The sequence below is a fragment of the Acinetobacter sp. SK-43 genome, assembly GCF_015351505.1.
GTDB lineage: Bacteria > Pseudomonadota > Gammaproteobacteria > Pseudomonadales > Moraxellaceae > Acinetobacter > Acinetobacter junii.
Window position 1 is genome coordinate 1 of the sequence record NZ_JADKPY010000009.1, and the last position, 54,460, is coordinate 54,460.

The 54,460-nt window shown below is 39.6% G+C and carries 48 protein-coding genes and 1 pseudogene; 25 read left to right on the top strand and 24 right to left on the bottom strand.

Annotation, left to right across the window (positions count from 1 at the left end):
* Window positions 1-161 precede the first annotated feature (161 nt).
* Window positions 162-929, top strand: a complete 768-nt coding sequence (locus IRT38_RS03185) for a hypothetical protein (RefSeq protein ID WP_194596938.1) — start codon at window positions 162-164, stop codon at window positions 927-929.
* 162 nt (window positions 930-1,091) lie between these two features.
* Window positions 1,092-1,403: an ankyrin repeat domain-containing protein gene (locus tag IRT38_RS03190; RefSeq protein WP_194596939.1), complete on the top strand. Its 312-nt coding sequence runs from the start codon at window positions 1,092-1,094 to the stop codon at window positions 1,401-1,403.
* A gap of 284 nt (window positions 1,404-1,687) precedes the next feature.
* Here IRT38_RS03190 and IRT38_RS03195 read toward each other — a convergent pair whose 3' ends face one another.
* Window positions 1,688-2,383, bottom strand: a complete 696-nt coding sequence (locus IRT38_RS03195) for a TIGR04219 family outer membrane beta-barrel protein (protein WP_194596940.1) — start codon at window positions 2,381-2,383, stop codon at window positions 1,688-1,690.
* Between the two features lie 131 nt (window positions 2,384-2,514).
* Between IRT38_RS03195 and IRT38_RS03200 the strand changes: the two genes are divergently transcribed.
* The 3 genes from IRT38_RS03200 to IRT38_RS03210 all read left to right on the top strand — a co-directional run bounded on the left by IRT38_RS03200 (window position 2,515) and on the right by IRT38_RS03210 (window position 5,963).
* Window positions 2,515-3,957 carry an aldehyde dehydrogenase family protein gene (locus IRT38_RS03200; protein WP_194596941.1) on the top strand — a complete coding sequence of 481 codons (1,443 nt, stop codon included), beginning with the start codon at window positions 2,515-2,517 and terminating at the stop codon, window positions 3,955-3,957.
* Window positions 3,958-4,328: 371 nt separating this feature from the next.
* Complete coding sequence (locus tag IRT38_RS03205; protein WP_004910343.1) at window positions 4,329-5,807, top strand: sodium-dependent transporter; 1,479 nt, start codon at window positions 4,329-4,331, stop codon at window positions 5,805-5,807.
* Between the two features lie 12 nt (window positions 5,808-5,819).
* Complete coding sequence (locus IRT38_RS03210) at window positions 5,820-5,963, top strand: methionine/alanine import family NSS transporter small subunit (RefSeq protein ID WP_004910340.1); 144 nt, start codon at window positions 5,820-5,822, stop codon at window positions 5,961-5,963.
* Window positions 5,964-6,004: 41 nt separating this feature from the next.
* On the opposite strand, the gene rsmB is transcribed toward IRT38_RS03210, so the two are convergent.
* Both rsmB and fmt read right to left on the bottom strand, forming a co-directional pair.
* On the bottom strand, window positions 6,005-7,312 hold the full coding sequence (rsmB, locus tag IRT38_RS03215; RefSeq protein WP_194596942.1) for a 16S rRNA (cytosine(967)-C(5))-methyltransferase RsmB: 1,308 nt from the start codon (window positions 7,310-7,312) through the stop codon (window positions 6,005-6,007).
* Window positions 7,309-8,271 (bottom strand): methionyl-tRNA formyltransferase, encoded by a 963-nt coding sequence (gene fmt / locus IRT38_RS03220; protein WP_151760406.1) that lies wholly within the window; start codon window positions 8,269-8,271, stop codon window positions 7,309-7,311. The genes rsmB and fmt overlap by 4 nt, the downstream gene beginning before the upstream one ends.
* A 211-nt stretch (window positions 8,272-8,482) precedes the next feature.
* Here fmt and ilvD point away from each other — a divergent pair, with 211 nt between their 5' ends.
* The 3 genes from ilvD to IRT38_RS03235 all read left to right on the top strand — a co-directional run bounded on the left by ilvD (window position 8,483) and on the right by IRT38_RS03235 (window position 12,210).
* On the top strand, window positions 8,483-10,312 hold the full coding sequence (gene ilvD / locus IRT38_RS03225) for a dihydroxy-acid dehydratase (RefSeq protein ID WP_004951068.1): 1,830 nt from the start codon (window positions 8,483-8,485) through the stop codon (window positions 10,310-10,312).
* A 161-nt stretch (window positions 10,313-10,473) separates the two neighbouring features.
* Window positions 10,474-11,760, top strand: coding sequence for a hypothetical protein (locus IRT38_RS03230; protein WP_004951069.1), 1,287 nt, complete (start codon window positions 10,474-10,476; stop codon window positions 11,758-11,760).
* Between the two features lie 42 nt (window positions 11,761-11,802).
* Window positions 11,803-12,210 carry a DUF4259 domain-containing protein gene (locus IRT38_RS03235; protein WP_194596943.1) on the top strand — a complete coding sequence of 136 codons (408 nt, stop codon included), beginning with the start codon at window positions 11,803-11,805 and terminating at the stop codon, window positions 12,208-12,210.
* 36 nt (window positions 12,211-12,246) lie between these two features.
* Here IRT38_RS03235 and IRT38_RS03240 read toward each other — a convergent pair whose 3' ends face one another.
* The 3 genes from IRT38_RS03240 to IRT38_RS03250 form a co-directional block, all read right to left on the bottom strand.
* On the bottom strand, window positions 12,247-13,536 hold the full coding sequence (locus IRT38_RS03240; protein ID WP_004910321.1) for a solute carrier family 23 protein: 1,290 nt from the start codon (window positions 13,534-13,536) through the stop codon (window positions 12,247-12,249).
* A 300-nt stretch (window positions 13,537-13,836) separates the two neighbouring features.
* Window positions 13,837-16,518, bottom strand: coding sequence for a phosphoenolpyruvate carboxylase (gene ppc, locus IRT38_RS03245; protein ID WP_005403483.1), 2,682 nt, complete (start codon window positions 16,516-16,518; stop codon window positions 13,837-13,839).
* An 84-nt stretch (window positions 16,519-16,602) separates the two neighbouring features.
* Window positions 16,603-17,226 (bottom strand): TetR/AcrR family transcriptional regulator, encoded by a 624-nt coding sequence (locus IRT38_RS03250; protein WP_194596944.1) that lies wholly within the window; start codon window positions 17,224-17,226, stop codon window positions 16,603-16,605.
* A gap of 153 nt (window positions 17,227-17,379) precedes the next feature.
* Here IRT38_RS03250 and IRT38_RS03255 point away from each other — a divergent pair, with 153 nt between their 5' ends.
* The 6 genes from IRT38_RS03255 (at window position 17,380) to IRT38_RS03280 (ending at window position 25,196) form a co-directional block, all read left to right on the top strand.
* Window positions 17,380-18,480, top strand: a complete 1,101-nt coding sequence (locus tag IRT38_RS03255) for an efflux RND transporter periplasmic adaptor subunit (RefSeq protein ID WP_004910310.1) — start codon at window positions 17,380-17,382, stop codon at window positions 18,478-18,480.
* Window positions 18,481-18,482: 2 nt separating this feature from the next.
* Window positions 18,483-21,611, top strand: a complete 3,129-nt coding sequence (locus IRT38_RS03260) for an efflux RND transporter permease subunit (protein WP_194596945.1) — start codon at window positions 18,483-18,485, stop codon at window positions 21,609-21,611.
* 132 nt (window positions 21,612-21,743) lie between these two features.
* The gene (locus IRT38_RS03265) at window positions 21,744-22,121 is read left to right on the top strand and encodes a hypothetical protein (protein WP_004910303.1); all 378 of its coding nucleotides are present in this window, start codon (window positions 21,744-21,746) and stop codon (window positions 22,119-22,121) included.
* A 141-nt stretch (window positions 22,122-22,262) separates the two neighbouring features.
* Window positions 22,263-23,375 carry a molecular chaperone DnaJ gene (gene dnaJ, locus IRT38_RS03270; RefSeq protein WP_004951083.1) on the top strand — a complete coding sequence of 371 codons (1,113 nt, stop codon included), beginning with the start codon at window positions 22,263-22,265 and terminating at the stop codon, window positions 23,373-23,375.
* 251 nt (window positions 23,376-23,626) lie between these two features.
* Window positions 23,627-24,448, top strand: coding sequence for a 4-hydroxy-tetrahydrodipicolinate reductase (dapB, locus tag IRT38_RS03275; protein ID WP_004910297.1), 822 nt, complete (start codon window positions 23,627-23,629; stop codon window positions 24,446-24,448).
* Window positions 24,449-24,548: 100 nt separating this feature from the next.
* Window positions 24,549-25,196, top strand: a complete 648-nt coding sequence (locus IRT38_RS03280) for an START domain-containing protein (protein ID WP_194596946.1) — start codon at window positions 24,549-24,551, stop codon at window positions 25,194-25,196.
* 35 nt (window positions 25,197-25,231) lie between these two features.
* Here IRT38_RS03280 and IRT38_RS03285 read toward each other — a convergent pair whose 3' ends face one another.
* A complete protein-coding gene (locus IRT38_RS03285) occupies window positions 25,232-26,419 on the bottom strand; it encodes an MFS transporter (protein WP_194596947.1) in 1,188 nt (395 codons plus the stop codon).
* Window positions 26,420-26,421: 2 nt separating this feature from the next.
* Window positions 26,422-27,228: a 2,5-didehydrogluconate reductase DkgB gene (gene dkgB / locus IRT38_RS03290; RefSeq protein ID WP_130576313.1), complete on the bottom strand. Its 807-nt coding sequence runs from the start codon at window positions 27,226-27,228 to the stop codon at window positions 26,422-26,424.
* Window positions 27,229-27,361: 133 nt separating this feature from the next.
* Here dkgB and IRT38_RS03295 point away from each other — a divergent pair, with 133 nt between their 5' ends.
* On the top strand, window positions 27,362-28,264 hold the full coding sequence (locus IRT38_RS03295; RefSeq protein WP_194596948.1) for a LysR substrate-binding domain-containing protein: 903 nt from the start codon (window positions 27,362-27,364) through the stop codon (window positions 28,262-28,264).
* Here the strand turns inward: IRT38_RS03295 and IRT38_RS03300 are convergent.
* Entirely contained in the window at window positions 28,212-28,622 is a 411-nt protein-coding gene (locus tag IRT38_RS03300; RefSeq protein ID WP_004951096.1) for a hypothetical protein, read from the bottom strand. The two genes, IRT38_RS03295 and IRT38_RS03300, sit on opposite strands and share 53 nt — an antisense overlap.
* Window positions 28,623-28,712: 90 nt before the next feature.
* Between IRT38_RS03300 and IRT38_RS03305 the strand changes: the two genes are divergently transcribed.
* Entirely contained in the window at window positions 28,713-30,140 is a 1,428-nt protein-coding gene (locus tag IRT38_RS03305; RefSeq protein ID WP_087540668.1) for a PLP-dependent aminotransferase family protein, read from the top strand.
* Here IRT38_RS03305 and IRT38_RS03310 read toward each other — a convergent pair.
* From IRT38_RS03310 to IRT38_RS03340, 7 genes are all read right to left on the bottom strand, one after another.
* Window positions 30,137-31,162: an NAD(P)-dependent alcohol dehydrogenase gene (locus IRT38_RS03310; protein WP_194596949.1), complete on the bottom strand. Its 1,026-nt coding sequence runs from the start codon at window positions 31,160-31,162 to the stop codon at window positions 30,137-30,139. The two genes, IRT38_RS03305 and IRT38_RS03310, sit on opposite strands and share 4 nt — an antisense overlap.
* A gap of 29 nt (window positions 31,163-31,191) precedes the next feature.
* Window positions 31,192-31,746, bottom strand: a complete 555-nt coding sequence (locus IRT38_RS03315; protein ID WP_194596950.1) for a DNA-3-methyladenine glycosylase I — start codon at window positions 31,744-31,746, stop codon at window positions 31,192-31,194.
* A 35-nt stretch (window positions 31,747-31,781) separates the two neighbouring features.
* Window positions 31,782-32,027, bottom strand: coding sequence for a hypothetical protein (locus IRT38_RS03320; RefSeq protein WP_004910282.1), 246 nt, complete (start codon window positions 32,025-32,027; stop codon window positions 31,782-31,784).
* 9 nt (window positions 32,028-32,036) lie between these two features.
* On the bottom strand, window positions 32,037-32,597 hold the full coding sequence (locus IRT38_RS03325) for a M23 family metallopeptidase (RefSeq protein ID WP_373865724.1): 561 nt from the start codon (window positions 32,595-32,597) through the stop codon (window positions 32,037-32,039).
* A gap of 15 nt (window positions 32,598-32,612) precedes the next feature.
* Window positions 32,613-33,650, bottom strand: coding sequence for an A/G-specific adenine glycosylase (gene mutY / locus IRT38_RS03330; protein WP_194596951.1), 1,038 nt, complete (start codon window positions 33,648-33,650; stop codon window positions 32,613-32,615).
* Window positions 33,651-33,871: 221 nt separating this feature from the next.
* Window positions 33,872-34,609, bottom strand: a complete 738-nt coding sequence (locus IRT38_RS03335; RefSeq protein ID WP_194596952.1) for a dienelactone hydrolase family protein — start codon at window positions 34,607-34,609, stop codon at window positions 33,872-33,874.
* Between the two features lie 161 nt (window positions 34,610-34,770).
* A complete protein-coding gene (locus IRT38_RS03340) occupies window positions 34,771-34,929 on the bottom strand; it encodes a DUF1328 family protein (protein WP_004910276.1) in 159 nt (52 codons plus the stop codon).
* A gap of 184 nt (window positions 34,930-35,113) precedes the next feature.
* On the opposite strand from IRT38_RS03340, the gene IRT38_RS03345 reads away from it, so the two are divergent.
* The 6 genes and pseudogenes from IRT38_RS03345 (at window position 35,114) to IRT38_RS03370 (ending at window position 42,304) form a co-directional block, all read left to right on the top strand.
* A complete protein-coding gene (locus tag IRT38_RS03345) occupies window positions 35,114-35,566 on the top strand; it encodes a YcgN family cysteine cluster protein (RefSeq protein ID WP_099947846.1) in 453 nt (150 codons plus the stop codon).
* 110 nt (window positions 35,567-35,676) lie between these two features.
* On the top strand, window positions 35,677-36,834 hold the full coding sequence (locus tag IRT38_RS03350; RefSeq protein ID WP_194596953.1) for a PQQ-dependent sugar dehydrogenase: 1,158 nt from the start codon (window positions 35,677-35,679) through the stop codon (window positions 36,832-36,834).
* 25 nt (window positions 36,835-36,859) lie between these two features.
* Window positions 36,860-38,053, top strand: a complete 1,194-nt coding sequence (gene ampC / locus IRT38_RS03355; RefSeq protein WP_194596959.1) for a class C beta-lactamase — start codon at window positions 36,860-36,862, stop codon at window positions 38,051-38,053.
* 83 nt (window positions 38,054-38,136) lie between these two features.
* Window positions 38,137-39,411 (top strand): replication-associated recombination protein A, encoded by a 1,275-nt coding sequence (locus IRT38_RS03360; RefSeq protein ID WP_017397391.1) that lies wholly within the window; start codon window positions 38,137-38,139, stop codon window positions 39,409-39,411.
* 100 nt (window positions 39,412-39,511) lie between these two features.
* On the top strand, window positions 39,512-40,396 hold the full coding sequence (yddG, locus tag IRT38_RS03365) for an aromatic amino acid DMT transporter YddG (protein WP_194596954.1): 885 nt from the start codon (window positions 39,512-39,514) through the stop codon (window positions 40,394-40,396).
* 178 nt (window positions 40,397-40,574) lie between these two features.
* A pseudogene (locus tag IRT38_RS03370) lies at window positions 40,575-42,304 on the top strand (amidohydrolase).
* A 70-nt stretch (window positions 42,305-42,374) separates the two neighbouring features.
* On the opposite strand, the gene purC reads toward IRT38_RS03370, so the two are convergent.
* From purC to dapA, 3 genes are read right to left on the bottom strand one after another with little or no spacing between them, the layout of a single operon-like run.
* Window positions 42,375-43,094: a phosphoribosylaminoimidazolesuccinocarboxamide synthase gene (gene purC / locus IRT38_RS03375; RefSeq protein ID WP_005403468.1), complete on the bottom strand. Its 720-nt coding sequence runs from the start codon at window positions 43,092-43,094 to the stop codon at window positions 42,375-42,377.
* A gap of 35 nt (window positions 43,095-43,129) precedes the next feature.
* The gene (locus IRT38_RS03380) at window positions 43,130-43,732 is read right to left on the bottom strand and encodes a lipoprotein-34 precursor (NlpB) (RefSeq protein ID WP_194596960.1); all 603 of its coding nucleotides are present in this window, start codon (window positions 43,730-43,732) and stop codon (window positions 43,130-43,132) included.
* Between the two features lie 15 nt (window positions 43,733-43,747).
* The gene (gene dapA / locus IRT38_RS03385) at window positions 43,748-44,641 is read right to left on the bottom strand and encodes a 4-hydroxy-tetrahydrodipicolinate synthase (protein WP_194596955.1); all 894 of its coding nucleotides are present in this window, start codon (window positions 44,639-44,641) and stop codon (window positions 43,748-43,750) included.
* A gap of 289 nt (window positions 44,642-44,930) precedes the next feature.
* Here dapA and pncA point away from each other — a divergent pair, with 289 nt between their 5' ends.
* The 3 genes from pncA (at window position 44,931) to IRT38_RS03400 (ending at window position 46,958) form a co-directional block, all read left to right on the top strand.
* Window positions 44,931-45,563, top strand: a complete 633-nt coding sequence (gene pncA, locus IRT38_RS03390) for a bifunctional nicotinamidase/pyrazinamidase (protein WP_004951129.1) — start codon at window positions 44,931-44,933, stop codon at window positions 45,561-45,563.
* Between the two features lie 78 nt (window positions 45,564-45,641).
* Window positions 45,642-46,106 (top strand): Lrp/AsnC family transcriptional regulator, encoded by a 465-nt coding sequence (locus tag IRT38_RS03395; protein WP_004910252.1) that lies wholly within the window; start codon window positions 45,642-45,644, stop codon window positions 46,104-46,106.
* A 213-nt stretch (window positions 46,107-46,319) separates the two neighbouring features.
* Window positions 46,320-46,958, top strand: a complete 639-nt coding sequence (locus IRT38_RS03400; RefSeq protein WP_004910249.1) for a YitT family protein — start codon at window positions 46,320-46,322, stop codon at window positions 46,956-46,958.
* A gap of 212 nt (window positions 46,959-47,170) precedes the next feature.
* On the opposite strand, the gene IRT38_RS03405 is transcribed toward IRT38_RS03400, so the two are convergent.
* From IRT38_RS03405 to IRT38_RS03425, 5 genes are all read right to left on the bottom strand, one after another.
* Window positions 47,171-48,145, bottom strand: a complete 975-nt coding sequence (locus IRT38_RS03405; RefSeq protein WP_079378922.1) for a hypothetical protein — start codon at window positions 48,143-48,145, stop codon at window positions 47,171-47,173.
* Window positions 48,142-50,196, bottom strand: a complete 2,055-nt coding sequence (locus IRT38_RS03410) for a hypothetical protein (RefSeq protein ID WP_194596956.1) — start codon at window positions 50,194-50,196, stop codon at window positions 48,142-48,144. Before IRT38_RS03410 ends, IRT38_RS03405 begins: the two co-directional genes overlap by 4 nt.
* Complete coding sequence (locus IRT38_RS03415; RefSeq protein WP_409514086.1) at window positions 50,168-51,130, bottom strand: hypothetical protein; 963 nt, start codon at window positions 51,128-51,130, stop codon at window positions 50,168-50,170. The genes IRT38_RS03410 and IRT38_RS03415 overlap by 29 nt, the downstream gene beginning before the upstream one ends.
* A gap of 86 nt (window positions 51,131-51,216) precedes the next feature.
* Window positions 51,217-52,629: a hypothetical protein gene (locus IRT38_RS03420; protein ID WP_033523413.1), complete on the bottom strand. Its 1,413-nt coding sequence runs from the start codon at window positions 52,627-52,629 to the stop codon at window positions 51,217-51,219.
* Window positions 52,630-52,772: 143 nt separating this feature from the next.
* Window positions 52,773-54,368, bottom strand: a complete 1,596-nt coding sequence (locus IRT38_RS03425; protein WP_194596958.1) for a Tn7-like element transposition protein TnsE — start codon at window positions 54,366-54,368, stop codon at window positions 52,773-52,775.
* Between the last annotated feature and the right edge of the window lie 92 nt (window positions 54,369-54,460).

Consider the following 54,460-nt stretch of genomic DNA (forward strand, 5'->3'; position numbering starts at 1 on the left):
TAACCTAACGGTTAGGGGTGTTTTTTATTGCAAAAAAGAAAATAGGGTGGAATACATATGATTGAAAAGATATATAGTTTATAAAATCAAAATAGCGATAAATATTAAAAGTGCTGTGAATAATGACATAGAAGTTTTATTTGTTTGTGGAGCAAACTTGGGTGCCTAATATCTTACATGTATTACGACAGCTTGGCCGCGAGATGGGATTTCCCTTGCTGATAGCAGTTATTTGGACAATCTACAGTCTTGTAGTTGCTCCCGATAAGAGGAATTTGGTTAACGCCATCTCAATTTTTGGTCCCTCCTTTTTTTTAGCCTGTTGGGCGTTTGCGCAATGGTTTCGTGTAAAAAAGCAACAATCTGTTGAGAGCGAATTGAGTGGTATCGTGCAGAAACAAGAGAGCTTACTGGACGAGCTAACAAAGGTGGCTGAGCGATTGGAAGGGTATACTTCTGGTGGAAAGAGTGTCGGGTGGTTGATGCTTGTTAATCCGCAGGGTGGAGTCATTAGGAATATCACTGCCCATGTTGAGGGGGATTATCCTCTTATTGATGCCCACGCTAGTGTTCTGGATTTGGATAAAGCAAGTTTAGGAGTTGAGGAACTTAAGCGCACTGGTAATATGCATGACTTTTTCAAGCATCATGTGAAATTTAATTGCGGGACAGTGCAGCCAAATTTGGCTGTCATGCAAAACCAGATAGTGCCGTGTGATATGACTAAGTCATCAATTCGCTTCAAGATTGAGTGGACTGCCCGTAATGGGAGGTGGACTCAATATGTAGAGTTGAAACGCAAAGAAGGTGGATATGACTTTTATACTGCAGTACAACGTGGTGAGGAGTGGGTTTTCGAGAATCCTCTCAGAGACTCAATTCCCCAGCGTTCAGATGGTAAGCCAGATGTATTTTGGCATACTGACTGAGATTGCGGAGGCTATGGTCAGAAACAACATTTGAAGTTGAATAAACCAAAGCATATTTTAATTCACTTAACTCGGGTATAAGATTTCCATAAAATTTGAGATAGATACACTACAAAATTTAGATTTTAATTTTAGTTAGCACTAGACAAAGGATCATTCCTTATGAAACTCAGCTCTTTCTCTCCACTCCCTGAAAACGATGATGAACTTCATCTTCCTGAACTGGTCTATTGGGCTTCTCTTGGTGATATGGAACAAGTCGAACAATTATTGGCTGACGGTATAGATCCAAACCAGACTGATGATGAAGGGTATAGCGCGTTACAGGCTGCTGCTGAGAATGATCATTTGGCGGTGGTGAAGCTACTGGTGAGTAAAGGGGCAAATGTGGCTTATAAAGGCGAATATACTGCGCTGCAGCTTGCAGAAATGGCAGAGCATGATGAAGTAATTGCTTATCTTAAAAGTCTTTAAATCACGCATAAAATGATAAATAAAAAGAAGCCCCATCATCCTGACGGGGCTTCTTAGTATTCAGTTTCTTGTCGTTTATATTCCTTATCAACGACCGCTTCCTGCGTATCTTGTTATTTTCAATGAGACTTCCTGTCTCTTTATGTTTTATATGATAGGGCAAAGTTTTCAATTGAACTATTCGCCAATTACGACGATGGTTGTAGGCTTAAGCTTACATGGCAAATATATACTTCATAATAAAAAAGCGGAATCATCAGACTCCGCTTTTTCATTAATTTGATTTAGAAATGAATGTCTAAACCAACATATGGCCCTTTAAAATCAAATTTAAGATCATTTTTTTCATAATCATCTAATTCGATGTTTAAGATACGGTAGCCTGCTTTCAATCCTACATCGACCAATAAATTATCAATAAAGTTATATTGTAATTCTGCTTGGGCATCTGTGATTTTAGCATCATTAAAGTTGCTGTAGAGTAACTCGCCTTTAGCACTCAAACCTGTAAACGGTAGTTTGACCCCAGCTGAACCGTAGATCACTGGAATGGTTTTATCGATATCAGTTTTTGTTAAATTCAACGTTTTGACATCGCCATTCAAATTGCTTGCACCAAAACCAACATCTGCATTCACAACGTTATCGAGAATTTCATAATATAGAATGAAATCGGTATGATCGATATCTAAGTCATACACAGGTTGACCTAAAACTTCATTTTCAGTTTGTGTTTTTAAATTCACATAACGGATTTTTGCATTTGGAATTAATGGAACAGGGTGTTCAACAGCAAGAGAAATTTGCGCAGCACCTTTACGGTCAAGGTCTTGATCTTGAGCAGAAGTTTGGGTTGCCATATTTGCTTTACCGTCGTATGCCCAGTAGCTCACATCACCTTTGACACCAATAACATCTGCTTGTGCTAAACCACAAAGGCTTGTTCCTAAAGTAAGCATCGATATTTTTAAAATTTTCATCATATAGTCCTAATTTATGAGCATAAACCGTAATGAATTGTTGTGAATTCATCATAGATTGGGCGAATCATATAGTGATCTGTAAAATTATGCAGTAGTCTAATTTTAGTTTTTTGAAAAGAGAATAAGAAATGAAAGAGCAAAAAAACGTTGTTGAATATCCATTATATTTGGCTGGTAAAGCGGTAAAAACAGCAGCGTGGTTAGATGTACATCATAAATATCAGACTCAGGTTTTCGCACGAGTTGCTTTGGCTGATGCTAAAACTCTAGAAAAGGCAATTGCATCAGCTGTTAAAGCCGAAGCTGAAATGGCTGCTTTAAAACCTTTTGAAAAACAAAAAATATTGTTGCATTGCGTGAAACGGTTCAATGAATTGCGTGGTGAATTGACTGAGATTTTGATTGCGGAAGGCGGCAAGCCTCGTGGTGCAGCAAGTGCTGAGGTTGAACGGCTGATTAATACCTTCCAATTGGCTGCGGATGCAGTGACTCAAATGGATGATGGTCGAATAATACCTTTAGCGGTCACACCAGCAGCTTCTCGTTATCGTGGGATGGTTAAACAGGTGCCGATTGGCGCAGTTTCCTTAATTAGTCCATTTAATTTTCCTTTGAATTTAGTTGCGCATAAGATCGCACCTGCGATCGCAGCGGGTTGTCCTTTTGTGCTGAAACCAGCAAGTTTAACGCCAATTAGTTCGCTTAAAATTGCAGAGGTATTGGCTGAAACAGATTTGCCTAAAGGTTCATGGTCAGTATTGCCTTGTGATCGCCAAGCGGCGGATATTTTAGTTACGGATGATCGTTTTAAGTTGCTCAGCTTTACGGGTTCTGATCAAGTCGGCTGGGATATGAAAGCGAGAGCAGGTCGTAAAAAGGTTACGCTTGAATTGGGGGGTAATGCTGCGGTGATGATTGAGGCGGATGCAATCATTGATGATGCTTTGATTGACCGTTTAATTGGTGCAGCTTATGGTCATGCAGGTCAGATTTGTATCAGCGTGCAGCGGATTTTAGTGCATGCTGATATTTATGCGGATCTAAAAAAGAAATTAATCGCAAAATTAAAAAAGATTAAAGTTGATGATCCAAGCTTAGCAACGACGTTGGTCGGTCCAATGATTAAAGAAGCTGAAGCGATTCGACTGAAAAAATGGATTGATAAAGCCGAGAAGAAAGGTGCAAAAATACTTGTTGGTGGTGTTTTAGATGGTGTTTGTTTTGAACCTACCTTATTGGAAAATGTTGATTCAAAGTTAGAAATTTATAAAGATGAAGCATTTGGCCCTGTTGCCATTTTAGAAAAATATAAGGATTTCGAGCAAGGAATTGCAACAATTAATCAAAGTCGTTTTGGATTACAAGCAGGAGTTTATACACAAAATCTCAATAAAATGTTGTATGCATGGGACCATTTACATGTAGGAGGTGTAATTATCAATGATGTGCCAACCTTCCGTGTCGATAATATGCCGTATGGCGGTGTGAAAGACTCAGGCTTAGGTCGAGAGGGAATTCAATCCGCGATTCGAGATATGCAGGAAGAACGGTTGCTGGCGATCAAGCAATAGATTATTCAGGTAGACCTTGTGATTCTGCACCTAATAGTTTTCTGTATCTTAAATTTATCATTTGACTATAAGGTCAACTATTGACTGAGTTGAAAAATAATCAATCGCTCGAAAAGTGTGATTTTTTCGTCAGGAATTTACAGTAAAAAGAAATAAAAACAGGTATTGTTCAGCTATTAAAAGCAGAAAAACAAAATCCAATCTTTAAGGAAGATGGTTTGGTTTTTGCTTGTTTGTACATGGAAATAAGAGACCCACAAGGTTGAACTTTCATGCAAGCAAAACAAGATTTTTACGGTACTTTTCTCTCTGTTGGATAATAACAAGTGAACGCAGTTTGAAAAGTGCCACATGAATATATTAGGTGTTCTATGGCAGATTCTCGTGAAAACTGGACATCACGATCTGGTTTTATTATTGCAGCTGTAGGTTCAGCTGTAGGTTTAGGTAATATCTGGCGCTTTCCATATGTTGCCTATGAAAATGGTGGTGGTGCCTTTCTTATCCCGTATTTATTGGCACTTATCACTGCGGGTTTACCGCTTTTATTTTTAGATTATGCCACAGGTCATCGTGCTCGTAATTCTCCACCGAAAGCTTATCGTTCTTTATTTAAAGGCGGTGAAACATTAGGTTGGTGGCAAGTCTGTGTCTGTATTATCATCGGTTTATATTACGCTAGTGTTTTGACTTGGGCGGGAAGTTATATTTATTTCTCGATCGGGCAAGCGTGGGGTAGTGATCCTGAAAGCTTCTTCTTTAATACTTACCTACAAACTTCAAAAGCTTCAGGTTTTGATTTCCAGTTTGTTAGTCATCTATTCTGGCCAATTGTGGGAATTTGGGCATTAACACTCATCATTCTTTATGGTGGAGTTAAAAAAGGTGTTGAACTATCGAACAAGATTTTCATGCCTTTACTGTTCGTATTGTTCACTATCCTTGTTGTTCAATCTTTACGTTTACCTGGTGCGGTTCAAGGCTTAAATGCTTTCTTTACGCCAAACTGGGCAGCGATGATGGACTATAAAGTTTGGTTAGCAGCTTATGGTCATACGTTCTTCTCACTTTCTGTAGGCTTCGGGATCATGGTGACCTATGCATCTTACTTGAAGCCTAAAACTAACTTAACAGGCTCTGGTTTGATCGTTGGTTTTGCCAATGCATCGACTGAAATCCTTGCTGGTATTGGTATTTTTGCTGCACTTGGCTTTATGGCACATGCTGCGGGTACAGAAGTTAAAGATGTCGTAAGTGGTGGTATTGGTCTGGCATTTATTGCATTCCCTAAAATTATTTCAAGCTTAGGTGCAGGCGCAGACGTATTTGGTCTGTTGTTCTTCTCATCGTTGTTTGTTGCTGGTATTTCATCGATGGTGAGTATTCTTGAAGTGCCAATCGCAGCAATGCAGGATAAATTGAAATGGGGACGTAAGAAGGCAGTAACGATCATCGGTGGTGGTAGTGCGCTAGTTTCAGTGATTCTATTCTCAAGCGTTAATGCCATTAAGCTGGTGGATATTGTGGATCACTTCATCAATAACATCGGTATTATTGGCGGAGCATTGGTTTCTATCATTAGTATTGCTTGGTTTAAACGCTCTGCTTTGATTGAACTTCGTGATCATGTGAACCGTATTTCTACGATTCAGTTAGGTAAAGGTTGGGCGTTTACGCTTACTGTGATCACATCATTGATCCTGTTAACGACTTTGAGCATGACAGTGATTAACTTGATTAAGAACGGTTACGATACTTATAGTATGAGCTTACAAGGCGTGTTTGGATGGGGCAGTGTCATTTTCTGTGCTGTCGTTGCGCTAGTTTTAAGCAGAATGAAAGATCGCTAGGAGAATAAAATTATGAATACTTCAGCAATCGTAATGATGATTATTTCAATGGTGTTTTTATGGGGTGGACTCGCTTTGTCGATTCGCCACCTAATGAAGAATCCAGAAGATTTAGATGATGTTCTTGAAGAAGTTAAAGATCAGCATACGCTATGATTGATTCTTAAAAAAAGCAGGCTTTTAAGCCTGCTTTTTTATTACGCTTGTTTTTGGATATGACAATAGTAGAAACCATCACCTGATTGATTTGAAGGCAACAGCTGACGACCATGAATCTGTTCTATACCCCAATCCGCAGAGATTTTAATTTCTTTTGCATCGGGATGGTCTGCAAAAAACTCGACCATCTGCTGCTCATTCTCGACTTTTAATATTGAGCAGGTGATATAAAGCAGCGTACCGCCAACTTTAAGCTGTTGCCACATCTGTCTCAAAATCTGTTGCTGTAAAGCCACGGTTTGTGCGATGTCTGTGGATTGTCTGAGCAAGCGAATATCAGGATGACGACGAATAACACCTGTTGCAGAACAAGGTGCATCCAGCACGATACAATCGACGGGTTCTGGTGCCTGCCATGTGGTGGCATCGGCTGCGATAATCTCCACCTCAGTTTGATCTAAGCCAAGACGTTCGATATTTTCAGAAACACGCAATAAACGTTTTGCATCATGATCTAATGCGATCAGCTTTTTAGGATTAAAGCGCTCAAGGATGTGTGCTGTCTTTCCGCCTGGTGCAGCACAAGCATCAACCACCACTTTGCCATCTAGGTTCGGTAAAAGCGTGGCGCACAATTGAGCATGTTCATCCTGAACAGAAAAGCCACCTTCTTCGAAACCTGGTAAATGGGTAATATTGCCCGTTTGTTCCAAAACAATACCAACGTCAGAAAGCATGCAAGGACGAGCATTAATCTGTTCTTCGTCCAAAATCTCTAAATATTCATCACGACTAACTTGGCGTTCACTGACGCGCAGGGTGAGTGGCGCGACTTGTTTTAAGGCTTGACACAGATGCTCTGCTTGCTCAGGCCAATCTTTTTTGATTCGTTTGAATAACCAACTTGGTAAACCATGTGTATTATTCAAAGCTATTTGAAATTCATCTGTTTCACGTGAAACACGACGCAGAATCGCATTGACCAAACCACTCATTGGCTCGAAACCTAATTGCTTAGCAGCATTTACAGTTTCCGAGATTGCAGCATGTACAGGAATACGGGTACATAAAATTTGATATAAGCCAAGATATAAACAACTTTCGAGTGCTTCATTGTCTAACGGTTTGGTGAGCAATGGTAAGGTAATGGCTTTTAATGAAAACCACTGGCGTAAACAACCTAAAGTCAGTTCGTGATATAAACCACGATCACGTTCAGAGACCATATTGATATGTTGATTCAATACGGAAGTCAAAGATTGCCCATTTTGAACAGCCAAAAGTGTTTTGATCACTTGCGCACGTAGATTCAGATTTTTTGTAGATGATTGATTCGATTGGCTCATGGGAGAATTTGTCCAAGATGTAATTTTTGAGTTTGGGCAATTTGGACAGCATTGAGCGCTTTACCACCTGACCACTGTAAACTGGTTAAGCACACGACACTGTTTTCACCACAAGCGACATGTACGCCTTGCTTATCAATTGCAAGAATTTCACCTAATTGAGCATTTGCTTTACTGATCTCGGAGGGCATTGAACTCCAAACACGTAAAGCGTTATTTTCATCTAATTGAATAAAAGCCACAGGCCAAGGGTTGAACGCACGAATATTGCGGTCGATTTGGATTGCAGTTTGTGTCCAATCAATACGTGCTTCTGATTTCACTAATTTATGTGCATAAACCGTCAGGGATTCATCTTGAACTTCACGTTTGGCAATAAATGATTGCAAACTTTGCTCAGATTCAAGCACGGTACAAATGGCTTCAGCACCTTGAGTTGCCAACTTGTCATGCAAGGTTGCAGAGGTATCTTCTGCAGTAATTGGGCAATAGGTTTTGTACATCATATCGCCTGTGTCCAAACCTACTGCCATTTGCATGATGGTGATACCTGTTTCAGCATCTCCTGTTGCGATTGCACGTTGAATCGGAGCTGCTCCACGCCAACGAGGTAATAGAGAACCGTGAATGTTTAAACAACCGTATTTAGGTGTATCTAACACTGTTTGTGGCAAGATCAGACCGTAAGCGGCGACTACCATGACATCAGCACCCAAAGCTGCTAGCTCTTGTTGTGCAGCTAAACCTTCTTCAGTCGACGCTTTAAAATGCAGTGGTTGAAAAACAGGTAAGCCATGTTCAAGTGCAAGTTGCTTAACAGGAGAAGGCGTAAGCTTTTGTCCGCGTCCTGATTTACGATCAGGTTGAGTGTAAACCGCAATAATCTGGTGTGGTGTTTTTAATAATGCCGCCAATGCGGTTGCCGCAAATTCAGGCGTACCAGCAAAAATGATCTTCACAAAGATAATCCACAGAAAATTTACCCCAAATTATAAGCCAAAAAGCCACTAGCCCCTAATTAGGTGAAAGGAATTGTCTTTGAACAAAAAAAGATAGGTTCGCTGGTCATCAGTTAAACGATAACTTGTAGTATGATGGGAAAAGCTCAGTATCATTTCGCCAGAGAGAATGTCCTATTCATCTCGAGCACAAACTTGTTGGGAATAAAAAATGCCTGATTATCGTTCGAAAACATCAACACATGGAAGAAATATGGCTGGCGCGCGCGGTTTATGGCGTGCGACAGGTATGAAAGATGAAGATTTTGGCAAACCTATTATTGCGGTCGTCAACTCATTTACCCAATTCGTTCCAGGTCACGTGCATCTTAAAGATTTAGGGCAACTGGTTGCACGAGAAATTGAAGCTGCTGGTGGTGTAGCGAAAGAATTTAATACCATCGCGGTAGATGATGGTATTGCGATGGGGCATGACGGCATGTTGTATTCATTGCCATCACGTGATTTGATTGCGGACTCAGTTGAATACATGGTCAATGCGCACTGTGCAGATGCGATGGTTTGTATCTCGAACTGTGACAAGATCACACCAGGAATGCTCATGGCGGCTATGCGCCTTAATATTCCAGTGGTTTTCGTTTCTGGCGGCCCAATGGAAGCGGGTAAAGTTAAATTCCGTGGAGATGAAAAAGCGATTGACCTTGTTGATGCGATGGTTGTTGCTGCTGATGAAAGCTATACCGATGAAGAAGTTGCTGCTTTCGAACGCTCTGCGTGTCCTACTTGTGGTTCATGTTCAGGTATGTTTACTGCAAACTCGATGAACTGTTTAACAGAAGCATTAGGTTTATCATTACCAGGCAATGGTTCAATTGTTGCAACTCATGCCAATCGTGAAAAATTATTCCTAAAAGCGGGTCGTTTAGTTGTTGAACTTGCGAAACGTTATTACGAACAGAATGATGACAGCATTTTGCCACGTTCAATTGCAACTAAAGCTGCGTTTGAAAATGCAATGACGCTTGATATTGCAATGGGTGGTTCAACCAACACTGTATTACATTTACTTGCAGCTGCACATGAAGCTGAAGTTGATTTTACAATGGATGATATTGATCGCTTGTCTCGTCAAGTACCAGTGTTGTCTAAAGTTGCACCTGCAAAATCTGATGTGCATATGGAAGATGTGCATCGTGCGGGCGGTATTATGGCGATCTTAGGTGAGCTTGATCGTGCTAATCTACTGAATACTTCATGCCCAACCGTACATGAAAAAACACTGAAAGATGCTTTAGATAAGTGGGATATTATTCGCACTGAAGATCCTGATGTTTATGAGTTCTATCGCTCTTCTCCAGGTGGTGTTCCTACGCAAGTCGCATTCTCACAAAACCGTTATTATTCAACGCTTGATGGTGACCGTGAGAAAGGCGTAATCCGTAATGCGGAACATGCTTTCTCTAAAGACGGTGGTTTGGCTGTACTTTACGGTAACATCGCATTAGATGGTTGTATCGTTAAAACAGCGGGTGTAGATGAATCGATTCTGAAATTCACCGGCACAGCACGTGTTTTTGAAAGCCAAGATTCAGCGGTTGAAGCAATCTTAGATCATAAGATCGTTGCAGGTGACATTGTTGTGATTCGCTACGAAGGTCCACGCGGTGGTCCAGGTATGCAAGAAATGTTGTATCCAACAAGCTACTTGAAATCAAAAGGTTTAGGTAAAGACTGCGCTTTGATTACGGATGGTCGTTTCTCTGGTGGTTCTTCAGGCTTATCAATTGGTCACGTGTCTCCTGAAGCTGCTGAAGGCGGTGCGATAGGTTTGGTTGAAGATGGCGATACCATTGAAATCGATATTCCAAATCGTACGATTCACTTGAATGTAGATGATGCAACGATGGCTCATCGTCGTACGGTTCAAGAAGCAAAAGGCTGGCATCCAGCTGAAGAGCGCAAGCGTAAAGTTTCTAAATCACTTAAGATTTATGCAATGCACTCTACGAGCGCAGCAAAAGGCGCTGTTCGCGTTCTGTAATTCTGATCGCCGCTTAAAGCGGCGAGATCCCTCTTACAATAAAAGGGGGATTTTTTTTTGATTTTATTAGATACTGAAGATAATTTTTGCTGACGTATAAATTGATACGTGAGTACAATTTCATTCACTTACAGATTTTATGACCATTAGAGGCTATCGACATGTCTTTGTTACGTCGTTGGTTTGATCCCATCCGATCGCGTTGGTTTTACCAAAAACCTTCTCGTCAGGCGGAATTACCCACGGAACAGGGTTTAAGCATTTATCTTCGTTTAGACGATGTTTATAGTTATCTTGCGGTACAACAACTGGATCAGTTGAATGAGATTTTGAGTGACGAACTCAAACCATTAAAGGTGATTATATCTAGACAGGGTGCAGAACCCCCAAATGGAATGACAGCCGAAGATTGGCTTCAATATTGTCTAAATGATGCCAAGATTCTAGCAAAACAGCATCGTTTTGGATTTGACGATACACCCGAAATACCAACAGCTGAAGCCTTACAACAAGCAGAAACAATTCTAAGAAATACGCCATTAAGAGAACAAAATTTTTTACATTTACTAGAAGATGTTTTTCATATGCTTTGGCAGCAGCAATATGGAAAATTACGCACTTTGCATGCTATGGCCAGCAAGCACCAAACTCCACAAAATTACCCAGAACGCATTTTTAAAGATGTGCCAGTGATTGCTAGCTATTTCGAATTTGGTGAGCGTAAGTATCAAGCTGTTGATGATTTATTACGTTTGACCCGCCGTTTAAAACAACAAAAACTACTTACGGGTAATCCCATCTTTTTGATTAATCATATTGAGTGGCGTGAGCATTTAATCAATGACGGTGAGTCTATAACTGAAGTTCAAGGTTTGCATCCAGAGCTGGATTTATATATCGCTCTTGAAGATCCAATGAGCTGGCTATTACTCGCCTACATCAAAGAAGAACTGGCAAATTATTACAATATCCAATTAAGCGTGTATCCATTAAGTTATCACGGACGTGATTGGTTTGATTGGAGTTTGGCAACACGAGTGTCTAAGCGGACACAAGTTGCATTTACACCTTTTTGTCGACCAACCAAAGAGGCAACCTATGAAATGGCAAAATTGTTTTATAGCGTCCCTGTTGAGCAACAAGTCGACTGCATGCATGAGATTTTAGAAGCGGTTTGGACACGTGGAAAAGACTTATCCTTTAAGGCACATTTTCAAAAAATGCAAAAGCGTTTGGATATTGACCAATTGACTGAACAAGATGTTGAACAATGCTTAAAGCAAAATGATGTTCTGTGTCAGGAAAAGCATCAACCTGATTTTCCAGTCTTAGAATTTCGTATAGACGGACAAACTTATGTGTTTAATAGTTTGTATCGAGTGTGGATGATTGAAAGCATTATTAGTAATGTTTTAGAAGAAAAGTATAAACAACAAAGCCAAGAGTAACTTTGAGCATTTTAATACTGAACAATAAAAAAGGAAAAAATGATGGGAACATGGTCACACGAATCGTTTGGAAATGACACTGCAAATGACTGGGCATACGAACTAGAGGATGCGACAGACTTTGCAGTGATTGAGGCTGCTTTACAGGTGGCACTTGATGAGGGCGATGAGTATTTAGATGCTGATTTAGCGATGGAAGCCATTGCTGCGGTTGAAGTCATTGCAAAGCGTCTTGGCAAAGGGACTCAATCCGATGTTTACACTGAGAAAGTAGATCAATGGTTAGAAACCATTTCGGAGCAACCAAATGATGGTGTATTGTCATTGGCGAAGCGTGTTTTGGAACGAATAGTTGCTGATGATTCTGAACTCAAGGAGTTGTGGCTAGAGTCCGATGAATATGAGTTATGGTTGGGGAACATTCAGCAGTTAAAAGATGCTTTACAGTAAAAAAGGCAGCTCATGCTGCCTTTGATAATTAAATTTTTATTTTTTTAGGCTAAACAGAACATTTAGAAAGATAGCGGCGAAGGTTGCTGTACCAATTCCACCTAAGTTAAAGCTTCCGAATAATAACTCGAAATTACCCGCACCCAAGATAATTGTCACAGATGCAACGATCAGATTTTTATTATTAGAGAAGTCGACTTTGTTTTCGATCCAGATTTTTGCGCCAGCAATAGTAATTAAACCAAAGACCACAATTGAGGCACCCGTAAGTACCGCGGTAGGAATTGTGCTGATCACGGCACCAAATTTTGGTGATAGACCTAAAAAGATTGCAAAGACACCAGCGATTACAAAGACGATGGTTGAATAAACACGGGTAACAGCCATGACACCGATATTTTCACCGTAAGTCGTCATCCCTGGTGCACCCACACCACCTGATAACGTGGTTGCTAAACCATCGGCAACAAATGCTTTACCTAGTTGAGGGGTTAGGTCTTCGCCTGTCATTGCACCCACTGCTTTGATATGACCTAAGTTTTCTGCAACTAAAATTAATGCAACAGGTGCAATAATTAACATGGCATTCATATCAAAAGTAGGATGAGAAAAGCTTGGGATACCAAACCATGGTGCTGCCGCGATTTGTGAAAAATCGATTGGTTTTCCAAATCCAAGCACATTCGTCGCGATGACGTAAATGGCATAGGCAATCAGTAAACCTACCAACAGTAATAAACGCTGTAATAAGCCTTTGGTAAATACCGCGATAACACCCATGCTCAGCACAGTGATGAGCGCCATCCACATTTCAAAAGGCTGACCTGCAACGCCTTTGATTGTTACTGGGGCAAGGTTTAAACCAATGATCATTACGATCGCACCTGTTACAACAGGTGGCATTAATTTTTCAATCCAGCGTGTGCCTGTCAACATGACGGCAAAGCCAATTAAAGCATACAAGATACCGCAAGCAACGATACCTCCAAGTGCAACTGATAGATTCGGGTTTGCACCAGAGCCCGTGATGTGACCTGTAGCGGCTGCAACCACACCAATAAACGCAAAACTTGAACCGAGATAACTCGGTACACGTCCACCTGTGATCAAGAAGAAGATAATCGTACAAATCCCTGACATTAAAATCGCGAGATTTGGATTAAAACCCATCAGCAATGGCGCAAGAACAGTTGCTCCAAACATTGCAAATGCGTGTTGTACCCCGAGTACCGCGCTTTGTAAGGGCGGTAAATATTCGTTTGTCGCAACAGGGCGATGATCAATCTTCCCCTGATACGGCTGCCATTTTGGAAACCAATTTGACATAAAGTAGACTCATTATGTGATATCAGCGCGTATGATACCCTGTCTTAAATTATGCTTTCATCTATTGGTCATTGATCTGAATGAACGCAAATGGTCATAAATTTCATATTTTTACCTTTTGGTAAAATATATATGTAAATAAACTTTAGAATTCATTGTTGATTTTGCTTGTTGTATTTGCAAAATAGCTCAATTTAATTTTTAAAATAAATTTAAAAAAATTTTGTCCAGTTGGCATATTTTGCCAATTTAACCCTCATCAAACTGAATTATTTGATGAGGGTTAGACATAGAGAATGATTAACCTGTATTGCGAAGCCCTGCGGCAATACCAGCAATACTCACCATTAAGGCATGATCAACAGGTGTATGTTCTGTTTGATGCTCAGCTAAATATAAACGACGACGTTTCATCAACTCAGCTTGCAACAAATGAAGTGGCAATAGATAAGGTTTTCTAACCTGCATCGACTGATCTAAGACTTCATTATTGCTCAGAAGTTTGGACTCGCCTTTCAGATTCAAAAGTGTATCAACCGCATTTTGTAATCGTTGTCTTAACTCTATCCCGAGAGCTTTGAGGTCCTGATCATCAGTCAAATGAGATTCGTAATACAACGCAATGTCTGCATCTGATTTAGACAGTACCATTTCCAACATATCAATTAAGGTTTGGAAATACGGCCACTGATCTAGCATGTCATTGAGCGTATTTTTATGTTGTTCATGCACTTGATTAATTGCGGTGCCAGTTCCCAGCCAAGCGGGCAACATCAAACGAATTTGTGTCCAAGCAAATACCCATGGAATTGCACGTAAGGATTCGATGCCGCCACTGACTTTTCGTTTTGCTGGGCGTGATCCCAATGGCAGCATTTGCAGCTCTAATTCTGGTGTAACTGTACGCAAATAACTCACAAAATTTGGATTCTCACGAACCGTTTGGCGATATACCTTAACGGAGAGATCCGTCATCTGATTCATCAAATCACGCCATTCTTTCTTAGGTTCTGGCGGTGGTAATAAAGTCGCTTCTAAGGTCGCAGCGGTATAGATTTCCAAGTTTTGTAAGGCAATCCCTTCTAAACCAAATTTAAAGCGGATCATCTCACCTTGCTCAGTGACACGAATAGCACCCGAGATCGAGCCTGGTGGTTGAGAAAAGAGAGCTTGTTGGGTTGGAGCACCGCCACGACTGATTGAACCACCACGACCATGGAATAGGGTTAATTGCACATCATGTTTTTTTGCAACCGCGGTGAGTTCTTCTTGTGCACGATATTGAGCCCAATTTGCTGACATAAAGCCTGCATCTTTGGCAGAGTCAGAATAACCAATCATCACTTCATGTTTGCCATGGATATGCTGCTTGTACCAATGCATATTAAACAAGGTATCCATGGTTTTGGCAGCGCCGTCCAAATCTTTCAAGGTTTCGAACAATGGCACGACACGCAGAGGATGTTGAATGCCCGCTTCTTTTTGCAAGAGCAATACAGCCAACACATCACTTGGATATTCAGCCATTGAAATGATATAAGCCCCTAAACTCTCTGCTGGTTGCTCAGCTAGAGTACGCATAGTGGCAAACACTTCGAGCACATCTGGATGTTGAATGAGACTACCTTCTGGCTCATTCAAATACTTAGGTAATAATGGACGTTTACTTTGTAATTCCTGAATCAAGAAGTTTTGACGCGCTTGTTCTGTCCACGATTCGAAATTACCCAAACCTAAATATTCCGTAATCGCAGAAATGGCTTGACGATGACGACCTGATTCTTGGCGGATATCGAGTTTGAGTAGTTCAATCCCAAAACAATTCACACGATAGATAAAATCAAGCAATTGTCCATTGGCGATTTCCGCAAGGTTACTGTCCACAAGGGAACGATAGCAAAGCAGAAGAGGGGCCAATAATTCATCTTTATTCCGAATGATATTGCTATCGTCGGCATCCAAACCTTGTAAACGTTGACCTAAACAATAACGTGTTGCTTTAAGTCGTTCACGGGTAATGCGTAGATATTCACGGTACGGCTCAGGATGTTCATAACCTAAAGCTTCACTAAGTTCTTTAGAACAATTTTGGATAGAAAGTTCCCAACGTAGATTTTCAATATCACGGAGGTATAAATCTGCAGCCTGCCAACGCGATAACCACAGAACTTCCTGTGTCACTTGATGAGTGACATTCGGATTACCATCGCGGTCGCCACCCATCCATGAAGCAAAACGGATCGGCGCTATGCTGAGAGGCAAAGCTTGCAGGCAATGCTGTTGTGTTAATTCATTTAATTCACGAATAAATTTAGGTACAGCATTCCATAACGTTTGTTCAATCGTTGCAAACCCCCATTTTGCTTCATCTACAGGCGTCGGGCGATGTTGACGGATTTCATCGGTTTGCCATGCAGAGGTGACTAGCTGTTTGAGTGTGGCGATGGTCTGTTGACGTTCACGAGGCGTTAATTTCTTTTGATCAAGCTGTGATAGACAATCCGTAATATCATCATATTTTTGGATCAAGGTACGACGACTCACTTCTGTTGGATGCGCTGTGAGTACTAGTTCAATTTTTAGATCGCAAATTTGTTGAAATAATTGCTGTTCAGAAATTTGCTGATTTTTAAATTTCTCAAAAAGGTGAGTGAGTGGATTTGGGCTAGGCGCATGCTCGTCAAACTCCGCATGACGTCGGCTACGTACCACGTGATATTGTTCAGCGATATTAGCGAAGTTAAGAAAATGTGAGAATGCTCGTGTTAAAGGCAAAATCTCCTCATCTTTTAGCCCAAGAAAAAGCTGTTCTAACTGCTTCTCTGCTTCTATTTGACCGTCACGTGCGCCTTTTGCTAAAGCGCGAATTTGCTCAATTTGATTAAACAAATCTTGCCCAGCATGTAGTTTTAATGTTTCGCCGAGTAAGTTGCCCAATAAACGGACGTCTTCTCGTAATGGAGCTGTGATTTGTTGAATCATTCTATTTCTCCTGATGTTCTCATTCGACTATAACGCGATTGAGAGACAATCCAAGAGCAGAACGTAAAAAAATGTGAATTTTATTTAATTTTTGGGTTGATATTTAAGCAAAAAAAGCTCAATCGCTTGTTGAATCATCTGATCGATTTCATTCGCGGTCGGCACTTCATCCAATCCGAGTAGAACTCGGTAATGACGTAAGCCCAACATTAAAGACACGATTAATTCAGTTTGTTTTAAAGGATCGTCAGCACGAATAAATTTAAGTGCAATTGCCTGCTCAAAAAAATTACACCAAACATTGCTCATACGTGTATGTGAAGCTTCAAAAAACTGCTGTGTTAAAGGGCTTTGTTCTGCTGCGAGTTCGAACAATAAGCGATCAAGTTTTAATGCCTCAGGAAGATAAATAATAGTTAAAGCACGATGGCACATCAGATAGAGTGCTTGTGTAAAATTGGTTTCTGCCGTGAGAATGATTTCTTTAGCAAAAATAGATTCTTCACAGGTTTCTTCAATTGCACAGATAAATAAATTGGCTTTGTCTTGAAAGTGGTTATACACGGTCAGTTTCGTGACGCCTGCTTCTTTGGCAATTTGATTCATGTTGGCAGCGTGATACCCCATTTTTAGGAAAAGAGATTTCGCAGCCTGTAAAATTTTAGCTCTTTTTTCCAAATCTTTAGGGCGACCACTACTGTTTTGCACGTTATCGTTCTCTTTTAATTAAATTAAAAATCAAATAAATAACTTTAATTTTTAATTAGTGTACTCATGGGTATATTAATTAAAAAATAAACAATTTATCATGATATTCATATTGTGCCTTAAAAAATCAATTTGAATAAGAGCGAAAAAGAGATGAATCTGCTAAATCATGTAATTGTGGGATTGCTCGTACTCAGCAGTGTCACTTTAACAGCATGTCAAAAAGAGGTTCCAAAGACGGAAGAAATTCCTTATGTCATGGTCGCGCAACCGAGTAGTAATCATATTGATCAAAAAAGCTATGCAGGTGATGTACAGGCGAGACAGCAAACGGCATTGGCATTTCGTGTTGGAGGACAAATTACCGAACGCTTTGTTGATGTTGGTGATCGAGTCAGAGTTGGGCAAGTATTAGCGAAGTTAGATGTTAAAGATGCTCAGTTACAACTTAATGCAGCTAAAGCACAGCTAGACAGCGCACAAGCAGCAGCAAAAATTGCAGCGCAAGAATATCAGCGTTATCAGCAATTATTGCCAGTAAATGCAGTCAGTCGCTCACAATTTGATGCCATCAAAAATCAATACGAAGCGGCGCAAGCAAGTTTGCAACAAGCACGCTCAAACTATGAAGTTTCTTCGAATCAAACGGGATATAACCAACTGATCTCCAATAAAAATGGCGTGATTACCGAACGTCAAATTGAAGTGGGTCAGGTGGTTGCAGCAGGACAGGCTGCCTATCTGCTCGCGATTGATGGAGAGCGTGAAGTTGTATTTGGAGTCCCTGAACAAGCAGTCGCAACGATTAAAGTGGGGCAGCCTGCTTGGGTCACACTGTGGTCTCAGCCAGACCTTCGCTTTGCAGCTAAAGTACGAGAGGTTTCTCCTGCTGCTGATCAATCTCGAACATTTACGGTCAAGGTTTCCTTATTGGAAGGTCAATCTAGCATTCAGTTGGGACAAAGTGCGCGTGTATTCTTTGTTGCAAATCAAACGAATGTCCTCAGCGTCCCACTTTCTAGTGTGACGGCTAATGATCAGCAGGCATTTGTATGGGTCGTGACGACAAATAAGACCTTACGTAAAGTTCCAGTTCGCTTAGGCGCCTATGGTCGAGATAGTGTTCCTGTCCTGTCTGGTTTAAAAGCAACAGACTGGGTTGTGGTTGGCGGTGTGCATTTGTTACGTGAGCAACAAAAGATTCATCCTGTAGACCGAGAGAATCGTGAAGTCACGATCAAAACTGGAGGTTAATCATGAAATTTAACCTCTCAGAATGGGCACTGAAAAATAAAGGCATTGTGCTTTATTTTATGCTGCTACTCGGCATCGTCGGGATTATGTCTTATTCCAAGCTGTCGCAAAGTGAGGATCCACCTTTTACCTTTAAAGTGATGGTGGTACAGACTTACTGGCCTGGTGCAACGGCTAAAGAAGTCTCGACACTCGTGACCGATCGAATTGAAAAAGAATTAATGACCACAGGTCAGTATGACCGCATCATGGCTTATTCACGTCCTGGTGAATCTTTAGTGACTTTTGTTGCTAAAGACAGTTTACCTTCGAGTGCAATACCTGATGTTTGGTACAACGTCAGAAAAAAGGTCAATGATATTCGCCATCAGTTACCCAATGGTGTACAAGGACCATTTTTCAATGATGAGTTCGGTGATACTTTTGGCAACATCTATGTCCTTACAGGGAACGATTTTGACTATGCGGTAATGAAAGAATATGCCGATCGTTTGCAACTGCAATTGCAACGAGTCAAAGATGTGAGCAAAGTCAATTTAGTCGGATTACAAGATCAAAAAATATGGATTGAATTATCCAATACCAAAGCGGTGCAGCTCGGTGTACCTGTGACAGCGATTCAAGAAGCGATACAAAAGCAAAATGATATGGCAAGTGCAGGATTTTTTGAGACTGGCACAGATCGTATTCAACTTCGCGTCAGTGGACATTTGCACAGTGTAGATGATCTGAAAAAAATGCCGCTATTGGTCGGTGATAAAACCATTCAATTGGGGGATGTTGCTGATGTTTATCGGGGCTTCAGTGAACCTGCTCAACCTCGTATGCGTTTTATGGGGGAAAATGGAATTGGCATCGCGGTTTCGATGCGCAAAGGCGGTGACATCATCGCTTTGGGCAAAAACTTAGAAACCGAATTTAATCATTTGCAGAAATCATTGCCTGTGGGCATGAAACTTCAAAAAGTTTCAGATCAACCAGTCGCAGTACAACGCAGTATTCAGGAATTTTTAAAGGTATTGGCTGAAGCGGTCATTATCGTTTTATTGGTCAGCTTCTTTTCTTTGGGTTTTCGCACAGGACTGGTGGTGGCTTTGTCTATTCCACTCGTTTTGGCAATGACCTTTGCAGGGATGAATCTATTTGATGTCGGTCTGCATAAGATTTCCCTCGGTGCCTTGATTCTTGCACTCGGTTTGTTGGTCGATGATGCCATTATTGCTGTTGAAATGATGGCAATTAAAATGGAGCAGGGCTATAGCAGACTCAAAGCAGCAGGATTTGCGTGGCAAACCACGGCATTTCCAATGCTGACAGGAACATTGATTACCGCAGCAGGTTTCTTACCGATTGCAACGGCACAATCAGGCACTGGCGAATATACACGTTCTATTTTCCAAGTCGTAACGATTGCGTTAATTGTGTCATGGATAGCAGCCGTACTCTTTGTTCCATATTTGGGTGAAAAATTACTCCCTGACTTCACCAAGCAACAACAGAAAGCAGCATGGTATTTGAGGCTTTGGGCGAGATTGCGGAAACAGCCTGAACCTGTTGTACAGGCACATGGACAGCACCATGATCCCTATCAAACCAAGTTTTATCAGTCTTTCCGTCGTATGGTAGAGCTCTGTATTACGTATCGTAAAACAGTAATCGGAGTCACGGTGGCAATCTTTGTTTTATCAGTTGCGATGTTTAAATTCGTTCCTCAACAATTCTTTCCAGCATCTAACCGTGCAGAAATCTTAGTGGATTTAAAGCTTGAAGAAGGTGCCTCACTGACAGCGACTGAACAGGCTGTTAAAAAGGTGGAGTCATTCTTATCTAAACAAAAAGGGATCGATAATTATGTTGCCTACGTTGGAACAGGTTCTCCTCGCTTTTACTTACCTTTAGACCAACAACTACCGCAAGCCAGTTTTGCGCAGTTTGTCGTACTCGCATCGTCTTTAGATGATCGTGATGAAATTCGCCGTTCTTTAGAAACGCAAATCAAGCAATTATTGCCTCAAGTGCGTACGCGTGTTTCGTTGCTCGAAAATGGTCCACCAGTGGGATACCCATTGCAATACCGTGTTTCAGGAGAAGATCTAAGCACCGTGCGTCAATGGGCACAAAAAGTGGCAAAAGTGATGAGTGAAGATCCTAATACCACCAATGTGCATTTAGATTGGGGCGAGCCAAGTAAGATTATTGCTATCGAAATCGATCAAGACCGTGCGCGTCAAATGGGTGTTACGAGTTTTGATTTAGCCAATTTCTTGAATGCTTCGGTGACTGGTACAGTGATGAATCAGTATCGCGAAAAACGTGAGTTAATTGAAATTCGCTTGCGAGGAGATCAGGCTGAGCGTGCAGAAGTGGCATCTTTGGCATCTTTAGCCGTTCCGACAACGCAGGGCACAACAGTCCCATTGGCACAGATTGCAAAAATCGAATCACGATTTGAAGAAGGCTTGATTTGGCATCGTAACCGTTTACCAACCATTACTGTAAGAGCAGATATTCGTAGCCATCTACAACCTGCCACGGTAGTTCAGCAGTTAGCTGATCAGATGCAGGACTTGCGTGATGATCTGCCAAATGGTTATTTGCTCGAAGTTGGGGGAACTGTTGAAGAATCTGCTAAGGGTCAAAGTTCAGTCAATGCAGGAATGCCATTATTCCTAGCTGTAGTGATGACTTTGCTCATGATTCAATTACGCAGTATGTCGCGTGCGACGATTGTATTGTTAACCGCACCATTAGGATTAATAGGCGTTGTTGCATTCTTGCTATTGTTTAATAAGCCTTTTGGTTTCGTCGCTATGCTTGGGACAATCGCCTTGTCTGGTATGATCATGCGTAACTCATTGATCTTGATTGATCAGATTGAGCAAGACATTCAGGCTGGACAAGCAGCATGGGATGCGGTGATTGATGCGACGATGCGACGATTCCGTCCGATTGTACTGACAGCACTTGCTGCAGTTCTTGCAATGATCCCACTTTCACGCAGTATTTTCTTTGGTCCAATGGCTGTTGCAATTATGGGTGGATTGATTGTTGCGACCTTATTAACCCTATTTTTCCTGCCTGCACTCTATGCAGCGTGGTTTAAGGTTAAAAAAGCAACATATCTAACGTAATTATTTTGTGAATAAAGGTGCGAAATATTGAAAATTTCAATATAGTAGCACCTATATTTTAAGACCAAAAAATAATTGAATTTCATTGCATGATTGATTTGGCAAAATGCATGGATTGAGGTGAAATAGAGCATGGGGCAAGACAATATTGAGCAGCATCGTCGCTATGTAGCGATTTCTTACGTGTTCATGTTTCTTGCATTATTTACAATTTTGTTTGCTGCGTTTGCATACATGTTTGCACGAAAAGTTGCGATTGTGGATAATGCCGAAGTTTGGATTCATGCGCATGCCCTATGGATCATGCGTAATGTGCTGTTATTTATTATGATGGCTTTTTTTGCCTCTTTGTGGTTTATCCCATTGTTCTTTTTTGCATGGGACAGTGCAATTTGGGTGACTGCTACAACAGTCGCAGGTGTCGTATTTAGTTCAATTGCTTGGTTATTCTTGTTGAATGCTTGGCTGAAAGGACTTTCTAAGTATTTAAAAAATAAAGCAGTTTTCTAATAAAGCTGCTTTTTTATTAACTTAGACCTTGTAAATTTGTAATATAGCCCCTATCTAGGCTCTGTTGATCTCAAAAATAAGATCAACAGAGCCTATTTATTCGTAGAGATTTAATAAATTCCGTGAGGAGCATCGCCAACCATGGCTAAACGTGATTATTATGAGGTTTTAGGCGTTTCGAAAACCGCAGGTGATGATGAGATCAAAAAAGCCTATCGTAAGTTGGCGATGAAGTATCACCCTGACCGTAACCCTGACAACGCTGAAGCTGAAGAAAAATTCAAAGAAGCATCAGAAGCCTATGAAATCCTGTCTGACAGTGAAAAGCGCAGTATGTATGACCGTGCTGGACATAGTGCATTTGAAGGCGGTTTTGGTGGTGGCGGTGGCTTCGGTGGTGGTTTTAGTGCCGAAGATATTTTCAGCCAATTTGGTGATATTTTTGGTGGCGCATTTGGTGGCGGTCGCCAGCAGCAACGCCAACGCCGTGGTTCAGACCTCCGCTATGTGATGGAATTGACCTTAGAAGAAGCAGTTAAAGGCGTTAAAAAAACCATTACTTTTACTGCTCCTGCACCATGTGAAACTTGTGATGGTAAAGGATCTAAAAATCCAAACGATGTCGAAACATGTCGCACTTGTCATGGTTCAGGTCAAGTTCGTATGCAACAGGGTTTCTTCTCTGTGCAGCAAACTTGTAGCACCTGTCGTGGTCAAGGCAAAATTATTAAAAATCCATGTAATACTTGTCATGGCTCTGGTGTTGCAGATCGTCAACAAACACTTGAAGTTACCATCCCTGCGGGTGTGGACAACGGTGATCGTGTTCGCTTAACTGGTAAAGGCGAAGCGATTCGTGATGGTCAATCAGGTGATTTATACGTTGAAGTGGTTGTGCGTGAGCATGAAATTTTCCAACGTGATGGTGCTGATCTATATATGGATGTGCCAGTTAGTATCGCGGATGCCGCTTTGGGTAAAGAAATTGAAATCCCAACCTTGGACGGTCGTGTGAGTTTGAAGATTCCTGAGGGGACTCAAACGGGTAAATTGTTCCGTTTACGTGGCAAAGGTGTTCGTCCTGTACGTAGCAGTATGGTGGGTGATTTACTTTGCCGCATCGTTGTAGAAACCCCAGTAAATTTAACCAGCCGTCAACGCGAGTTACTTAAAGAATTACAAGCATCTTTAGATGGTGATGGTCATGCATCGTCTCCAAAGAAAAAATCATTCTTTGATCGCCTCTTTGATTAATAGGCATCAATAAAAAAACCTGCTTCGGCAGGTTTTTTTATGGGAAATTTTAAATCCTCAGCAACCTTCATTTTTCAAATGAGGGAGCATTGTCTATCCTATAACATACTGAATTAGCAGAAATTTACCCTCTATTTTTAAAGAGGTGTTAGGGGGATTTAAGTCTATGATAAGTAATACTTTATAGATGTATAGATGTCATTCATTTGCTATAGTAGCGAAATTGTTTAAATAAAAGACTGGGAAACATTATGTCAACTTCTCCACGCATTGGGATCTTAGGTGCTGGCGGACGCATGGGCCGTATTCTGATTCAGGCTGTACAAGAAGCAGGCTATCAACTTGCAGCAGCAGTAGAACGCCCTGAAAGCAGTTTAGTCGGCGCAGATGCAGGTGAGCTTGCAGGCGTTGGAAGTTTGGGCGTAAAGATCGTTGGCAGTTTAGCTGAAGTATTAAAAGATTGTGACGTGGTGATTGATTTCACTGCACCAGCCGCAACAGAACAACACTTAAAGCTTTGTCGTGAAGCTGGTGTAGCGATGGTGATTGGAACGACGGGCATGTCTGAGGAACAAAAAGCATTCTTAGATGAATCAGCAACTCAAACCCCAGTTGTTTATGCTGCAAACTATTCTGTAGGTGTAAATGTATCAATCAAACTTTTGGAACTTGCAGCAAAAGTATTTGGTGATACGGTCGATATCGAAATCATTGAAGCACATCACCGTCATAAAGTAGATGCACCGTCTGGCACAGCATTTATGATGGGTGAAGCAATCGCTGATACCTTAGGGCGCAACTTAAAAGAAGTTGCAGTCTATGGTCGTGAAGGCTATACGGGTCCACGTGATCGTCAAACTATCGGTTTTGAAACCATTCGTGGTGGCGATATTGTGGGTGAGCATACCGTTATGTTTATCGGTGAAGGTGAACGTGTTGAAGTGACGCACAAAGCGACCAACCGTATGAACTTCGCTTCGGGTGCAGTACGTGCAGCAGCATGGGTTGTAGGGCGTGAAGCTCGTAAATATGACATGAAAGATGTCTTAGGCTTTAACGATATTCAAGTATAATAAGTTCCCTTTTTGCACTATAAAAAGAGCTTATTGCGCTTTCAATAAATCCTAAAAAGCACGATAAGCTCCAAACCTCATTACAACAATTGAGCATGACATGAATAAAAAACATATTGTTCTTGCTACTCTGCTAAGTGCGACGAGTTTGGTCGTCAGTGCCGCAGAAGCTCCGAAACTCAGTTTGCACCGAAATAATATTAAAGTTTGGACATATCAAACTGAAAATAATCCAGTATTCCAATATAAAGCAGAAACAACGTTTGATGTGCCATTAGAACGTGCTGTAGCCGTAGTTCTTGATGTTGAACGCACCCCACAATGGGTTCCTTATGTGGGTAAGGCTCAACTATTATCTCGAGATGAGAAGAAGGGTGAGTTCACGTTATATATGGTGCTTGATTTTCCTTTTCCATTAAAAGATCGCGATGTAGTGATTAAAGGGAAAATGAGTAAAAATGCGGATGGCAGTATTAGTATTAAAAACAATGCCATTAAAAATAACTATCCTGAACAGCCTGATGTGATTCGTTTAACCCGCTATGAGGGTGATTGGACTTTTCAAAAGTTAGCAAATAATAAAGTCAAAGTATCTACAACAGGTTATGCAGATCCAGCTGGTGCAATTCCGCTTAGTTTTGTGAATATGTTTGTACAGCAACAACCCTATCAAATGCTGATGAAAATGAAAAAGGAAGTGAATAATCCTTTGTATGTACAACCGAAATTACCAGATGTACTGAAGTAATAAAAAAGCCTGATTCAATCAGGCTTTTTTATGTTCTAGGTTTGGGTGCAGTGCTGATAGTTAAGCTTAGATCGAGATGCGAGAAAGATTTGGATAAACACCAAAAGTAATCCAATCGCTGCAAGAGCTGCTCCGATCATTGATACTGAGGCATAGCTCAGACCTAGACTTAAAACAGCTCCTCCAGCCGCCGCACCAACTGCATTGCCTAAGTTAAATGCTCCGATATTTACAGAGGAAGCGAGACCAGATGCTTCATGTGCTACCGACATAACCCGCATTTGCAGTGATGGCACAATTGCAAATGCTGCCGCGCCCCATAGAACCAGCCCAACAGCTGCTCCGACTTGGGTTTGGGCCAGCAGAGGGAAAACTGCCATCAATACAATCAAGGCGATGAAGAAGCCAATTAACGTCTTATCAATAGATCGATCTGCAAGCTTGCCACCTAGATGGTTTCCAATCGAAAAGCCAACCCCAATCAAAACTAACATCATGGTGATAAACATCGGTGAGGCGTGATTGAAAGCAACTAAACTCGGGGCGATATAGGTGTAAAGGGTAAACATTGCGGAGGCACCGAACACGGTGGTAAGAAGTGCCAAAATCACAGGGAGCCGAGAGAGAACTTTTAATTCCATTTTAACGTCGGGTTTTTTTCCAACAGCACCCACAGGCAGTGCTTTCCATAGAGAAAACATCGTCACTACACCCAACACCGCAATCGCAAGAAAAGACATCCGCCAGCCAATGGTTTGTCCTACCCATGTCGCTAAAGGAACGCCACCAATATTGGCAATTGTTAGTCCCATGAACATGGTAGCTACAGCACTGGCTTGTTTATGTGCAGGTACGACACTCGCAGCGACGACTGAGCCAATCCCGAAGAAAGCACCGTGATTGAGACTGGTAATCAAGCGTGCGCCCATCAGGCTCATATAATTTGGTGCAAATGCCGCAATTAAGTTGCCTATGGTAAAAATGGCCATCAGAAGAATTAAAGCATTGCGACGAGCAAAACCACCGAACCATAAAGTGACAATTGGGGCACCTAGCATCACCCCCAAGGCATAACCTGTGATCAACATACCTGCACTTGGAATCGAAACACCAAGATCATGGGCAATGTTCTGCAATAAGCCCATAGGCGAGAATTCAGTGGTTCCAATGGCAAACGCACCAATAGCTAATGCGAGCAAAGGAAGATTGATGCGCTGCTTCATGTTTATTTATCCCATACTGGTGCAAGTTCAGGTGGGTCAATTTCACGACCATTACGATCCAGTTCCGCAATCAGCTGCATTTCTTGTTCGCTTAGTTTTAATTCTTGTGCTTTCAAGTTGCTGATCAGGTTCTCACGTTTGGTTGATGATGGAATAACCGCATAACCCTTTTGTAATGCCCAAGCTAAAGCAACTTGTGCTGAAGTAGCCTGATGTTGTGCTGCAATCTCAAGCAAAGTTGGGTCTTTGAGCACTTTCCCGTAAGCAAGAGTCATATAAGAGGTCACATCAATCTGTTGTTGTGTCAGGTAATTTGCCAAGTTTTGATTTTGCAAATAAGGGCTTAGTTCGATTTGATTGGTGGCAATATGTTCTGCGCCAATGCTATCAATCGCTTGTTGAGTAAGTGCAATATTGAAATTTGAAATCCCAATGAGTTTGGTTAAGCCTTGTTGTTTGGCTTCTAATAATAATTGCATCACTTCTGTGATATCGGTCCCTTGCGATGGTGCTGGCCAATGGATTAAGGTCAGATCAACTGCTTCAGTGCCTAATTTTTGCAAACTTTCTTTTAGGCTTGGGATCAGGCGTTGTTCAGAAAAGTTATTGACCCATATTTTTGTAGTTAAGAATAAATCTTGGCGAGCAATCCCACTTTCACGGATAGCCTGTCCTACTGCTGCTTCATTCTCATAAATTTGTGCTGTATCAATAGCGCGATAGCCGACATCTAAGGCAGTTTTGACTGAATCAATCAGGATTTGATCATTTAAACGATAAGTACCTAAACCAAATTGAGGGATTTGCATATTCTTCACCTAATTTTTTAACTCAAAAGAGTCTAATTTGTTGATGAAGGCAATTTTGCGATGATTATTGTTGCTAAAAAATAGATGAATTTGCAAAATATAGTTGACTGAATATCAACAATAGGGGGAGATGATGAAATCAAGTATTGAGGAATTGCTCGCCTTTATAACGATTGTTGATACAGGTTCATTTATTGCAGCTGCTGAGCGATTAGGTCAAACAGCATCTGGCTTGAGTCGTTCTTTAAGTCGTTTAGAGTCTAAGCTTGAAGTGACTTTGCTGGAACGCACCACACGAAAATTAAAACTCACTCAAGAAGGTCAGCAGTTCTTAGCGCATGCCCGAAAGATTTTAAATGATTTGAGTGCAGCCGAAGAAGCTTTGCAGCGTTCAGATCAAGATACATCTGGTTTGATTCGTGTTGATTCGGCCGCGCCATTTATCTTGCATGTGATTGCTCCTTTGATGCGTGTATTTCGGCAGCGCTATCCGAATATTGAAATTGAATTAAACAGTAATGATCAAGTGATTGATTTACTAGAGCATAAAACTGATGTCGCATTTCGCTTTGGTGAATTACATGATTCAAGTCTTCATGCAAAATTGGTATGTAAAAGTCGCTTGTATATTGTGGCAAGTCCACATTACTTAAAACGGATGGGGATACCGACGCAACCAAAACAATTGTTACAGCATGATCTAATTGGCTTCACACGCCCGATTCATATTAATCAGTGGCCGATTAAAGTAGATGATGAATACTTCTTTGCACAAGCCAAAATCAAAGCATCTAGTGGGGAGACTGTACGGCAATTGTGTCTACGAGGACAGGGGATTGCACGATTATCTGAGTTTGAAATCTGGCAAGATTTAAACGAAGGACGTTTGGTCGCATTATTCGAAGACCAAATTGAGCACTCTTATCAAAGCATCCATGCTGTTTATTACCAACAAGAGCATTTACCCAAACGTGTTCGTCTCTTTATTGAATTTTTGTCTGAGCAACTAAGCCAAGGTTTTTCTGTGTGTCAGTAGACGTAGGTGGAACTTGAACTTCGAGAACAGGAATAGATTCTCCTGTTGTTTGAGGGATAGACATGACAATCTGTTGCTCTTTGCGCGTACATTCCAAAACAACTGTTGGTAATAATGATGCACTTACGACCACACCATTTTCATTGGGTTTTTTATAGGTCAACTCTACCGTATCTGTTTTGGTTTGAGGGTTATGATTTTTTAGTTTCCATAGCTCATAACCTTGTCGGTTTTGAATTTTCAAATAACCTTCAGCGAGAGATTTGCAAATTTCTTGCTGCTGATGTGTTTTCTGATCAGGCAACTGACAACCTGTAAGTAGCAATATACTTACTAATAATAAGTTATTAATTTTCATTGTTTTACTCCTCTGCTGTTGATTTTTATAGCTTAAAGGTGTTGTATAAACCAATACAGATACAGAAATTTTTAAAAAATCAGTACAGACATGACATTTCAATATCAACGCTTGGCGGAACAGCTGTCACAAAAGATTTACCAACATGAACTGCAACCGCAACAGAAGTTAAGTTCATTAAGAGAATTTGCACGCCAACAAAAAATCAGTTTAAGCACAGCGCAGCAATGTTATGAATTGTTAGAAGCCAAAGGCTTGATTTATGTCAAACCTAAATCAGGTTACTTTGTTAGCTCGAGACAATACCAAAGTCCGGTACCTGAAAGCCCAAAATTTGAATCGATGCCAAGACGAGTTTCAAATTTAGAGTTGCAAAATCAAATTCAAACGGCATCCATACAAAGTCATTTAACGCCCTTAGGTGCGATTCAGTTATCTCCTCATTTAATACCTGTGGATGGATTACGCCGTTCTTTGCAGCGAGCTTTGAAGCATTGCCAACCTGAAGATTTTTTGTACTGTAATAAACAAGGACATCTACAGCTCCGACAAGCACTTTCTGATCATTGGCGTGAGGATGGTATCTACATCGCCCCAGACGATATTTTTATTAGTAATGGATGTATGCCTGCACTGTCACTGTTGATTCAGCAAATGAGTCGAGAGGGCGACAGTATTATCGTTCCAACACCAACCTTTAACGGTCAGCTTCAGCTTCTTGCAGGATTAAAACGTAAAATTATTGAAATACCTGCAGATCATCAAGGCATAGACCTTGAGCGTTTAGAATATTTTATGCAGCAGGGTAGTGCGAAGTTATGCTTACTGACTGCTAATTTTCAAAATCCTTTGGGCTATTGTCTGAGCAATCAGCAAAAGCAAAAAATTGCCGAGTTGGCACAAAAGTATCAATGCTTTGTTTTGGAAGATGATATTTATGCTGAATGTAGTTTTCAAAAAGAACGCCCTTTACCGATTCGTTATTGGGATCAACAGGGCTATGTAATTTGGTGTGGTTCTGTTTCTAAATCTTTATCGAGTGCTTATCGTGTGGGATGGTTTTGTTTAGGTCAACAATTACAGCACTTAAGACCAGCTCTGTTAGCAAATAATGTTGGGGTTAATACCCCCTTACAGCTTGGTTTAGCCGACTTTATCTATAGTCGTGCCTATCGAGAGCATTTGGAGCGTTTAAGACCTGCTCTCATGCAGCAAGTCGAACAATATCGTGCATGTATTTTGGAGCAGTTTCAGGGGATTCCGATCGCACTTAGCCAATCTAGTGGTGGATATGCGTTGTGGATGCAACTACCAAACACCATTACAGGTTTAGAGTTGTATTATCGCGCGCAGCAATATGGAATCAATATCGTTCCAGGTGAGGTATTTGGTGAAGATCAGCGTTATCAGCATTTTCTACGATTAAACGCAGGTCATGCTTTGACTGATGAAATCCGCCAAGCTATTCAGCAGTTGGCGGATTGGGTCAGAGAAAGTCTCACGTCGAAATTGAGTTAGTCGAAGTCTGCTTTCAATACGATGCGATAACGTGCTTGACCTGAATGAAGTCGCTCAATGGCATCGTTGAGCTGTGACATAGGATAGAGTTCAATTTGCGGGGCGATATTTTTACGTGCTGCAAATTGAAGAAGTTGACGAAGTGCTAAAGGAGAACCCGTCGGTGAACCTGTTACTGATTTGGCACCATCAATCAAAGTACCGACTGAAACTGGAATAGGTTCTAAAGTCAGACCTAGAAAATGCAATGAGCCATTCGGTGCTAAAGTACTGAGAAAGGCTTGCCAGTTTAGCGTCACATTGACTGTACTCAACAATAAATCAAATTTTCCTCGTTGAGCTTTGATGGCCTGCGCATCGCGGCTATTCACCACGTGATCTGCACCCATGGCTTTCAGCTCATCGGTTTTCTCAGGATTTGAGCTAAATGCCGTAATTTCACAACCCCATGCTTTGAGCAGTTTAATCGCCATGTGACCTAAGCCACCGATACCAATTACACCGACATGATGCGTGGCTTGGATTTTATGTTTAAGTAGAGGATCGAAAACTGTAATCCCGCCACATAACAAAGGACCTGCACTTTCTGGGTCCAAATCATCGGGTAGCGGAATCACCCATTGCCAGCCAGCACGAACTTTATCTGCAAATCCACCAGCATGTCCTACGATCGTTGCAACACTGCCACCAGTACATAACACTTGATTACCACCAATGCAGGGATCACAAGCTTGGCAACTTTCTGCTGTCCATCCGATACCTACACGTTGACCTACTTTGAGTCCTTTCGCTTCAGAACCAAGAGCAGTGATGGTTCCAATGATTTCATGACCTGCGACTACAGGATAAGTAGATGATCGCCAATCATTATTAATCACTGAAATATCTGAATGACATAAACCACAATATTCAACTTTGACTTCGACTTGATGGGCTTGTAAATCGCCTGCGTCAAATTGATAAGGAACCAGTTGTTCACCTGCTTGCATCGCAGCATAAGCACGTATTTGATTGTTGCTCATGGAAGTACTCCTTTGGATAGGATTGTATTTTATTTAAAGGGACAATGATTTTCGTGATCGTTGACCATGCCCATAGCTTGCATGAATGCATAACAAGTCGTTGGACCCACAAACTTAAATCCACGCTTTTTTAAGGTTTTAGACAGGGTTTGGCTGATCTCTGTTTGTGCAGGGGCTTCTCGATAATTGATCACATCATTGTTCAATACATCGTGACTGACAAAAGCCCACAGCCATGCAGAGACATCGTCAACTTCCTGCTTTAATTTTTGCCAAGCAATCGCATTGTCTCGAATTGCTTTTAGTTTACCTAAATGGCGAATCAGGCCTATATCAGTCAGTTTATGTTCCAGTTGATCATCTGTAAGCTCGGCAATTTTTGCTACAGGATGTTGAAAGAAATGAGCACGGTAGTGTTCTCTTTTCTTGAGTACAGTAATCCAAGAGAGACCAGCTTGTTGACCCTCTAGGCAAAGCATTTCAAATAAACGCGCTTCATCGTATACAGGCTTACCCCATTCTTCATCATGGTAAGCGATATACAGGGGATCATCAGAGCACCAACCACAGCGTTGAATTGTCATTTTGATGCTCCTTATCGTTATAAATATCGAGAAAATTAAAGTTTGAATGCAACCCATTCATTTGGGCGAGTATCCCAATAATACAACTCAGCAGAACTCAAATCAGTGAATTTCAACCAAAAGTCTTTACCAGATTTATCTGCGAAACCTGTGCTGATCAGCAAAGCATCTTCTGTGATTTCCATAATCCAACCTTGATAGCTGGTGCCATTCAGAATAATTTTTTGCTGATTTCCTGATTCTGCAAATGTAACCAGACGTTCTATCAATGCTTCTGACATTGTGTGTTCCTAACGTAAATATGGGTATGGATTGACTGCTCCACGCCCTTTGCCATTTAAATAAATACCGTAATGTAAATGCGGAGCAGTATGACGTGCATTACCTGTATTGCCGACATAGCCAATCACATCACCCTTGCGAATATAATCCCCAACTTTAAGTCCGCGTTTGTGGTCATCCAGATGTGCATAGTAGTGCCAAGAACCTGATGGTCCTAAGATCCAAATGACCTTGCCACCCAAATTATTATTGCGTAAATCTGCGATGAGTCCTTCGGTTGCACTATACACTTTCGTGCCACGCTCTGCCATGATATCAATCCCTTCATGGCTTCGCCCTTGGCTACGTGCAGCTCCCCAAGTATCGCGCAACTCGTTTTTGCGAACACCTTTTACAGGTATGGGGAGACGAGAGTCTAAGCGCATATTTTTTAATTTGCTGACTTGTGCACTGGGTAAAGGAGATGGTTTTTGGGGTGTGGTGGTACACGCAGATAGAAAAATAATGAGCAGTCCAATCACCGTATACGAAATTGAATGTCGCACATAAACTCCTATGTTTTGATCCATCGCATTTTAAAGTGTTTAAGTTTTTTGTTTTGCAGTGATCAGTTTCTTCATCGCGGTTGGAATACCTTTAGCAATCGCAGATTCTGGTGTGAGCCATATCCCATTTAATTCTATGCTCAGTTGTTCTTTCTGATCATGTTCCACGTGGAACATTTTTTCATCGAGCAACCATGTGAAGTGTGTAAAACTATGACTGATCTGTAAGGATGATACTTGAGCTTGTAACTTAAAGTGCTGTTCGATCTGTTGTAATTCAGTTGCACTTTCAATGATAGGAAGACAATACAATCCACCCCAAAGACCATGAGCTTCACGCTGTTGCCAAAACCATTCTTCACCTGACTGAATCACAACGACACTTGCTGTTTTAACAGGAACAGGTTTCTTGGTCTTTTTAAATGGCAACTCTTGTTCTAGGCCTTGTTGATATGCCTGACAGTGTTGCTGCATAGGGCAATATAAACAGAGAGGTTTTTTCGGAGTACAGACTGTTGCACCCAAATCCATAATGGCTTGGGTATAGTCATGATTTCGCTGTTCTGGACATAAATCTTCAGCAATTTTCCATAAAGCACGTTCATGTTGTGGCTTGGATAAATCATCTTCAATCGCAAAGAAACGAGCCAAAACACGTTTCACATTGCCATCCATGATCACACCGTATTGACGCAAACCGAGCGACATGAGCGCCCCTGCGGTTGAGCGTCCGATCCCAGGAAGTTCAATCCATTGTTCTAAGGTTGCAGGGAATTTACCTTGCTGATGAACAATCGCTGCGGCTTTGTGCAAATTTCTTGCTCTTGCATAATATCCAAGACCCGCCCAATAAGGAACAACATCATCCCAGCTTGCCTGACCTAGATCGTTTACGGTAGGAAAGCGTTGAATAAAACGATCGAAATATTGCAACACTGTTTTGACTTGAGTCTGTTGCAACATAATTTCTGACACCCAAACTTTATACGGGTCATCGGCAACTTGCCAAGGTAGGTCATGGCGACCATGTTGATCAAACCATGTAAGTAAAGCATCAGAAAATGAGAAATCAGACATGAATCAGAACATTAAAAAGTAGAATTATAGTATAGCGGAAATATGCACTAGAGGGTTTGTGCGAAGAGCTCATGAGCTTTACGATTTCTATCTAGGAGGATGAGAGGATCATCTGAAATTTCTAAAAACTCTCGAAAAAAATTGCAGTCTGTTGGCGACATCCATGTCGCCGTTTCACAAGTCAATCTTGGCAAGTGTTGGTATAAATACGAATTTTAGAATTACTTTAAATGCTTATCTAACAACTCATACATCGCTTCAAGACCTTGACGCTCTGCTTCTGCGTTATAGCCCAAATCTACGTTATTGGCTTTAGCACGCTCATCAGCTTGAGGGTTACTAAAACCATGTTTAGCATCTTCGAAAATAATTACTTCATGGTTCACTTCAGCAGCGTGCATTTCTTCACGGAAACTTGCAACATCGTCCAAAGTCACCATGCTATCTAGTTCACCATGTAACACTAAGATTTCTGCTTTTAGCTTACCTTTTTCAGCAGGAGCTTTGGGACTGAGATTCGCATGGAACGTTGTTACCGCTTTTAAGTTAGCACCTGAGCGAGCTAGATCCAATACCACTTTGCCGCCATAGCAGAAGCCAATCGCTGCAAGTTTTTCGGCATTTACCTCAGGCTGATTTGCCAAAGTATTTAGACCTGCTTGTGCACGATCAACTACAGTATCCACATGCTCAAACGTTTGCATCATCCATTCGTATGCTTGTGCTGAAGTTGTTGTTACTTTCTTATCACCATACATATCAATTGCGAGAGCAGCAAAGCCGTGTTTAGCCAGTTCACGTGCACGTTGTTCTGTATATTCATTACGTCCCCACCATTCAGGTGCAACGATTACGCCTGCTGTCGGCACATCGATTGCAGGTGCAGCAAAATAACCTACCAAACGTTGACCATCTGGTGCTGTATATTCAATTTCACGAGTTGTAATCGGGAAGCTCATTTTCAAATCCTAATCTGTATTTTTAGAATGCATTGATTAAAACATAAAAAGCAAAAGTTGATACGCTGAGAAAACTAATAAACTGTTGCTTTTGTTAAATAATGGCAATAAAAAAGAAGAATACAAAGATTCTTCTTTTTATAAATTGAGATGTTAATTTTCTATACTTTGCCACGTGACAAAAAGCCCACGACAGCGAGAATAACAGCGACAACCAGTAAAATAACGGCAAAATCTTTGGATAAACCTGCTACACCACCAAAGCCAAGTAAACTAGCAATTAATGCGATGATTGCAAATATAATAGCCCAACGGAACATATGAGTTACCCTCCTAATTTTATTATGTTTTTACTATAGCGTGTATTTTTTGAGCAAAATGTGGTGTTTCTGTGGTTGAAATGTTCACTATAGAAAGAAGTGTTAAAAAGCGAATGATTTCAGTAACTCAGTTTTTTGAATTGGAATGCTATACTATGCGCATTCTCCTCTTTAGCTTAAAACCATGTCTTTAGAACTGCGTCCGAACTTTTGGAAAAACTACTCACTTGATCAGCTAAACCCTGCTGAGTGGGAAGCCTTATGTGATGGCTGTGGTTTGTGCTGTTTGGTCAAGCTTGAAGATGAAGACACCGCAGAAGTCGTATATACCAAAGTGGCATGTAAGCTTCTAGACTGTAAAACGGCACGCTGTTCAGACTATGCACACCGCCAAGAGCATGTTGCAGATTGTCTACAATTAACCCCTGAACGTTTGCAAACGATTACATGGTTGCCCCCAAGCTGTGCTTACAGACGTCTGAATGAGGGGAAAAATCTTCCGTCATGGCATTATTTGAATACTGGCTCTCGTCAGAGTGTTCTAAAAGCAAAAAAATCTGCGGCAGGACGTTGTATTTCAGAAACTGAAATTAATGAAGATGACATTGAAGATTATGTCGTACGGTGGGTGCGTTGATCTTTTAATCATATCGTTTGGTTAAATGGATCTTGATCAAAAACAACAATTTTACAGTATTTCTATGTGCTGATCTCCGTAATATGAATAAATGCGAAGGGAGATCAGTCATGTCAAAATTATTTGTAGCACCTTTAATTTGTAGCAGTGCACTTTTGCTACTCGCTTGTGGTCCCAATAACACCAACTCTAAGGCACCAGAAAACTCTGTTCAACATACTCAAAATACGCTCAACCAAACTTTTCAAATTGATACTTTTGCCCAGTTTGATGAACCTTGGGCTGTTGTTGTATTACCTGATCAGCGTTTACTGATCACTGAGCGTAAAGGACAGTTAAAATTATTTGATCCTAAAACGAAGAAGAATCTTAATGTTCAAGGCATCCCAACTGTAAGTTATGGGGGGCAAGGTGGCTTAGGTGATGTAGTCTTGCATCCTGATTTTAAAAATAATCATTGGATTTATCTCAGCTATGCTGTGCAAGGCAGTGGTGGTTATGGTGCTGAAATTTCTCGTGCCAAACTTGATTTATCTAATCCTGAACAACCGAAATTAACCGATTTAACACGAATTTGGCAGCAAGTACCTAAAGTGTCAGGGCAAGGACATTATGCTCATCGTATGCTATTTGGCGCTGATGGAAAACTTTGGGTAAGTTCAGGTGAGCGACAAAAATTCGATCCTGCCCAAGATATGAAAAGCAATCTGGGTAAGATTCTACGTTTAAATGAAGACGGAACTCCTGTATCAGATAACCCTTTTAGCCAACAAGGTGGCGTGACTGCTGAAATTTGGTCATTGGGTCATCGTAATCCACTAGGTATGGCGTTTGATGACCAAAAACAATTGTGGGTAGTGGAAATGGGGCCGAAAGGAGGTGATGAACTTAATCAGATTCTTAAAGGCGCGAACTATGGTTATCCAATCGTATCGAATGGCGATCATTACTCAGGATTACCAATTCCAGATCACAAAACACGCCCAGAATTTAAAGCACCAGCAATCGATTGGACACCTGTGATTTCACCTTCAAGCATGATTATTTACACGGGCGATAAATTCCCATTATGGCAGCAGAAAGCTTTGATTGGTGGTTTGTCTTCCAAGTCGATTATTGTGGTTGATTTAAAATCGCAACCCGTTAAAGAAGTGCAACGTTTGGATATGAAGCAACGAATTCGTGGCTTACAACAAGCACAAGACGGTTCGATTTGGGTGATTGAGGATGGTCCACAAGCGAAATTGCTAAAGCTCAATGCAAACTAAATATGAACTCAAAGTGAAAAGATTAATGATGCAGTCGAAATACCAAAATTTATTTTCAAATAAAACATTGATGTTGATTGGGCTGTTGTCCTGTAGCTCCAGTTTATGGGCACAGCCTTTAACTGAGCTACAGATAAAAAAGATAGTCGATCAGCAATTTAAACCACTTTTAGAAGAATACAAAATTCCTGGTTTAGCCGTTGCCGTGACTTTAGATGGTCAACATTACTTTGTAAATTATGGTGTTGCTTCGCTACAAAGCAAAAGCAAACAAGTGGTCAGCAACAGTACCTTGTTTGAACTTGGTTCAGTCAGTAAAACGTTCAATGCGACTTTAGCGGGGTATGCGCAAGCACAAGGGCGGTTGTCATTATCGGATCATCCTGCCAAATACTTCCCTGAACTTAAAAATACAGCCGTGAATCAGGCTAGATTGCTGAATTTGGGAACCTATAGTGCAGGTGGCTTTCCACTGCAATTTCCAGATGAAGTTGTTACTCAGCAGGATATGATTCAATATTTTCAAAACTGGAAAACAAAAACCAAAATCGGGGAGGCTCGTCAATACTCAAATCCGAGTATTGGTTTAATGGGTTATGTCACAGCTTTGGCGATGAAAAAGCCATATGCGGAATTGATAGAGAAAACCTTACTTCCTCAATTAGGAATGACGCAGAGTTATATTCATGTCCCTGAACAAAAGATGTCACAATATGCTTGGGGCTATAAGAATAACCAAGCAATCCGTGTATCAGCGGGGATGTTTGATGCTGAAGCCTATGGTGTCAAAAGCAGTAGTTCGGATATGCTGAAATTTTTAGATGCACAGATCAATTCAGCTCAATTAAATCAGCCAATTCGTCAAGCCGTTGAAAATACCCATATCGGTTATTATAAAGTCGGTGCAATGACGCAGGGTTTGGGATGGGAGCAATATGCTTATCCCGTTAAGCTTGAAACACTTTTACAAGGCAACTCAAGTAAAATGGCTTTAGAAAGCCATGCAGTAACGCTGATCAAACAACCCAAAATTGCCTCACAATCCACTTATTTTAATAAAACAGGATCTACCAATGGCTTTGGAGCTTATGCCGCATTTATCCCTCAGCATAAAATCGGTATGGTGATGCTCGCCAATACCAATTTCCCAAATGAAGCGCGTATTAAAGCAACCCATCAAGCGATGCAGCAGATTCTGAAACAGAAGGCAGCCTCTTAACTTGATCAGTTGTTGGTAGATTCAAATTGTAGATTTGATTCAGACACAATAGACTAGGATAAAACAGCATAAAGCCAGTGATGATGTCAGATACGCATATTCCTTTACCTGAACGTTTACGTCCTCGTGACTTATCCGAAATTATCGGACAAGATCATTTGTTAGGTGAAAATGCACCTTTGCGCCAAATGATTGATCAAGGGCATTTACCTTCGATTATCTTTTGGGGTCCGCCAGGGGTAGGTAAAACTACGATCGCATTATTGCTGGCGCAAGCAGTTGATCGCCCATTTATTAGCTTATCTGCGCTGAATACTGGTGTAAAAGAGCTACGAGAAGTGATTGCGGAAAGTGGTGATCTGCTGACTCCAGTGGTGTTTATTGATGAGATTCATCGCTTTAATAAATCGCAGCAAGATGCGTTACTAAATGCAGTCGAAAAAGGCAAAATTACGCTGATCGGCGCAACCACAGAGAACCCATCTTTTGAAGTTAATAGCGCTTTACTGTCGCGTTGTCAGGTCTATACGCTGAATAGTTTGGATGCTGATGCCATTCAAACACTCATCAATAAAGCGATTCAAAGTGATAAGTTTCTCAAAGAGCGTTTTATTCAAGTTGAAGAATATGATGCCCTGATTCAATTTGCTGCAGGTGATGCGCGTAAGGCGCTTAATCTGATCGATTTAATCGCCAGTACCTTTGAAGCTGATGTTGAAAATGTCGTGACCAACGCGATTGTCGTCAAAGTTGCACAGCAGAACATTGCGCGTTATGACAAGTCAGGTGAGCAGCACTACGATCTGGTTTCAGCATTTATTAAATCGATTCGGGGAAGTGATCCAGATGCTACCTTGTATTGGATGGCAAGAATGCTGAAAGGTGGAGAAGACCCAGTATTTATTGCTCGTCGCATGTTGATTGCGGCATCAGAAGATATTGGAAATTCTAATCCAAATGCCTTGTTACTTGCAGGGGAGTGCTTCCGTTCAGTTCAAGCGGTGGGTATGCCTGAGGCGCGTATTATTTTAGGACAATGCGCAGTTTATTTGGCAACCAGCCCGAAAAGTAATAGTACCTATTTAGCCATCAATCGTGCCTTAGAGTTGGCAGAGAAAACGGCGAATTTGCCTGTACCATTGCACTTGCGCAATGCGCCAACCAAACTGATGAAGCAACAAGGATATGGAGTGGATTATTTGTATCCACATAATTATCCTGAACATTTTGTATTACAAGACTATTTACCACCTGAATTGCGTGGTACGAAGCTGTATGAACGAGCCTTAAATAAACGTGAAGTTGAAGCTGAACGTTTGCAACAGCGCCGCTGGCAGCAAGAACAGCAACAGCAATAATACTTTCTGGGCGCGTGCCTCATTTTAAATTTACCTAAGCAGCATTTTAGTCCCGATTGATGGCATGTTGCTTTGGTTCCAAGATTCAATTGATATCAATATGAACTCAAAAACAGCAACACTGATTGGACTGCTTGCCATTTTACTTTGGAGTTTAATTGTTGCGCTCATTAAAGAAGTAAGTACTCAGTTTGGTGCAGTTGGTGGTGCGGCATTAATCTATACACTTGCTTCAATATTCTTATTACTTTCTGTTGGTTGGACGCCTCTCAAAAGTTTTCCAAAAACTTATTTGATTTGGGGTGCTTTTTTATTTGTCGCCTATGAAATTTGTCTTTCACTTTCAATTGGATATAGCCAAACAAATAGACAAGCAATTGAAGTTGGAATGGTCAATTATTTATGGCCAACTTTCACGATGGTTGCGGCGATTTTATTTAATCAACAAAAAGCAAATTTTCTGATCATTCCTGGCTTCGTTGTTTCTCTACTCGGTATTTGTTGGGTTTTGGGAGGAGAGCAAGGATTTGATTTGATTGGCATGGCTAACAATATTCAACAGAACCCACTGAGTTATGGATTGGCATTTCTTGGGACATTGTTGTGGGCGGCTTATTGTACCCTTACCGCACGAATCGCTCAGGGAGTAAATGGAATTACTTTATTCTTTATTTTGGTTTCGATCGTGCTTTGGATTAAATATCTTGTGATGGGTGGGAATGGCTTTATTTTTGATTGGTCATCCTCTATTTCCTTGGTTTTTGCTGCTGCTGCGATGGGCTTCGGCTATGCAGCTTGGAATGTTGGAATTTTGCATGGTAATGTGACATTACTGGCAGGAGCATCTTATTTTATTCCTGTGCTTTCCGCTTTTTTTGCTGCATTGTTACTGAGTACGCCATTAGGTCTTTCTTTTTGGTATGGTGCGCTGATGGTGTGTGTCGGTTCTATACTGTGTTGGTTGGCGACAAAGGCGAAGTCATAAGCAAAAAGTGTTTTTTTATTCAAATCAGCTTGGTGAAATAGCTATTGATCAATGGTTTAAACTATTTATTGATTCAAAAATTTATCAAGCATTACAAAAATAACAAGTTATGCCTTTTTATATCAGAAATAATGCGCTTTAATCTAAAAAGGCATAATAAAAATATGGTTTTTAAGCTATGACTTTTAGAAATTTGAATAAACTGACGACAGCAACAATCATCGCCTTTACCTTATCAGGCTGTGCAAGTACTCCACTTGATCAAGATCGGTCAGAACAATTGTTCTTTGGTGGTCCGATCTTAACGATGGAAGGTATGACGCCAACATATGCAGAAGCCTTACTGGTTAAAGATGGAAAGATCCTTTTTGTTGGTTCAAAAAAACAAGCAGAGAATTTAGCAAATTCGAATGTTCAATCCATTGATTTAAAAAATAAAACACTTTTGCCAAGTTTTATTGATGCACACAGCCATGTAAATATGGTTGGATTCCATCAGATGGTTGCAAATCTTTATCCTGCGCCAGACGGTCAAGTTTCTGATATTGATTCTTTGGTTCAAGTATTAACACAATGGAAAAAGCAAAATCCTCAAGTCATTCAAACGATGGGGGGCTGGATTTTGGGAAATGGCTATGATGATGCGCAATTAAGTGAACAGCGTCATCCGACAGCAACCGATTTAGATTGAGTCTCCAAAGATCAGCCCGTGATGATCTTACATCAATCAGGGCATCTCGCTTCAGTGAATCACAAAGCACTAGCCTTGTTAAATATCAATCAAAATACTGAAAATCCAGCAGGGGGAATTATTCGTCGAGAAGCAAATTCGAATGTTCCTAATGGGGTGCTGGAAGAGTCCGCATTATTTACTGCGATTGGTTCAATATTCAAAGATGTGCCACCGCAAGTGATGTTTGAAATTGCTCGTAAAGGTCTTGATGCTTATGTCAAAAATGGTTTCACTACAGTACAAGAGGGACGAGCATATCAAGGTACGACGGAGATGTGGCAGGCGCTTGCCAAGCAAAATCAACTTCCGATAGATGTCGTATCTTATCCTGATATCACCACTAGCCAAGAATATATGCTTAAGCAAGGAAGTAGCCGACAATACGATCATCACTTCCGTATAGGTGGCGTTAAAATCAGTTTAGATGGTTCACCTCAAGGTAAGACGGCATGGTTAACTCAAGCCTATAAGATTCCACCTGAAGGTAAAGATAAAAATTATAAAGGCTATCCAGCGATCAAAGACGATCAACAGGTCGATCAATATATTAATGTAGCCTTCAAACATGGCTGGCAAGTGCTCGCTCATGCCAATGGAGATACGGCAATAGATCATTTATAGGTGCTGTCAAAGATGCTACGGCAAAACAAGGTAAAGTAGACCGCAGAAGTGTATTGATTCACTCGCAAACGATTCGAGATGATCAGCTAGACCAATTGAAGGCTTTAGATATTATTCCTTCGTTCTTCTCATTACACACCTATTATTGGGGGGATTGGCATCGCCAACAAACACTAGGTGAGACGCGAGCAGCACATATTTCCCCAACAGCAACTGCACTAAAGAAAAATTTAATCTTTACCGAACACCATGATGCTCCCGTTGTTCCACCACATAGCATGATGATGCTCGATGCTACAGTCAATCGCGTGACGCGTAGTGATTATGTTCTAGGTGCCGATGAACGTATAAGTCCTTATCTTGCCTTAAAATCGATGACGGATTGGGCTGCTTATCAATATTTTGAAGATCAATATAAGGGTACGTTAAAGCAAGGAAAGCTCGCCGATTTAGTGATTTTAGATAAGAACCCACTGACTGTACCAAGCCGAGAAATCAAAAAAATTAAAGTTTTGGCGACCTATAAAGAAGGTAAACTTATTTATCAGCAGTAGTCAAAATGAAGACATAAAAAAACCAGCTCAAAGGAGCTGGTTTTCTATAAATCATGAATGCTTAAAATGATTAGATATCATCTAAGTTGATGCCTAAACGCGCAGCAACTTCTTCATAAGCTTCAACCACACCGCCTAAACCTTGACGGAAGCGGTCTTTATCTAATTTTTTCTTGGTATCTTTATCCCATAAACGGCAACCGTCTGGAGAGAATTCATCACCCAATACGATGCGGTCATGGAACACACCAAATTCAAGTTTGAAATCAACAAGAATCATATTACCTGCATCGAATAATGCTTTAAGTACATCATTCACTTGGTAAGTAAGTTCTTTCATTTTTTCAAGTTGATCGGCAGTTGCCCAACCTAAAGCGATTGCTTGCGATTCATTTACCATTGGATCGCCAAGAGCATCGTCTTTGAAGAATAATTCAAATGTAGGAGGCGTTAACTCTTTGCCTTCTTCAACACCCAAACGACGGCAAAGTGAACCAGCAGCATAGTTGCGGATGACACACTCTACAGGAATCATTTGAAGCTTTTTAACAAGTACTTCCGTTGGAGAAAGTAACTTTTCAAAATGAGTTTCGATACCTGCTTCAGCCAACTTCTCCATGATGAAGGCGTTAAAACGGTTGTTGACCTTGCCTTTACGATCTAGTTGTTCGATTTTTTCGCCATTGAACGCAGAGGCATCATCACGAAAGACTAAAATCAGGTGGTCAGCATTATCTGTTTCATACACAGATTTTGCTTTACCAGTATAGAGCAAGGTTTGTTTTAACATGGGGGAACCTTTTGAAAAATATGCCTAGTAAACGACTAGGCTGGCCAATTTTGATAAATCTGGGCTAATACTTCAGTTGCGACAGTAGGGTCAGCAAAAGTTGTATCTAGCTTAAACAGAGCAACAGTATTACTTGAGCCAACAGCAGAGAGTTTGAGTAGGTAATTTTGATCACCTACAGTAATTGTCGCCTCATAACCATTGTCTGCTTGAGAGACGATCTTATAGTTGAGACTACTCAATGTTGCGAAAGTGTATTGCCAAGCTGCAGCAGTTGGACCTTCAACTTTAAGTAATGGGTTTTTATTGCCATCCATTACAAGTTGAGGGCGACCTAAAGTTGCTGAAGTCGCTTCACTGGTATTCGCTGTTGCCTGCATCGGATCAGGGCGAGGTAAAGCGTAACGGTTGCCACTTTTATTTTCGAATGTAGGTGCATGTTGAATCGCAAGTGGATCAACCGTTGGAGCTGGATACAATGGTGTAAATGGTCTTACCGTTGCATTCTCAGGGAATTTGAGAGGTTCCAGTGTTTTCGCATTTTTATAATCTAATGAGTGATTATTGAGGGCAAAGCGACCACAACCAGCCAAACTTAAAGCTGAAATAACAAGGACAACACCAAGACGTAATTGCATCATAAATTGCTCGTATTAAATTATTCCCGCAGCTTTTAGACTGTTACGGATAGGTTCACGATATTGTTCAGCGAGAGGGGTTAGCGGTAAACGAAGACCAGTGCTGATATAACCCATCTCATGCAAAGCCCATTTCACAGGAATTGGGTTTGATTCGCAAAACAAAATATTGTGTAGATTTGCAATTTGTTGATTTAAACGTTGAGCTTTTTCTTTGTCGCCAGCTAAAGCAGCTTCACAGACGTCACTCATTTGCTTTGGTGCAACATTCGCAGTTACAGAGATGTTGCCTTTAGCACCTAGTAGCATCAGTTCCCAAGCAGTTTCATCATCGCCTGAGTAAACAGCCATTTTACCAGCTAAACCTTCGATGAGAGCTTGTCCGCGTGGAACATCGCCTGTTGCATCTTTGATACCAATAATATTTTTCACATCTGCAAGACGAATAACAGTTTCATTTTGCATATCCACGCCCGTACGACCTGGAACATTATAAAGAATTTGTGGAATATCAACGGCCTCAGCGATAGCTTTATAGTGTTGGTATAAGCCTTCCTGAGTTGGTTTATTATAATATGGCGTTACAAGTAATGCTGCATCTGCGCCTAATGCTTTCGCAGCTTTGGTCAGCTCAATCGCTTCGCGTGTTGAGTTTGCACCTGTACCCGCAATAATCGGAATGCGTTTGTTTGCAACACGAATCACCTCTTTAATGACCTGAGTATGTTCTTCCATACTAAGGGTCGATGCTTCGCCTGTTGTGCCGACCGCAACGATACTGTGAGTACCTTGTTGGATGTGCCACTCAACAAGCTTCTCAAGACTCTTCCAATCTACGCTGCCATCTTCATACATAGGGGTGACGATTGCGACAATTGAGCCTTGAATATTCTGTGCTAGCTGAGTCATTTTGAAAAAATATCCTATTTTCCCATCCGAGATTGAAGTATTTGAAACGAAATATTGGATGGTTGCAGTATTTTGATTCGTCACTCAATCAATATGGTGAGTTGAATGACAATTATGCAAATTATGACTGATCAGCGACATAAGAACAATATGCTTTAGTTAAACTGTGGAAAACTTTAATCGATCTTTGTATTGAATTCTTTTCATTTGCTGAAAAAGTTAAACATGACTAGTCATAGAACAAGCAGCAGCGTATTTTAAAATGATGGAATTTAAATAGGGTGATCAAATGCTCAAGCAAGTAAAACAAAGTGTTTTAATTGTAGTGGATGTGCAAAATGGTTTCACGCCAGGAGGAAATTTAGCGGTGGCAAACGCCGATGAAATTATTCCGAAGATTAATCAACTTGCACAAAAATTTGAGCATATTGTGCTAACGCAGGACTGGCACCCTGACCAACATATTTCTTTTGCAGATAATCATCCCAATAAAAAGCCCTTTGAGACCATCGAATTGGATTATGGTCGCCAAGTATTATGGCCTAAACATTGTGTTCAAGGGACGCATGATGCTGAATTTCATCCCCATTTAAATATCCCGACAGCCCAACTGATTATTCGAAAAGGTTGCCATCAAAATATTGATAGTTATTCAGCTTTTATGGAAGCAGATCGTAAGACACCAACTGGATTGAATGGATATTTGAGAGAACATCAGATTAATACTGTGTATATCGTTGGGATTGCTACAGATTTTTGTGTTGCTTGGACTGCGATTGATGCTGCTGAACTGGGTTTTGATACTTATGTGATAGAAGATGCCTGCAAGGCAATTGATTTAAACGGCTCTTTGCAACAAGCATGGCAAGATATGTCGCAAAAGGGCGTGCATCGCATCGAAGCCTCCAGTATTTTGCTTTAAACTTGTGGTTTATATCCCAAAAAAGCTACACTTTATTGAGTGATGCTTTGTATTTACCCAGATTTATTTGAGAGTTGTATGATTGACGAATTAGATGATTTTGATAAAAAAATTATTCATCATTTACAACTCAATGGTCGTTTAGCTAATCAAGAATTGGCTGAGCTGGTGGGGCTTTCGACCTCGCAATGTTCTCGTCGACGAATCCATTTAGAACAGACCAAAGTGATTACAGGATATTATGCTCAGGTGGCTCTGAGTGCAGATCCCACACCAATTATGGGAATTATTGAAGTTAAATTGCAGAATTATAATGATGCGACTCATGATCGCTTTGTCGACTTTCTCTTAAGAGAACCTGCGGTTAAAGATATTCATAAACTTACAGGCAGTTATGACTTCGCCCTTAAAGTCGCTGTTAAAAGCTTAGATGAAATGGTAAAACTGATTGGGATCTTGTCCTCAAGTGATTTTGGTGTAAGTAACTTAAATACCTCAATTGTTTTAGAAAAATTAAAAGAAAATGGCATCGCGATGAAATAAAAAAATTTGATCTATGACGCTAAAAGCTGATTAGTCAAATTGCTGTATATTCATATCTGATTGATCATTCGAAATCCGTTATTGTGAATATAAATTGCATTTATGGTAAAAATATAAGAAAAAATTGCGAAAATTAAATAAAAATGATCAAATATGTCATATCTTTTCTAAAGATCTCTCCCTTCTGTTGTTCTCCTATTGAGTTATACCATTATGAATACCGATCAAAATGTATCTTTGGTAAGTCCAGTCATGTCTGCAATAGATCAGCATTCTAAGATTGAGGATGCCTTGGCCATGTTAATCGGTACTTTCATCTTATCTTTTGCAATGACGCTATTGCAGCAAGCGGGCATTATGACAGGTGGTACAGCGGGTCTATCCTTACTCATCCACTATGTGACCGATATTAAATTCGGGGTACTCTTTTTCCTGATTAATATTCCATTTTATTATTTTGCTTATAAAAAGATGGGTATGGGATTGGTGGTCAAAACCTTCATTGCTGTTGCTTTGCTGGCTAGCTTTACAGAGACCATTCCACATTTTTTTCAGTTGTCTGATGTCAATCCGATTTATGCAACTATCTTTGCAAATGTGTTGATGGGAGTCAGTTTTTTGATCTTATTTCGACATCGTTCGAGTTTAGGTGGAATTAACTTGTTGGTTTTATATCTGCAAGAGAGATTTAAAATTCCTGCTGGAAAAGTACAGATGGGCATCGATGTTGCAATTTTACTGGCATCCTTATTTTATGTGGATTGGAAGTTAATTCTATTTTCAATTTTGGGTGCGGTAATTTTAAATTTAATTATTTTATTGAATCATAAAACCAGTCGTTATATTGCTTAATACGATTAAAAGTTTCTAAAAAGAAATGGAAGAAAGGCGATGTGGTTGAGTAATAAAGTATCATCCTAAAATCAATACAAGTTATTGATTTTAGGCTTTTAGCAAGATTCTTGAGAAAAATAAAGTTTCATCCCATATTATAAATTCTTCTCGTATTTCAAAAAGTAGAAGTAATAAAGTTTCATCCTTTAATATTTGCTATACGATAGTACCTACATCTCTAAAGTGTATTGCCATACTCGCCGCAATCCAACACTTGTTTCTCTTTTATATGATATACACATGGGTAAGATAATATTTATCATTCCATTCTGGCTTTGATGTTGTCCCTCTTTCCACCAATAATAAGCATGACCAATTACCTGTGCTTTCGTCGAGAGAGGACAAAGATAAATATTATGTTTTAAATTTTGTTCTCTGTGATGAATTATAGCTACAATCCTTTGAATTTGCTTAGCTGTTGAAAATGGATCATTTGCTGGTGCAAAGAATTTCCGAGTAGTTAAATCGTTCTCCTTTATTGGTATAATATTACTCGATCTAAAAGCACTCTGTTGAAACATATCAGCACTTAAAGAGGGAAAACCATACAAAGGATAAAAAGTGGCACTTTCATAATCATTAACAACTTGTGACATTAAATCATGATCAAAACCAATAGACATTATTAATGAGTCTTTAGCATTTGTTGTGATTGTAATAGCAGTTCCATCTAAAGCTTTGACTTTAAGAGCCGAGATACTGAAGTGAGTATTTTCGTTCTCAATATATTGTATTGGTTCAGAATAAAGTACACTAATTTTTTTACATCCCAGATACCCTAGAGTAATTATTAATAGAGCTAAAACATTTCTCATAAAGCCTGTACTATCAATACAAATTTTAGTGTTTTCTATATCTGTAATATTTATCGAGGATATTAAAGAGCTAACTTGATCTTGTTCACCAAATTCTATAGGTTTAATTATGCTTGTTGCATGAACTTCTGTTAGTTCTTCATCTGAAAATTGGTATTCTGGATGGATTAGCCAATATTTTTGGGTGCTATTAATTTTGTCAAAAACTTCTTTTACTCTATCACTAGCATTGAATGCAGATATAAAGATATCGAAAGGAGTCGAGTTAATAGGATTATTTTCTACTGGTAGTGATTCCCGATAGAAAATATCGTAATCAATAATACTCAAAATGGTAACTTCCCTTGTTCTGGTAACTTAGCAGTAGATCCAACATTTTGTTTAAGGTTCGTATCTAATTGATCTATATGTATAGAATTCCATTTCCGTTTAACTCTGTTCAGATGTTCATCAAAGCTTGTATTTTCAGGATCAAAAATAGCATTTAGAATATCAGCATTTAGAGTTAGATCTCCACGATATACTACAGGCAAATTCCATAAAGGTGATAGCATCGGGTTGAGTTTAATAAGTTTGTGTAATTGTTTTGAGTTCCTATCTGATCTTGGATCAGGCATTTCTTGGATTAAAGAGAATTCTACAGCAAGATTGTAGACTTCTTTTGCTTCTCTATTTAAATCTTCATCTTTAAAGCTTGCTGCAAGAGGAGAGCTCTCAGGGATATTTAATGCATATCTTGCTGTAGCTAAATAGGCAGCGAATTTAAACATTGCTTTTTTTGCCTTGTCACTTAAAGAACCATAATTAGAATCCTCTTCAGCAAAATATTTAGCAGCTTGATTAATTGCTTTTGTTTGAGTCTCAATATCGATACTCTCTTGAGAATAAAAACTTTTTCCTTCAAAAGACAACAACTCATATATCTTATTTAAGATATTTAATACATTTCTTGGATTTCCAGATGACATTTTGAAAATTGTTTCAAAACCTGCATATGGGATATTTGTCTTATATCTAGCATCCAAGCATATCTGTGCAAATAGATCATACTTATAGTGATTGAATGAAGTTGCATATTTCCCAGTTCGGCGTTGTTCTTTTTCTCTATATATTAAGCTTTCAGAATGAATCTGTTGGGCTATTTCTAAGAAATTAGTACTATTTTTACGTTCTTTGCAAAATCTTAAAATATTAAGTTTTTTTAGGATAAGCTCATCTATATCATCACAAAGTACAGAAAAAGTGGAATCAGCATATTGACGAAAATCACTAGGAAAACTTCTAATAAAATTTTCTTTTGTTAATTTTAGAATTTTATTAATAGGAAGATCCAAAGTACGTATTGCTTCTTGTAATAGGTCACTTGTATCTAATGAATCAAATAATTGATTGGCATTAATCTTGACATGTATATTTGGATTATTATAAAGACGATTGACTATAAAATTATTTATAAAGTGTTTAGTATCTTGACTCATAAGTATTTCATCTAAATTTATCTTTAGAAATTCATGACCACTTAGATTACTCTCATTTACACCAGTAATTGTGTTGGTTCTAACCCCATTAGGTCTAGTTGCAATTCTAAAAGATACAAATGAATTAGCCATTCTTACAAAATCATTAAATATACTTTGATAATTACTTTCTAAATTTTCAAATTCATCAATAAGGAAAACTAAAGGAAAGTTGGTTAAAGCATTTGACCATATATTTATTGCAGGCTTAATAAAGCTAAATAAGTTATTTATCAATAATATTGACTCAAAAAGCTCAACTTTTTTAATAAAAATAAATTTATTCAAGTTTCTATCAATTAGAACTCTATGTTCAAAAATCCATACTCGTAAACTATCAAGATCTTGTATTAAGTTTAAAGAATCATGACCAATATTTCTACGAATTTCGGCTAGAAAATCTTCGTCATTATAAGCTAAATCAGTCGTAGTATTTTTAATATCAATTAAACATTCGACCACTGCTTCAAACAAAGTTAATTCTACATATGCTTGAAAGATTATTTGTTTCAAGTTTTCAGGTAAAGAATCAAATTTAGAAGCCCCAAAGTGATTACATCTATAAAAAATAGTAAGTGCACCCAGCTGCTCTAAGACTTCTACACCCGTTAATTTATCCTGCCGTTGTCTAGCAACAAGATATGAATAATATCTAAGAATATGAGTTTTACCAGACCCCTTTCCTCCGAAAATATATTTTGGTGTTGCACCTGATAAATCTAAAATAGAGGACTTAATATCATACTCAAAATCAACCCATAAGTGATTTATTTGTTCATCCGTGTATTCCGCTGCGCGAAGAGAACCAAAAGGATTTACAGAATTCATAATTGCCTCAAGCATATATTTTGCTATATCTAGCAAAAACTGGTGTCCAATAAACTGGGTGTTTTGCCCAGAATATTGGCAAAGTATTGTCAGGGGTGTTATATGAAAATCCAATCATCAATTGACAATTTTTATAGCCTAATTTATGTGGCTCCTCAAAGCCTAAATATGTTGAATAGACCTGACAGAATTTTTTAAGTTTTCTACGACTAGGTTTTCTCACTGACTTAAAATTCCTAGATTTTTTACTGAATACCTTATAGGAATCATCTAAATGAAATAAGCAATGAGCATTCCCATTGAACATTTCAACGGTATTTAGGGCTTCTAGTCCAGCAGTTGTAGCAAAAAGACACATAAATTGGAGCTTGATTGAAGGATTAGTAGCTCGAATTTGTATCAAACGATCTTTTAAATAGCCTGTTATTTGGGTACCTGATGCAACTAAATCGTCAAAAAAAATATACCTATTAATTAAAGTTGATTGTGGATGGAGTTCATTTGAAATTTGATCCTTATAAAATGCTCCATAGAAGTCAGAAAACCTTTCTTTTGATAAATTATTCATTTGTCTGAAAAAATAAAGCAAATGTGCTCCGCTCTCAGAGGGATTCCCAGCACCAATAAAGAGAGTTTTGTTGATCTCTTGAATTAATAAACTGTTGATCAAATTAATATCAGTGGTATCGCCATTTGCTTTACGTATTTCTTGTTTTAAAGGAATAATAAATTGCTCTTCATAGCAAGCCTTAAGCATTTCTCTAATAGTTGAATTACCAAAATAGATAAAGTGTGTAAGCAAATGCAGGGCTAATAGGTATTCTTCCTCTTTTGGAAAACAGCGACCAGTAAAATTACTAAGCCATTGTTCTATTTCTGGCCATTTCTTATCATAATCCCAAGCATGAGAGCTAAGTTTCATGAGCTGGTTTTTATAGGCTTCTAATTTAGGTTGAAAGTCAGGTCTCAACATATCTTCCTTTAAAAAATTAAAATATCCATAGTTTGCTGCAAGCTGATTACATACAATAAGTAATACTCATGGAATACACTCTTCTATTTTTCAAAAACTAGAACCGTTTCACGAGAAATTACAGATGCTGTTCGATTCCGTTTAGTCATTAAACCTCTTGATTTAATGTCATCAATTAAAATTAATTTAAGTTTTAGATGATGTTTTTGGAAACATTCAATGATAAATCTATCATTTCTTAGTGTTTCACCACAAACTTGATTATTACCTAGTACAAATATAACACGCCCATTAGGTGCTGTCACTCGGGCAATTTCATCAACAACTTGAGACATTTCAATTAGATACTTTTGAGTAATCCTAGCTCTCAGTTCATTTTTATGAGCAATTTTTTTAAGGAGCTGAACATAATCTTCAGGCAGATTACTTTCTTCTAAATGTAAAGGTGTCTTTCTTAGATGTTCTCTCCCAATTGATTTTTCTTCTAAAGAGCGAAGTTCTTTGGGAGAGGCAAGTTCTAACCAGTTTAGAGACAGACTAGATGCTCTGACATACTTTTGTGCACTTCCATAAGGTGGAGATGTAATGACTAAAGGGACAGAATTATCTGGCATTGGTATTGAATCATTAAGATTGGTAAATAATGATCTTGCATCAATACCAACTTGTTTAGCAGTGGAACGATTTGGATATTTATTATTTGTTTCTATTACTCGCTCAATGTTAGCATCCACAATAATATTAAATTCTTGAATAATATTAGCACTTTTAATCCAATCCAACCTTTTATTAATTCGTGCATTTATTGTAGGGGAAAACTTCTCTTTAGTTTTTAGGCGAACTGGAACACTAATCGCAGGATCAGCGAAACTAACTTTTTTAGTAAGAGAAGAGAAACAAATTTTAAAAAAAGCTTTTTCTTCCTGATCTACTATTTCTTCAATAGTTCTTAATAAAATTTCTAACTGTTTTTTATGTTCTGGTAGATACCATAAATCAGGATTTACTATGTCTATTGTAGGTGCGACCTTATACCTTATATATTTATAAGATATTTTTTCCTTAATTCTTATCAATTTCTCTATACAATAGGGAGTGGTTTTTACTTTTGTCAATAAGAGTGCTAAAGGATTTGCATCAGCAACTAGAGGTAAAAATCCATGTATAGAGGCTTCCAGAGCTACAGTTCCTGACCCACAAAAAGGATCAAGTACCAATTTTTGTGTAAGATTTTTATGAGCTTTAAGAAAAAAATATGCAATATGAGGTAATAGCTTCGCTGGGTATGGGTGAATTTGATGAGTTAATTGATCGCCTGCTCGTAACCAATGAATCAGTTTTCTAAAATCAATGTCTATAGGAGTTTGATTTTTATGATACTCATCCATCATTTGACATAAGGTTTCTTGTAGGTATTGATCTAATAAGTCTTCCTTTTTTGTGGAATCTAGTGCATAACTACTTAAAGCCATGAGATTTGAATTGAGATCGCCCATTATGCAAAATTGAATTCCATGAAAATTAAGGAAAATTAGAAAACTAAGAGCAGCTTAAATTAATAAAAGATTTTCATCAAGCTTAATCCTTAAAAAAGGATAATACCCCTGTAAAGATATGCCCTAATTTGAGTCAGAAATCATTAGGATAAGGACAGTAAAGCATCTTCTAGTCGTCTCCCCCAATTTTTAAACTCCTCATCAGACTCAGTCATTTCGGCTAGATTTCGTGGGTGATTAAAGGTTTTCCTTATCCCTATATCTTGTAAAGACTTGGCTGTTGGCCAACGCAATGAGCGTTTAACGACTTGTTTCCGAAAAGTTGGAAAATGTGCGTTCCAGATATCTGTATCTGAGATTTTGAGAATCAGTGTAGAAAGAGGCTTTAGATTATCACTGGTATCTATTTCCAGAATGACAAATTTTTTGCCTTGAAAACTAAGTTGGACTTCAATAATACACCTCGGATTACCATCATGGGTTCTATGTAGCTTGGAACGATTGACCGCAGGCAGCTTATGTACATGAATGATGGGCTGAATACGATGTTGTGATGCAAATTGTTCAACCATGACTTTGAATGCTTCAAATCTTTTCATGAAAAATGCAAGGTCATCACTATCATCATGGACATTCTCAAATTCTCCACGGCCAATTTCACCAAAGATCGTGGCTTCACCTGTACTCACACTATGATCAGGTAGAATTTCAACATCATTATGATTCGGTATACCTTTCTTACCTGAACGTTTAAGTGTTGCCTTTTTTGTTTCATAAGGACTGGCAAGGGACATAGTGATTTTTGGAGATTCAATTTGGGTAATTTTCCGATCACTATCCGCTTCTTTTTCATCATCAATGGTTGGATCATCGTTGGAGGTATTACGTCCTCCAGAGTTTCCACCTGTTTTTTCATAACTATTTTTTACGGTAAATTTTGGACTACAAAAAATCACTTCATTAGAAATATCAGTCGGTAAATTAGCAATCCCAATGATTTCATTCACATAATATTGTTGGCTTTTTTCACTGAAGTAAACTTTCATTGTAATTTCAGCCCCTATTAGTGAGGGCGGTGCAAAATTGAAATTCCAAAAGGTTTGTGTTTTAGTTTTAACTTGCTCAATCGAAAAATGTTTGGAGATACTTTCATAGGACGCTCGTGCCTCAGTATCAAGTAATATCCATGACAGTAGGCGACGCATACCAACACTATCATATTGATTGGGGGGAAAGCGGCAAAATTCATGAACGTGAATAATGGTTTGATGTTCTTCTGGGACAATATAATATTCTGTTGTTAGCTTTCTTTGATCTAAAGCTGCCTTAGATAAATAAGCATTATGGAAAAACAAAACTCGTGCCAGTTCTATGTGTGGTAAATGGATTTGAATATCCTTATATGTACCTTTTAAGTCGCTCACAATGTAGCTAAATATGTACTGTCCTGATTTATTTGTTGTTATTTTCCAATTGTTAAAATCATCAATTTGAATGGTGATGATCGATTCATTGTAGGAGGGGATTTCTTTGGTTTGATTAAATCTTCTATTTTTTGCTAATAGTGGCATGTTGGAAAAACGAGCATGTTTTACCATATATTTTTCATAATCTGGTAAATGGGTATAGTGATTTTCTAAACCAATATGAATATTCCATTCACTATTTTTATGATCCTTAAAAATAGAGCCGAGAAAGGTAATTCGGGCATTTTCTGGAAAGTTTCTAATCTTTATCATATTGCATCCCTATTATTGATTTACTTAAATTGTATTGTCAGAAATAATGGAACTATGCCCTACAAGAACACTATTGCCAGATTCTTTAAGAG

Excerpts from the sequence above, each read along its gene's own strand:
- IRT38_RS03190 (WP_194596939.1), top strand. The coding sequence starts at position 1,092 with ATGAAACTCAGCTCTTTCTCTCCACTCCCTGAAAACGATGATGAACTT.
- IRT38_RS03195 (WP_194596940.1), bottom strand. The coding sequence starts at position 2,383 with ATGAAAATTTTAAAAATATCGATGCTTACTTTAGGAACAAGCCTTTGT.
- IRT38_RS03200 (WP_194596941.1), top strand. The coding sequence starts at position 2,515 with ATGAAAGAGCAAAAAAACGTTGTTGAATATCCATTATATTTGGCTGGT.
- IRT38_RS03205 (WP_004910343.1), top strand. The coding sequence starts at position 4,329 with ATGGCAGATTCTCGTGAAAACTGGACATCACGATCTGGTTTTATTATT.
- IRT38_RS03210 (WP_004910340.1), top strand. The coding sequence starts at position 5,820 with ATGAATACTTCAGCAATCGTAATGATGATTATTTCAATGGTGTTTTTA.
- rsmB (WP_194596942.1), bottom strand. The coding sequence starts at position 7,312 with ATGAGCCAATCGAATCAATCATCTACAAAAAATCTGAATCTACGTGCG.
- ilvD (WP_004951068.1), top strand. The coding sequence starts at position 8,483 with ATGCCTGATTATCGTTCGAAAACATCAACACATGGAAGAAATATGGCT.
- IRT38_RS03230 (WP_004951069.1), top strand. The coding sequence starts at position 10,474 with ATGTCTTTGTTACGTCGTTGGTTTGATCCCATCCGATCGCGTTGGTTT.
- IRT38_RS03235 (WP_194596943.1), top strand. The coding sequence starts at position 11,803 with ATGGGAACATGGTCACACGAATCGTTTGGAAATGACACTGCAAATGAC.
- IRT38_RS03240 (WP_004910321.1), bottom strand. The coding sequence starts at position 13,536 with ATGTCAAATTGGTTTCCAAAATGGCAGCCGTATCAGGGGAAGATTGAT.
- ppc (WP_005403483.1), bottom strand. The coding sequence starts at position 16,518 with ATGATTCAACAAATCACAGCTCCATTACGAGAAGACGTCCGTTTATTG.
- IRT38_RS03255 (WP_004910310.1), top strand. The coding sequence starts at position 17,380 with ATGAATCTGCTAAATCATGTAATTGTGGGATTGCTCGTACTCAGCAGT.
- IRT38_RS03260 (WP_194596945.1), top strand. The coding sequence starts at position 18,483 with ATGAAATTTAACCTCTCAGAATGGGCACTGAAAAATAAAGGCATTGTG.
- IRT38_RS03265 (WP_004910303.1), top strand. The coding sequence starts at position 21,744 with ATGGGGCAAGACAATATTGAGCAGCATCGTCGCTATGTAGCGATTTCT.
- dnaJ (WP_004951083.1), top strand. The coding sequence starts at position 22,263 with ATGGCTAAACGTGATTATTATGAGGTTTTAGGCGTTTCGAAAACCGCA.
- dapB (WP_004910297.1), top strand. The coding sequence starts at position 23,627 with ATGTCAACTTCTCCACGCATTGGGATCTTAGGTGCTGGCGGACGCATG.
- IRT38_RS03280 (WP_194596946.1), top strand. The coding sequence starts at position 24,549 with ATGAATAAAAAACATATTGTTCTTGCTACTCTGCTAAGTGCGACGAGT.
- IRT38_RS03285 (WP_194596947.1), bottom strand. The coding sequence starts at position 26,419 with ATGAAGCAGCGCATCAATCTTCCTTTGCTCGCATTAGCTATTGGTGCG.
- dkgB (WP_130576313.1), bottom strand. The coding sequence starts at position 27,228 with ATGCAAATCCCTCAATTTGGTTTAGGTACTTATCGTTTAAATGATCAA.
- IRT38_RS03295 (WP_194596948.1), top strand. The coding sequence starts at position 27,362 with ATGAAATCAAGTATTGAGGAATTGCTCGCCTTTATAACGATTGTTGAT.
- IRT38_RS03300 (WP_004951096.1), bottom strand. The coding sequence starts at position 28,622 with ATGAAAATTAATAACTTATTATTAGTAAGTATATTGCTACTTACAGGT.
- IRT38_RS03305 (WP_087540668.1), top strand. The coding sequence starts at position 28,713 with ATGACATTTCAATATCAACGCTTGGCGGAACAGCTGTCACAAAAGATT.
- IRT38_RS03310 (WP_194596949.1), bottom strand. The coding sequence starts at position 31,162 with ATGAGCAACAATCAAATACGTGCTTATGCTGCGATGCAAGCAGGTGAA.
- IRT38_RS03315 (WP_194596950.1), bottom strand. The coding sequence starts at position 31,746 with ATGACAATTCAACGCTGTGGTTGGTGCTCTGATGATCCCCTGTATATC.
- IRT38_RS03320 (WP_004910282.1), bottom strand. The coding sequence starts at position 32,027 with ATGTCAGAAGCATTGATAGAACGTCTGGTTACATTTGCAGAATCAGGA.
- IRT38_RS03325 (WP_373865724.1), bottom strand. The coding sequence starts at position 32,597 with ATGGATCAAAACATAGGAGTTTATGTGCGACATTCAATTTCGTATACG.
- mutY (WP_194596951.1), bottom strand. The coding sequence starts at position 33,650 with ATGTCTGATTTCTCATTTTCTGATGCTTTACTTACATGGTTTGATCAA.
- IRT38_RS03335 (WP_194596952.1), bottom strand. The coding sequence starts at position 34,609 with ATGAGCTTCCCGATTACAACTCGTGAAATTGAATATACAGCACCAGAT.
- IRT38_RS03340 (WP_004910276.1), bottom strand. The coding sequence starts at position 34,929 with ATGTTCCGTTGGGCTATTATATTTGCAATCATCGCATTAATTGCTAGT.
- IRT38_RS03345 (WP_099947846.1), top strand. The coding sequence starts at position 35,114 with ATGTCTTTAGAACTGCGTCCGAACTTTTGGAAAAACTACTCACTTGAT.
- IRT38_RS03350 (WP_194596953.1), top strand. The coding sequence starts at position 35,677 with ATGTCAAAATTATTTGTAGCACCTTTAATTTGTAGCAGTGCACTTTTG.
- ampC (WP_194596959.1), top strand. The coding sequence starts at position 36,860 with ATGATGCAGTCGAAATACCAAAATTTATTTTCAAATAAAACATTGATG.
- IRT38_RS03360 (WP_017397391.1), top strand. The coding sequence starts at position 38,137 with ATGTCAGATACGCATATTCCTTTACCTGAACGTTTACGTCCTCGTGAC.
- yddG (WP_194596954.1), top strand. The coding sequence starts at position 39,512 with ATGAACTCAAAAACAGCAACACTGATTGGACTGCTTGCCATTTTACTT.
- purC (WP_005403468.1), bottom strand. The coding sequence starts at position 43,094 with ATGTTAAAACAAACCTTGCTCTATACTGGTAAAGCAAAATCTGTGTAT.
- IRT38_RS03380 (WP_194596960.1), bottom strand. The coding sequence starts at position 43,732 with ATGCAATTACGTCTTGGTGTTGTCCTTGTTATTTCAGCTTTAAGTTTG.
- dapA (WP_194596955.1), bottom strand. The coding sequence starts at position 44,641 with ATGACTCAGCTAGCACAGAATATTCAAGGCTCAATTGTCGCAATCGTC.
- pncA (WP_004951129.1), top strand. The coding sequence starts at position 44,931 with ATGCTCAAGCAAGTAAAACAAAGTGTTTTAATTGTAGTGGATGTGCAA.
- IRT38_RS03395 (WP_004910252.1), top strand. The coding sequence starts at position 45,642 with ATGATTGACGAATTAGATGATTTTGATAAAAAAATTATTCATCATTTA.
- IRT38_RS03400 (WP_004910249.1), top strand. The coding sequence starts at position 46,320 with ATGAATACCGATCAAAATGTATCTTTGGTAAGTCCAGTCATGTCTGCA.
- IRT38_RS03420 (WP_033523413.1), bottom strand. The coding sequence starts at position 52,629 with ATGGGCGATCTCAATTCAAATCTCATGGCTTTAAGTAGTTATGCACTA.
- IRT38_RS03425 (WP_194596958.1), bottom strand. The coding sequence starts at position 54,368 with ATGATAAAGATTAGAAACTTTCCAGAAAATGCCCGAATTACCTTTCTC.